At 38.1% G+C, this 57,671-nt stretch carries 49 protein-coding genes (2 of these 49 running past the window's edge); 24 read left to right on the top strand and 25 right to left on the bottom strand.

Going from position 1 to position 57,671, the window contains the following annotated elements; genetic code table 11:
- A protein-coding gene (gene trkA, locus ZA05_RS02440) for a Trk system potassium transporter TrkA (RefSeq protein WP_053990227.1) crosses the window boundary here: on the bottom strand, positions 1-673 show its 5' portion. The gene continues 677 nt to the left of window position 1, outside the view; the window shows 673 of its 1,350 coding nt (coding positions 1-673); its start codon is at positions 671-673; its stop codon lies off the left edge, out of view.
- Positions 674-992: 319 nt separating this feature from the next.
- Here trkA (ZA05_RS02440) and ubiE (ZA05_RS02435) point away from each other — a divergent pair, with 319 nt between their 5' ends.
- Complete coding sequence (ubiE, locus tag ZA05_RS02435; RefSeq protein ID WP_053990228.1) at positions 993-1,724, top strand: bifunctional demethylmenaquinone methyltransferase/2-methoxy-6-polyprenyl-1,4-benzoquinol methylase UbiE; 732 nt, start codon at positions 993-995, stop codon at positions 1,722-1,724.
- A 42-nt stretch (positions 1,725-1,766) separates the two neighbouring features.
- Entirely contained in the window at positions 1,767-2,480 is a 714-nt protein-coding gene (locus ZA05_RS02430) for a porin family protein (RefSeq protein WP_053990229.1), read from the top strand.
- Positions 2,481-2,493: 13 nt separating this feature from the next.
- Here ZA05_RS02430 and ZA05_RS02425 read toward each other — a convergent pair whose 3' ends face one another.
- Entirely contained in the window at positions 2,494-3,222 is a 729-nt protein-coding gene (locus ZA05_RS02425) for an RNA methyltransferase (RefSeq protein ID WP_053990230.1), read from the bottom strand.
- 187 nt (positions 3,223-3,409) lie between these two features.
- Here ZA05_RS02425 and ZA05_RS02420 point away from each other — a divergent pair, with 187 nt between their 5' ends.
- The 14 genes from ZA05_RS02420 (at position 3,410) to ZA05_RS02355 (ending at position 21,195) form a co-directional block, all read left to right on the top strand.
- Positions 3,410-5,866 carry a BamA/TamA family outer membrane protein gene (locus ZA05_RS02420; protein WP_082333648.1) on the top strand — a complete coding sequence of 819 codons (2,457 nt, stop codon included), beginning with the start codon at positions 3,410-3,412 and terminating at the stop codon, positions 5,864-5,866.
- Positions 5,867-5,997: 131 nt separating this feature from the next.
- Positions 5,998-7,065 (top strand): class II fructose-bisphosphate aldolase, encoded by a 1,068-nt coding sequence (gene fbaA, locus ZA05_RS02415; RefSeq protein ID WP_053990232.1) that lies wholly within the window; start codon positions 5,998-6,000, stop codon positions 7,063-7,065.
- A gap of 36 nt (positions 7,066-7,101) precedes the next feature.
- A complete protein-coding gene (gene accD / locus ZA05_RS02410) occupies positions 7,102-7,959 on the top strand; it encodes an acetyl-CoA carboxylase, carboxyltransferase subunit beta (protein WP_053990233.1) in 858 nt (285 codons plus the stop codon).
- Between the two features lie 164 nt (positions 7,960-8,123).
- Positions 8,124-10,637, top strand: a complete 2,514-nt coding sequence (locus ZA05_RS02405) for a LamG-like jellyroll fold domain-containing protein (RefSeq protein ID WP_082333649.1) — start codon at positions 8,124-8,126, stop codon at positions 10,635-10,637.
- Positions 10,638-10,801: 164 nt separating this feature from the next.
- A complete protein-coding gene (gene rpsO, locus ZA05_RS02400; protein ID WP_053990235.1) occupies positions 10,802-11,071 on the top strand; it encodes a 30S ribosomal protein S15 in 270 nt (89 codons plus the stop codon).
- A 156-nt stretch (positions 11,072-11,227) separates the two neighbouring features.
- Positions 11,228-13,471 carry a polyribonucleotide nucleotidyltransferase gene (locus ZA05_RS02395; protein WP_053990236.1) on the top strand — a complete coding sequence of 748 codons (2,244 nt, stop codon included), beginning with the start codon at positions 11,228-11,230 and terminating at the stop codon, positions 13,469-13,471.
- 190 nt (positions 13,472-13,661) lie between these two features.
- Positions 13,662-15,035 carry a glycosyltransferase family 2 protein gene (locus ZA05_RS02390; RefSeq protein ID WP_082333650.1) on the top strand — a complete coding sequence of 458 codons (1,374 nt, stop codon included), beginning with the start codon at positions 13,662-13,664 and terminating at the stop codon, positions 15,033-15,035.
- Between the two features lie 324 nt (positions 15,036-15,359).
- Positions 15,360-16,166 carry a pyrroline-5-carboxylate reductase gene (gene proC / locus ZA05_RS02385; protein ID WP_053990238.1) on the top strand — a complete coding sequence of 269 codons (807 nt, stop codon included), beginning with the start codon at positions 15,360-15,362 and terminating at the stop codon, positions 16,164-16,166.
- A 1-nt stretch (position 16,167) separates the two neighbouring features.
- Entirely contained in the window at positions 16,168-16,941 is a 774-nt protein-coding gene (gene proB / locus ZA05_RS02380) for a glutamate 5-kinase (protein ID WP_053990239.1), read from the top strand.
- A gap of 12 nt (positions 16,942-16,953) precedes the next feature.
- Positions 16,954-18,153 (top strand): glutamate-5-semialdehyde dehydrogenase, encoded by a 1,200-nt coding sequence (locus ZA05_RS02375; RefSeq protein WP_053990240.1) that lies wholly within the window; start codon positions 16,954-16,956, stop codon positions 18,151-18,153.
- 139 nt (positions 18,154-18,292) lie between these two features.
- Positions 18,293-18,667, top strand: coding sequence for a hypothetical protein (locus ZA05_RS02370; RefSeq protein ID WP_053990257.1), 375 nt, complete (start codon positions 18,293-18,295; stop codon positions 18,665-18,667).
- Positions 18,668-18,746: 79 nt separating this feature from the next.
- Entirely contained in the window at positions 18,747-19,610 is an 864-nt protein-coding gene (locus ZA05_RS02365; protein ID WP_053976055.1) for an RNA polymerase sigma factor RpoD/SigA, read from the top strand.
- Positions 19,611-19,756: 146 nt separating this feature from the next.
- Positions 19,757-20,422 (top strand): ribulose-phosphate 3-epimerase, encoded by a 666-nt coding sequence (gene rpe, locus ZA05_RS02360; protein WP_053990258.1) that lies wholly within the window; start codon positions 19,757-19,759, stop codon positions 20,420-20,422.
- 191 nt (positions 20,423-20,613) lie between these two features.
- Positions 20,614-21,195 (top strand): hypothetical protein, encoded by a 582-nt coding sequence (locus tag ZA05_RS02355; RefSeq protein WP_053990241.1) that lies wholly within the window; start codon positions 20,614-20,616, stop codon positions 21,193-21,195.
- A gap of 100 nt (positions 21,196-21,295) precedes the next feature.
- Here the strand turns inward: ZA05_RS02355 and ZA05_RS02350 are convergent, their stop codons facing one another.
- The 14 genes from ZA05_RS02350 to ZA05_RS02285 all read right to left on the bottom strand — a co-directional run bounded on the left by ZA05_RS02350 (position 21,296) and on the right by ZA05_RS02285 (position 39,081).
- On the bottom strand, positions 21,296-21,877 hold the full coding sequence (locus tag ZA05_RS02350) for a hypothetical protein (protein WP_053990241.1): 582 nt from the start codon (positions 21,875-21,877) through the stop codon (positions 21,296-21,298).
- Between the two features lie 191 nt (positions 21,878-22,068).
- A complete protein-coding gene (gene rpe, locus ZA05_RS02345) occupies positions 22,069-22,734 on the bottom strand; it encodes a ribulose-phosphate 3-epimerase (RefSeq protein WP_053990258.1) in 666 nt (221 codons plus the stop codon).
- Between the two features lie 146 nt (positions 22,735-22,880).
- Positions 22,881-23,744, bottom strand: coding sequence for an RNA polymerase sigma factor RpoD/SigA (locus ZA05_RS02340; protein WP_053976055.1), 864 nt, complete (start codon positions 23,742-23,744; stop codon positions 22,881-22,883).
- Between the two features lie 79 nt (positions 23,745-23,823).
- On the bottom strand, positions 23,824-24,198 hold the full coding sequence (locus ZA05_RS02335) for a hypothetical protein (protein ID WP_053990257.1): 375 nt from the start codon (positions 24,196-24,198) through the stop codon (positions 23,824-23,826).
- Between the two features lie 139 nt (positions 24,199-24,337).
- Positions 24,338-25,537 carry a glutamate-5-semialdehyde dehydrogenase gene (locus ZA05_RS02330; RefSeq protein WP_053990240.1) on the bottom strand — a complete coding sequence of 400 codons (1,200 nt, stop codon included), beginning with the start codon at positions 25,535-25,537 and terminating at the stop codon, positions 24,338-24,340.
- A gap of 12 nt (positions 25,538-25,549) precedes the next feature.
- Complete coding sequence (gene proB, locus ZA05_RS02325) at positions 25,550-26,323, bottom strand: glutamate 5-kinase (protein ID WP_053990239.1); 774 nt, start codon at positions 26,321-26,323, stop codon at positions 25,550-25,552.
- Between the two features lies 1 nt (position 26,324).
- Complete coding sequence (gene proC / locus ZA05_RS02320) at positions 26,325-27,131, bottom strand: pyrroline-5-carboxylate reductase (RefSeq protein WP_053990238.1); 807 nt, start codon at positions 27,129-27,131, stop codon at positions 26,325-26,327.
- 324 nt (positions 27,132-27,455) lie between these two features.
- Positions 27,456-28,829 (bottom strand): glycosyltransferase family 2 protein, encoded by a 1,374-nt coding sequence (locus ZA05_RS02315; RefSeq protein ID WP_082333650.1) that lies wholly within the window; start codon positions 28,827-28,829, stop codon positions 27,456-27,458.
- A 190-nt stretch (positions 28,830-29,019) separates the two neighbouring features.
- Entirely contained in the window at positions 29,020-31,263 is a 2,244-nt protein-coding gene (locus ZA05_RS02310) for a polyribonucleotide nucleotidyltransferase (RefSeq protein ID WP_053990236.1), read from the bottom strand.
- 156 nt (positions 31,264-31,419) lie between these two features.
- Positions 31,420-31,689, bottom strand: a complete 270-nt coding sequence (rpsO, locus tag ZA05_RS02305; protein ID WP_053990235.1) for a 30S ribosomal protein S15 — start codon at positions 31,687-31,689, stop codon at positions 31,420-31,422.
- 164 nt (positions 31,690-31,853) lie between these two features.
- The gene (locus ZA05_RS02300; RefSeq protein WP_082333649.1) at positions 31,854-34,367 is read right to left on the bottom strand and encodes a LamG-like jellyroll fold domain-containing protein; all 2,514 of its coding nucleotides are present in this window, start codon (positions 34,365-34,367) and stop codon (positions 31,854-31,856) included.
- Between the two features lie 164 nt (positions 34,368-34,531).
- Positions 34,532-35,389: an acetyl-CoA carboxylase, carboxyltransferase subunit beta gene (accD, locus tag ZA05_RS02295; RefSeq protein WP_053990233.1), complete on the bottom strand. Its 858-nt coding sequence runs from the start codon at positions 35,387-35,389 to the stop codon at positions 34,532-34,534.
- 36 nt (positions 35,390-35,425) lie between these two features.
- Positions 35,426-36,493: a class II fructose-bisphosphate aldolase gene (fbaA, locus tag ZA05_RS02290; RefSeq protein ID WP_053990232.1), complete on the bottom strand. Its 1,068-nt coding sequence runs from the start codon at positions 36,491-36,493 to the stop codon at positions 35,426-35,428.
- A 131-nt stretch (positions 36,494-36,624) separates the two neighbouring features.
- A complete protein-coding gene (locus ZA05_RS02285) occupies positions 36,625-39,081 on the bottom strand; it encodes a BamA/TamA family outer membrane protein (RefSeq protein ID WP_082333648.1) in 2,457 nt (818 codons plus the stop codon).
- A 187-nt stretch (positions 39,082-39,268) separates the two neighbouring features.
- On the opposite strand from ZA05_RS02285, the gene ZA05_RS02280 reads away from it, so the two are divergent.
- On the top strand, positions 39,269-39,997 hold the full coding sequence (locus ZA05_RS02280) for an RNA methyltransferase (RefSeq protein WP_053990230.1): 729 nt from the start codon (positions 39,269-39,271) through the stop codon (positions 39,995-39,997).
- Between the two features lie 13 nt (positions 39,998-40,010).
- Here ZA05_RS02280 and ZA05_RS02275 read toward each other — a convergent pair whose 3' ends face one another.
- A complete protein-coding gene (locus ZA05_RS02275) occupies positions 40,011-40,724 on the bottom strand; it encodes a porin family protein (protein WP_053990229.1) in 714 nt (237 codons plus the stop codon).
- 42 nt (positions 40,725-40,766) lie between these two features.
- Positions 40,767-41,498: a bifunctional demethylmenaquinone methyltransferase/2-methoxy-6-polyprenyl-1,4-benzoquinol methylase UbiE gene (gene ubiE / locus ZA05_RS02270; RefSeq protein ID WP_053990228.1), complete on the bottom strand. Its 732-nt coding sequence runs from the start codon at positions 41,496-41,498 to the stop codon at positions 40,767-40,769.
- Between the two features lie 319 nt (positions 41,499-41,817).
- Between ubiE (ZA05_RS02270) and trkA (ZA05_RS02265) the strand changes: the two genes are divergently transcribed.
- From trkA (ZA05_RS02265) to ZA05_RS02250, 3 genes are all read left to right on the top strand, one after another.
- The gene (gene trkA, locus ZA05_RS02265) at positions 41,818-43,167 is read left to right on the top strand and encodes a Trk system potassium transporter TrkA (protein WP_053990227.1); all 1,350 of its coding nucleotides are present in this window, start codon (positions 41,818-41,820) and stop codon (positions 43,165-43,167) included.
- A gap of 15 nt (positions 43,168-43,182) precedes the next feature.
- Positions 43,183-44,679 (top strand): TrkH family potassium uptake protein, encoded by a 1,497-nt coding sequence (locus ZA05_RS02260; protein WP_053990226.1) that lies wholly within the window; start codon positions 43,183-43,185, stop codon positions 44,677-44,679.
- A gap of 469 nt (positions 44,680-45,148) precedes the next feature.
- On the top strand, positions 45,149-45,418 hold the full coding sequence (locus ZA05_RS02250; RefSeq protein WP_053990224.1) for a hypothetical protein: 270 nt from the start codon (positions 45,149-45,151) through the stop codon (positions 45,416-45,418).
- Between the two features lie 64 nt (positions 45,419-45,482).
- Here the strand turns inward: ZA05_RS02250 and ZA05_RS02245 are convergent, their stop codons facing one another.
- Positions 45,483-46,670, bottom strand: coding sequence for a pyridoxal phosphate-dependent aminotransferase (locus tag ZA05_RS02245; RefSeq protein ID WP_053990223.1), 1,188 nt, complete (start codon positions 46,668-46,670; stop codon positions 45,483-45,485).
- 13 nt (positions 46,671-46,683) lie between these two features.
- On the bottom strand, positions 46,684-47,784 hold the full coding sequence (locus ZA05_RS02240; protein WP_053990222.1) for an acyl-CoA desaturase: 1,101 nt from the start codon (positions 47,782-47,784) through the stop codon (positions 46,684-46,686).
- Positions 47,785-47,927: 143 nt separating this feature from the next.
- On the opposite strand from ZA05_RS02240, the gene rsmG reads away from it, so the two are divergent.
- Complete coding sequence (gene rsmG / locus ZA05_RS02235) at positions 47,928-48,557, top strand: 16S rRNA (guanine(527)-N(7))-methyltransferase RsmG (RefSeq protein WP_053990221.1); 630 nt, start codon at positions 47,928-47,930, stop codon at positions 48,555-48,557.
- Positions 48,558-48,630: 73 nt separating this feature from the next.
- Here the strand turns inward: rsmG and ZA05_RS02230 are convergent, their stop codons facing one another.
- Positions 48,631-49,881, bottom strand: a complete 1,251-nt coding sequence (locus ZA05_RS02230) for an Omp28-related outer membrane protein (RefSeq protein WP_053990220.1) — start codon at positions 49,879-49,881, stop codon at positions 48,631-48,633.
- 158 nt (positions 49,882-50,039) lie between these two features.
- Between ZA05_RS02230 and ZA05_RS02225 the strand changes: the two genes are divergently transcribed.
- Both ZA05_RS02225 and ZA05_RS18435 read left to right on the top strand, forming a co-directional pair.
- Positions 50,040-50,525, top strand: a complete 486-nt coding sequence (locus ZA05_RS02225) for a TlpA disulfide reductase family protein (RefSeq protein ID WP_053990219.1) — start codon at positions 50,040-50,042, stop codon at positions 50,523-50,525.
- Between the two features lie 21 nt (positions 50,526-50,546).
- The gene (locus tag ZA05_RS18435) at positions 50,547-52,217 is read left to right on the top strand and encodes a DUF6029 family protein (protein ID WP_053990218.1); all 1,671 of its coding nucleotides are present in this window, start codon (positions 50,547-50,549) and stop codon (positions 52,215-52,217) included.
- 69 nt (positions 52,218-52,286) lie between these two features.
- Here ZA05_RS18435 and ZA05_RS02215 read toward each other — a convergent pair whose 3' ends face one another.
- Both ZA05_RS02215 and pruA read right to left on the bottom strand, forming a co-directional pair.
- The gene (locus tag ZA05_RS02215) at positions 52,287-53,936 is read right to left on the bottom strand and encodes a T9SS type A sorting domain-containing protein (protein WP_053990217.1); all 1,650 of its coding nucleotides are present in this window, start codon (positions 53,934-53,936) and stop codon (positions 52,287-52,289) included.
- Between the two features lie 147 nt (positions 53,937-54,083).
- Positions 54,084-55,709 carry an L-glutamate gamma-semialdehyde dehydrogenase gene (gene pruA, locus ZA05_RS02210; RefSeq protein ID WP_053990216.1) on the bottom strand — a complete coding sequence of 542 codons (1,626 nt, stop codon included), beginning with the start codon at positions 55,707-55,709 and terminating at the stop codon, positions 54,084-54,086.
- Between the two features lie 158 nt (positions 55,710-55,867).
- Here pruA and ZA05_RS02205 point away from each other — a divergent pair, with 158 nt between their 5' ends.
- Positions 55,868-56,869: a DUF6695 family protein gene (locus tag ZA05_RS02205; RefSeq protein ID WP_053990215.1), complete on the top strand. Its 1,002-nt coding sequence runs from the start codon at positions 55,868-55,870 to the stop codon at positions 56,867-56,869.
- Here the strand turns inward: ZA05_RS02205 and apaG are convergent.
- Together apaG and ZA05_RS02195 are read right to left on the bottom strand one after the other, a co-directional pair.
- Positions 56,862-57,248, bottom strand: a complete 387-nt coding sequence (gene apaG, locus ZA05_RS02200) for a Co2+/Mg2+ efflux protein ApaG (RefSeq protein ID WP_053990214.1) — start codon at positions 57,246-57,248, stop codon at positions 56,862-56,864. The genes ZA05_RS02205 and apaG overlap by 8 nt on opposite strands.
- A 100-nt stretch (positions 57,249-57,348) precedes the next feature.
- Positions 57,349-57,671 carry the end of a pyridoxal-dependent decarboxylase gene (locus ZA05_RS02195; protein WP_053990213.1) on the bottom strand. The gene runs 1,048 nt beyond the window's last position, so only the last 323 of its 1,371 coding nucleotides appear in the window; its start codon lies off the right edge, out of view; it ends in the stop codon at positions 57,349-57,351.

Here is a 57,671-nt window from a genome sequence, read left to right as displayed (position 1 = left end):
AAAGCTCAAATAGTTCCTCATCTCCTCCCGTAGACGTAATAAATACCACCTTATCCCCTTCTTTGAACAATGTATCTCCTCTTGGAATGATAGTATATTGGGTTCCATAGCGCTGAATGGCTATAGGCACAAAATGGATTTCTGATAATACTTCGGCGGCTTCCTTTACCGTTTTATCAACAAAGGCGGCGTTTCTGGACAACCTTAAACTTAACATAGTTAAAGCGCCATCCTCAAATTCATAACTGTCGTTAAACGCATATTGATTGAGCAACAACCCAATTTCTGAAGCTGCAAGGTCTTCGGGCGAAATCAACTCATCTATACCAAACTTGGTAAAACCTACTTCATCCTTCTGCTCCAGAAATTCAGAATTAGCAATTCTGGCTATGGTCCGTTCTGCCCCCAATTGTTTAGCCAAAACACTGGCCGTAATATTGGTGGTCTCAGAAGAAGTTACAGCTATGAACAACTCTGCCGTTTTTATCCTGGCATCCTTTAAAATTGCAATGGATGTAGCATCTCCCCTAATCACCCTAATATCCAAGTGGCTATTGGCATATGCCAAACTTTCTTTGTCCGTATCTATAAGGGTAATTTCTTGTGATTCGTAGGATAATAATTTTGCCAAATGAAACCCAACTTCACCTGCTCCAGCAATAATTATTTTCATCTGTTTACTTTTAGTTGTTCAATATAGCTTGAGATCCTTGCAAGAATGCTCATAACATTTAAAAATGATCCATTGGTTGTTAATTTGCTCCCTTAGGGGAACTTAAAAGCATTCAAAAAAGCAAAACAAATATAGCATAATTTTATATTCGAAGCCTTTTTAAGAAGGTATTGAACCTTAAACACATGTTACAGAAGCCATTCTATCCTATAACTAATTCACATCAACATATTTAAAACTTTCAAGTCCATCTATTTTTAAGTTGGCTAAGGCCCTTTTGCCATGAAAATTTATGTAGTTTTGCCAAAAATAAGATTGAATGTCCACAAAAGTGAAGCCATATAAAGACAGTGACCTGAACAAAAAGCAGCAGGTAACTAAAATGTTTGATACGATTTCTAAAGAATATGACGGACTTAACCGTGTGATTTCCTTTGGTATTGATATAAAATGGCGAAATAAAGTTGTAGATATTGTTACCAAAAAGCAGCCTACTAAAGTTTTGGACATTGCAACAGGTACTGGAGATTTAGCAATTACACTGACTAAATCTGGCGCCAAGGAAATTATTGGATTGGATATAAGCGACGGTATGCTTGAGGTGGGGCGCAAAAAAGTGGCCGCCAAAAATTTGGACGATACCATTTCAATGGTGCTTGGTGATTCTGAAAGTCTGCCTTTCCAAGACAATACATTTGACGCCATAACCGTAGCTTTCGGGGTTCGCAATTTTGAAAACTTGGAACAAGGCCTTTCTGAAATTTTGAGAGTCCTTAAGCCCAATGGCGTTTTTGTGATTTTGGAGACTTCCGTTCCTACCAAAACACCTTTTAAACAAGGCTATAAATTTTATACCAAATATATCTTACCAACTATTGGCAGGGTCTTTTCAAAAGACCAATCGGCGTATGCCTATTTAAGCGAATCTGCCTCGGTTTTTCCTTACGGGGAAGCCTTAAACAATATTTTGCGTAAAATTGGGTTTATAGATGTCAGTAACAAACCCCAAACATTTGGGGCGGCTACCATTTATACCGCTTCCAAAAAGTAATGTTACACCTTTTGAACCCTTTGATTGTAAATTAAATCTTCAATGAAAAAAGTAGTTTTTATTCTCTCTTTGTTCCTGTTAAGCCAAGCGGCGTCTGCCCAATTATTCACAAAGGAAAAAATAAAGAACAATGAAAATTTTGACAAGCAGCGCCTTAGCTGGGGGTTCTTTTTGGGGTTCAACAGTTACGATTATCAATTTAACTACGAGGAAGATTTAAAGGATATATTAGTAGACAATACCGTGGGGTTTAATGTAGGTTTGATCTCAGATTTGCGCCTTGCCGAATATTTAAACCTGCGTTTTGAGCCAGGATTGTACATTACACAACGTAATCTACAATATGACCCGAGTTATTTCCAAGGGATGGATTACAATGATTCGGATTTGCTTCGCGAAGTAAAATCCACCTATGTGCACTTTCCTTTGCTACTCAAATTTTCCACCAAACGTATCAATAACTTTAAACCTTTTATCGTTGGTGGTTTCTCTACGGCCATTAACCTTTCCAGTAATCAGGAAAACCCAGACGACAACTCTGTTGGGGAATTTAGATCGGAACGAAACATGTTCTTTTACGAACTAGGGTTTGGAGTGGATTTTTACCTTTATTGGTTTAAGTTCACGCCGTCTATTAGAGGTGTATTTGCCCTCAACAACGAAATCATTCAGGATAGAGACCCTAACAGCCCTTGGACAGGGAATGTACACACCATGAAAACCAGAGGGGTGTTTGTTAATTTCACATTTCAATAGAAAAGTAAACTCTTTAATGTTTTCCTCTTCTAAATTCGCTTAGGAAGATAGCGGTTGCCGTAGCCACATTTAAGCTTTCGGTAGCTTGCAAATTACCATAGCGCGGAATACTGATTTTGGTTTGGACAATTTGCTCAACTTCAGAAGAAATGCCGTTAGCCTCATTTCCCATTACCAAAACGCCTTTGTTTGGCAAGTTTTGCTCATAAACACTATCGCCATCCATAAAGGTCCCAAACATTTCTGTTTGTATGTTTTTCAAAAAAGAAGGTAAATCCAAATACGTAATGTTCACCCTGGTCAAAGAACCCATAGTAGCCTGTACCACCTTGGAATTGTAACAGTCTACCGTAGCCGAACTACACACCAAATCGCGAATGCCAAACCAATCGCATAAGCGAATGATCGTGCCAAGATTCCCCGGATCCCTCAAATCATCAAGTGCTACAATTAAACCTTCCTCCTTAACGGATTGAGACTCTGGAATTTTAAATAAAGCCAAGGCCGTGTTAGGCGTTTTTAACCCACTAATTTTTTTCAATTCTTGTTCGGAAATAGATACTACCTGCTCCGAAGCAATACCAAAACCTGTTCCCGTAGTATACAACTTAAAGAGTTGGAAACGGGAATTTAAAAACTCTCCAATCCCTTTGATCCCCTCTACCACAAACAAACCTTCCTTAGTGCGGTTCTTTTTTTGTGCTAAACTTGTAATTAATTTTATTTGGTTCTTTGTTAACATTAAAATGTCTTTACTTTTGTTATCGTTGTAACTACCGTACAAAGTAATGCTTTTTTGGAGTAATTTTTGATATGCTACTACAACAATGCCATAAATTTGACCTTATTACTATTTCTGTTTGAAGCAAACTTTTAAATATATATTGGTTTTCTTTTCCATCGCTTACCTACTAACATCCTGTAATGTGATGAAGCGTGTTGGCGAGGATCAATATCTTCTTTCAGGAAATACCACGATGGTAAATGGCAAAAAGGTAAACACCGAGGCCATAAACAACTCCTACTACCAAAAACCCAACGGAAAACTTTTAGGCTACCCTTTGCGCTTGCAAATTTATAATTTGGCAAGGCCAAACTTGGATTCTATTCTAAAGGACAAAATCTATAACAATCCCAAAAAGCTAGCCTGGAAAACCAGATTGCTTTCCAGAAAACAGTTGGACAAAGATGTGCAATCCCGATTAGCTTTTAATGCATGGCTAAAGAAAACAGGTGAAGCGCCCGTAATTGTAGATATACCCAAAACCGAAAAAACGACAACCAACCTAAGCCGTTATTTTATTAGTAACGGATGGTTTGATGTGCAGACATCCTACAGCATTTCAGAAGCAAAAAACAGACGTGCAAGTGTGACCTATTTTGTTGAAACAGGACAGCCGTATATTCTAGATAGCATTTCAGAAAAAATTGCCTCGCCCGTTGTAGATTCCTTATATCAAAACCTAAAAAAGGAATCGCTGATAAAGTCTAGCCAACAGTACAAAGAAACCAATTTCACCAAAGAAAGAGAACGACTAACCACTGCCTTTAGAAATTCTGGGCTCTTTCATTTTGGTCAGGATTACATCTCTTTTGACATCGATACCATTGGTTCCACAAAAAAAGTTTTCACGGACCTCATCATAAAAAATAGAAGTATTAGATATGAAGATTCCATTTCTAGAGTTCCGTTTAAAATCTATAGAATAAAGGAGGTCAATATTTATACGGATCACACCTATGAAAACAAGGAAACCGCCACATTGGATTCAGTTGAATACAAAGGCTATAAATTGTACAGCTACGGTAAATTGAGGTACAGGCCTAGAGCCCTAACAGATGCTATTTTCATTTCAAAGGGTGAGCTTTTTAGAGATTTGGACAGAACACGAACCTACCGATATTTAACGGATTTACAAGTATTTCGATATCCTAATATTGAATACGTTGAAAACCCTCAAGACACCACTCTTACCGCCAATATTTATTTATCTCCAAAGAAAAAATATGACCTTTGGTATGACTTTAATATCAGCCAAAGTAATATCCAAACCATTGGCTTATCATTTACTGGAGGATTGGTTATTAGAAATGTATTTCGAGGAGCAGAAAGGCTAGAGGTTTCAGCCTTAGGATCTATAGGCTCCTCCAAAGACGCCTCTGTTTCACAGGATCAATTTTTTGACATTAATGAAGCGGGCGGAAATATCAAACTCGTTATTCCACGTATATTTTTCCCAATCAGAACCAATAAAATCATTCCAAAATACATGTCGCCAAGCACCCGTATTTCGGTAGGAGCCACTACCCAAAGAAATATTGGTTTGGACAAACAAACCCTGAATGGCGCCTTAAATTACCAATGGAATCCTTCTAAAAGAACTACCAACAGCCTGGATTTCTTCAATCTGCAATTTGTAAAAAACCTTAATCCTAACAATTACTTTGGAGTTTATCAAAACTCCTATAACACCCTTAACGATATTGCCGGAAGCATCGATTACAATAACGGTGAAGATTTGAATTATCCCGACCAGACAGATCAGTTCATCAATGATGTTTTAAGCGGCAACACCTCCTTGACACCTAGTGACGATGATTTTGAAACCGTTTCTGCCATTAATGAGCGTAAAGACCGTTTGACCGAAAACAACTTAATATTGGCATCCAATTTCAGCTATATTTTGGATAAAAAGGAAAGCTTCTTTGACAATGATTTTTCCATTTTCCGCTTTAAGTTTGAACTTGCAGGCCCGCTCCTTAATACATTCTCTAAATGGACTGGTTCTGAAAAAAATGCAAATGATCAATACGAAATATTTGGAGTAGCCTTCTCGCAGTACGTCAAAGGAGAACTCGATTACGTGAAATATTGGGACATAGGCAAAAAGAACATTGTGGCTGTACGCAGTTATTTAGGCATGGCCATTCCCTATGGCAACTCCAACAGCATTCCTTTCTCCAAGAGTTTCTTTGCCGGAGGTCCTAACGATATTAGAGCGTGGACAGCCTACAACTTGGGGCCTGGAAGCTCACAGTCCATCAACGAATTCAACGAAGCCAACATGAAAATAACCCTGAGCCTCGAAGAGCGTTTCAATGTTTTGGGGAACCTCAACGGTGCCGTATTCGTTGACGCAGGAAATATTTGGAACATTGCCGACAACGTGAATGATGAAAAAGCTACATTTAGCGGGTTTGATTCCCTAAAGGACATTGCCGTAGGTACTGGCTTTGGTTTGCGCTACGACTTTAAATTTTTCGTCCTCAGGGGAGATATAGGATTTAAAACCTATGACCCTTCCTACGATTTAGGCGAGCGTTGGTTCAAAGACTACAATTTTGGAAATGCAGTTTATAACATAGGTATCAACTACCCTTTCTAATTCCTTTTTTTCACTTTCATTTCGATAACGTTATAGTGCAATTTTGATGTAACAATGCTCAATTTCAGTCCAAGATGTGCAAAAAATTGATTACTTTTGAACTTACTATTTCAATATAAAATACACTAAAAATGAGTCACAATATCAAAGCAGGAGTTGCTACAGGAAAAGAAGTTCAGGAAATTTTCAAACTTGCAAAAGAAAAAGGATTTGCCCTTCCGGCAGTAAACGTTATTGGTTCCAACACTATCAATGGTGTTTTAGAAACAGCGGCAGCACTTAATGCCCCTGTAATTATCCAATTCTCAAACGGAGGTGCGCAATTTAACGCTGGTAAAGGATTGAGCAATGAAGGTCAAAAAGCAGCCATTGCAGGATCTATTGCAGGTGCCAAGCACGTTCACGAAATGGCCGTAGCCTATGGAGTTCCGGTAATTTTACATACAGACCACTGTGCAAAAAAATTGTTGCCTTGGATTGACGGCTTGTTGGATGCCAGTGAAAAGCATTTTGCCGAAACAGGAAGACCACTTTATAGCTCTCACATGATTGATTTAAGTGAAGAGCCTCTTGAGGAAAACATCGAAATTTGTAAAACATACCTTGAGCGCATGAGCAAGATGGGAATGACCTTGGAAATTGAGTTGGGAATCACTGGAGGTGAAGAAGACGGAGTTGACAATACAGATGTAGACGATTCTAAACTATACACCCAACCAGAAGAAGTTGCTTACGCATATGAAGAATTGAGCAAAGTGAGTGACCAATTTACCATTGCAGCTGCCTTTGGTAACGTACACGGTGTTTACAAGCCAGGCAACGTAAAATTGACTCCAAAAATCCTTAAAAACTCTCAAGAGTATATTTCTGAAAAATACAATGTACCTCACAACCATATCGATTTTGTATTCCACGGTGGTTCAGGTTCTACTGTTGAAGAAATTAGAGAAGCCATTGGATATGGTGTAATCAAAATGAACATCGATACCGATATGCAATATGCATTTATGAGCGGAATCCGTGATTATATGGCCGATAACAAAGACTATTTACAAGCCCAAATTGGTAACCCAGAAGGAGATGATGTACCAAATAAAAAATTCTACGACCCTAGAGTTTGGTTGCGTGCAGGAGAAAATACATTTGTTGAAAGATTAAAAAAGGCATTTGAAGACCTTAATAATGTAAATACTTTATAAATTTGCACCCGAAATAATTAACTAAAATTAGTTTTAATGTCTTGGTTTAAAAGAAAAACAAAAGGGATTACTACCACTACCGAAGAAAAAAAGGACACTCCTAAAGGTCTTTGGTACAAATCCCCTACGGGTAAAATTGTAGACACGGAAGAATTGGAAAAGAATTTTTATGTGAGTCCAGAAGACGATTATCACGTAAGAATTGGAAGTAAGGAGTATTTCGAAATTTTATTCGACGACAATAAGTTTGAAGAACTGGATGTCAACCTAACTTCTAAAGATCCCTTAAAATTTGAAGACACCAAAAAATACCCAGACCGCTTAAAGTCTGCCCAAGAGAAAACCAAATTAAAAGATGCTGTAAGAACAGCCGTTGGTAAATCGAAAGGGAAAGACTTGGTGGTTGCCTGTATGGACTTTGCTTTTATAGGAGGGTCTATGGGAAGTGTAGTTGGAGAAAAAATTGCTCGTGCAGCCGATTATTCCCTAAAGAACAATGTGCCTTTTATGATTATTTCCAAATCTGGAGGTGCCCGTATGATGGAAGCGGCGTTGTCATTAATGCAATTGGCTAAAACGTCCGTTAAGCTAGCACAATTGGCCGAAGCTAAAATCCCTTACATTTCTCTTTGTACCGATCCTACTACAGGTGGTACCACGGCATCATTCGCCATGTTGGGAGACATCAACATTGCGGAGCCAGGAGCCTTGATTGGTTTTGCTGGTCCTAGGATTGTAAGAGACACCACAGGACAGGAATTGCCTGAAGGATTCCAAACTTCAGAGTTCTTGTTGGAACACGGTTTCTTGGATTTTATTTCGCATAGAAAGAATCTTAAAAACAAAGTCAACCAATACATTGACTTAATCACAAATCAGCCCTTAAGGGCATAATAAAAAAAGCGACCTGATCAGGTCGCTTTTTTTATTTCTATTCTCTTCTGCCTTTTAACCTCTTCAATCTAATGTTAATTTTTTTTAACTGAACAGCTTGGTAATATTTCTTGTGAAAAATATCCTAATTGGTAACTTGCCGTGCAATTAACCAAATTTTTAGCATGAAATATATCTATTCCCTAAAAAGCCAACTACTTTTTAGCCTACTGTTTTTGACATTCTTCATGGGAATGTCCCAATCCAATCAATACCTACACTTTGACGGTGTCGATGATTATGCATCTTTACCTAATGGCGCACAGTTTATCAATGGCAGTAACACCATTACCATGGCAGGATGGTTCTATACAGATGAACTAGGATATGCTCAAGGTATGATGGGCATTAGAGGTGGCGGAACTGGAGATGGCGAAATGTATGTCAACCAAAAACCTAATGGAGGTCTTGAATGCCGATTGGTGACAACAGCAGGGTTTCATAATATTACGCTTCCTGAGGGCACTATCGTAGCAGGGCAATGGCAACATGTTACCTGGGTATATAACCAAACCTCCCTTGAACTATTTATCGATGGGGTTTCTATAGCAACCACACCTGCATCCGGTATCTTTTCATCGACAGACAGACCTTTTACAATAGGGAAATCTATTCTTGCAAGCTACAACTTTGTATTTCCGGGAAGAGCCGATGAAGTATCCCTTTGGAACAAAGCCTTGACACAAGCAGAAATTCAGGACATGATTGCCAATGAATTGACTGGCGATGAAGCCAATCTTCAAGTTTATTACAAATTCAATCAAGGGACTCCAGGCGGAAACAACACCAGTATCACACAATTGATGGACATTAGCGGAGAAGAAAATAAAAATGCTACTTTAAACAATTTTGCGCTAGATGGAGAAACCTCCAATTTCAATGGCGAATTGGAAGCTACTTTTCAAGCTATCAATTTCCCCCAAATTCCTTCTAAGTTAATTACTGACGCTCCATTTCAACTTGAAGCAACGGTGAATTCCAATCTTCCTATTACTTATGAAATAATTTCAGGCCCAGCAAGCATCAGTGAAGATATACTAACTCTAGACGGTGTTGCCGGAGAGGTTACCGTTAAGGCTAGTCAGCCTGGAAATGACATCTACGAGCCAGCAGAAGACATCCTGATAACCTTTTCTGTTTTAGATCCAGATGCTGTTTTAGCTGAAGCTGAAATATTACACCCTTTACAAGGAGACGCTTATACATCAAGCTTAATGCCAATTAAAATTGCCTTTAGAGCAGACATACCGTATACTGAACTATTTTCAATTGCATCAATTACCGCAACCGTTGACGGTGAAGAAGTAACTTTGACAAGCTACGGTAACGGTTATTATTCTGCCTGGTGGACACCAAGTTCTTTTGGAAACCATGACCTGGAAATTACTTCAACCAACAATTTTGGTGCTGAAGGAACCCATTCAAGTACTTTTAACTTGACTTCAACAACACCTACGCAAACATTGAATGCAACAGAAGATGTTTGGGTATATGGAGATGTTCCTTCAGTAACCGTTGAAACAGACTTACCTAGTTATGTTGGTGCATATAATGAAATAACTGGAACCCTTTTTATAGACTGTCCAGATGGAGGTTGCGACCCTTGGGATAGAATTTCTTCCATTGAAGCATTGGGTAAAGATGGGCAATGGTATGAAATCATTCGTTATTTAACCCCTTATGGTGTAAGTTGCCAACACGAAATAGACCTTACGGATTTTATGTCCTTACTAAGTGGAAGAACCAAATTCAGAGTAAATCTTGGCACCACAGGTAATGGGTTCCTATATACGCTACAATTGAGTTATACTCCAGGGACCCCAGAAAACCCTTATAGTCAAATTCAAAAATTATGGAACGGTACTTACCAATTTGGAGACTTGGCCAACTTACAACCTACAGAAGATTTCACAAAATCCTTCCCAGAGAACACACAATCTGCCAAAATTAAATTGGTTTCTACTGGTCATGGTTGGGGAAGTACTAACACAGGAAATGCCGCAGAATTTAAACAAAACACTCACCATATTTGGGTAGATGATGAGCAAACCTTTACACAATTGAATTGGGTAGATTGTGATCCCAACCCAGATAACTGTAGTCCACAGGCTGGAACTTGGTATTACAATAGAGCTGGATGGTGCCCTGGAAGCATTGCCCAATTTTTTGATTATGATATGACACCGTATATCAATAATAGCTCTGTAGACCTTGACTATGTTTTTGATGAAAGTTATACTGACTATTGCCACCCTAACAACCCAGATTGTATTACAGGTGAAACTTGCTCCGACTGTAACGATGGATTCAACCCACACCTAAAAGTGAATTCATTCTTGATTTCCTTTGGAAATGTACCAATCAACAATTCATTAAGTATAAACGACCATTCTCTATCGCATAATATGCAGTTATACCCAAACCCTTCCGCCGGAACCTTCTTTGTGGAGTTTGCAAACAATACACAGGTGGATAACATTGAAGTTTTTGACGTTACCGGAAGATCTATTCTTCAAACATCTGTTAGCAATGTAACTACTCTAAAGCAAATCCACCTTGATGGAAAAGCAGGTATTTATTTGGTGAGCCTAAAAAATGGCAGCGATGTACTGGATACCAAACGATTAATTATAGAATAATTTCATAAACGGTTAAAATGATGATTGGATATTTTTGGCAGCAACAAAATTTATTGAAATATCATTTTTCCACTCATTATCTTATAAATGATTTAAAATTACTATATTTGCCGCTTGAAAGAAACCCTTTCATAGTACATAAAAATCATTAAAACAATATTGGAATGTATTTAAGTAAAGAAAAGAAAGAAGAAATCTTCGAAAAGTACGGAACTGGAAAAAATGACACAGGGAGTGCTGAGGGGCAAATTGCATTGTTCACCTACAGAATTAACCACTTAACAGAACACTTAAAAAAGAATCGTAAAGATTTTAACACAGAGCGTTCTTTGGTAAAATTGGTAGGTAAGCGTCGTTCTTTGCTAGATTATTTGACTAAGAAAGATATCTTAAGATACCGTGCTATCGTAAAAGAATTAGGATTAAGAAAATAATTGTAAAAAGAGGCTTTATGCCTCTTTTTTTTATTTATATATTAGCTCAAGCGAAAGAGTTAAAAATTCGCATAAGAAGCTCATAATAGTTTTTCATTGGTCATCACAACAACTACAACAACACAACGACCATTGTTTAATTAGAATAAAATATTTATGATTCCACAAGTTTTTAGAGAGGTCATCGACCTTGGAGATGGAAGAGAAATCTCTATCGAAACCGGAAAATTGGCAAAACAAGCCCATGGTTCGGTCGTTGTTCAATCAGGAAAATGCATGCTATTATGTACTGTTGTTTCCAATTACCAACAAAGTGATGTAGACTTTTTACCGCTTACGGTAGATTACCGCGAAAAATTCGCAGCCGCAGGACGTTACCCAGGTGGGTTCTTCAAAAGAGAAGCAAGACCAAGTGACGGTGAAGTTTTGACCATGCGTTTGGTGGACCGTGTATTGCGTCCACTATTCCCAAAAGATTACCATGCCGAAACCCAAGTAATGATTCAGTTAATGTCTCATGACGAAGAGGTAATGCCAGATGCCATGGCTGGTTTGGCTGCATCTGCTGCCATTCAATTGTCAGACATCCCATTTGAAACTGCAATTTCAGAAGTACGCGTAGGACGTGTTGACGGACAATTGATCATCAACCCTAGCTTATCGCAATTGGAAGCTTCAGATATCGATATGGTGATTGGTGCTTCTGCTGATTCCGTAATGATGGTTGAAGGTGAAATGAGTGAAATTTCTGAAGAAGAAATGGTGGAGGCTATCGAGTTTGCACATGCTGCTATAAAAGTTCAGTGTGAGGCTCAATTAAAATTAGCTGAGGCTTTTGGTAAGAAAGAAACTCGTGAATATGATCCGGAAAGAGAAGATGAAGAATTGGCTAAGAAAATTCACGATATGGCTTACGACAAAGTTTATGCCGTAGCCAAAGCAGGTTCTTCAAAACACGAAAGAGGCGCTGCTTTTGCCGAAATCAAGGAAGAAATTTTAGCAACGTTCACAGAGGAAGAATTAGAAGATATAGGAGGATTGGTTTCAAAATATTACAGCAAAGCTGAAAAAGCTGCCGTAAGAGACTTGACCTTAAACGAAGGATTGCGTTTGGATGGACGTAAAACTACAGACATCCGTCCAATTTGGTGCGAAGTAGATTATTTACCATCTACACATGGTTCTTCCATATTCACACGTGGGGAAACTCAAGCCTTGGCTACTGTTACTTTGGGAACTTCAAGAGAAGCGAACATGATTGACATGCCGTCTTTTGAAGGTGAAGAGCGCTTCTATTTACACTACAACTTCCCTCCTTTCTCAACTGGAGAGGCTCGCCCAATTAGAGGAACGTCTCGTCGTGAGGTAGGACACGGAAACTTGGCACAACGTGCCCTTAAGCGTATGGTTCCTGAGGATTGCCCTTATACTGTACGTGTAGTTTCTGAAGTATTGGAAAGTAACGGATCGTCTTCCATGGCAACTGTATGTGCCGGAACAATGGCCTTAATGGATGCAGGTGTGCAATTGATCAAGCCTGTTTCTGGTATTGCAATGGGATTGATTTCTGATGCTGAAACTGGAAACTACGCTGTTTTATCTGATATTTTAGGTGACGAAGATCACTTAGGAGATATGGACTTTAAGGTAACCGGTACTGCCGATGGTATTACCGCTTGCCAAATGGACATTAAAGTAAAAGGATTGTCTTACGAGATTTTGGTGAAAGCCTTAAAACAAGCTCGTGATGGCCGTTTACATATCCTTGGAAAACTTACAGATACTATCACTGCTCCAAATGCAGATGTGAAACCTCATGCTCCTAAAATGTTGACAAGAGTAATTCCTAACGAATTTATTGGCGCATTGATTGGACCTGGAGGAAAAGTAATTCAAGAACTTCAGAAAGAAACCAAAACAACAATCGTTATCAACGAAGATCCTGTTACCGAAGAAGGTATTGTGGAAATCCTTGGTACAGATCAAGAAGGTATTGACAAAGTATTGGCTAAAATCGACGCCTTGATGTTTAAACCTCAAGTAGGCAGTGTTTACGAAGTAAAAGTAATCAAGATGTTGGATTTTGGTGCCGTAGTAGAATATACCGAGGCCCCTGGAAACGAAGTCTTGCTACACGTAAGCGAATTGGCTTGGGAGCGCACTGAAAATGTGAGCGACGTTGTGAAAATGGGAGATGTCTTTGATGTGAAATACTTCGGTATCGACCCAAGAACCAAAAAGGAAAAAGTATCTCGCAAAGCCATCTTGCCAAAACCAGAAGGGTTTAAAGAAAGACCTCCAAGAGACAATAAAGGATCTCGCGACAACCGTGGACGCGACAATCGCAACCGTGACAATCGTCGTGATGACAGAAAACCAAGAGAAGACAAGAGAGACTAATCATCTTCTTTCTTTATATCATAAAACCTCAAATAACTATTTATTTGAGGTTTTTTCTTTATTAACATTCGCTTTCCTACGGTTTTAAAACTTTTATCTTAAAATAAACTAAAAAAACATCTAAACCACATCCATCGCCGTACATCTAGTATCTAAAAACCTATGTATTAACAAAATGATAGAACGACAGATGGAGACAATTAAACTCACCCTTCACAAATTAAAGACCAACAGCGAAAATTCAAATAATAGACTAACCTTAATAAGTACCTTTATACTCATCCTTATCGGACTGTACTTTTTCTCAGTATTCCATTCCGATTTTGAACAATTTAACGAAGCCGGAAGGCGCAGCATGATAGGAGCTACGTTTCTTACTATCGCTTCTGTGCTATTTGCCTTTAAAATTTTCTATTTTCTTTTTATTGCCTACAAATATTTCAAATATAAACCAGTTGCTTCTGTAAGTGATGAAGAGCTTCCAACCTGTACCGTTATAGTTCCTGCCTACAATGAAAGTAAACATGTGTGGGATACTTTGATAAGTTTGGCCGATAGTGATTATCCAGAAGAAAAACTACAGATTCTAGCCATAGACGACGGAAGTTTGGATGACACTTGGGACTGGATGGTAGATGCAAAAAAGAGATTGGGAGATCGTTTGGACATATTCAAACAGCCAAAAAACCAAGGAAAACGTCACGCCTTGTACCGTGGTTTCAATATAGGAACAGGAGACATATTTGTAACCGTAGACAGTGATTCTGTAGTAGAGCCAGACACACTTAGAAACTTGGTAAGCCCATTTGTACACAATGAAGATTGCGGGGCTGTTGCAGGAAACATACGTGTTTTGAACAATAAAAAGGAAATGCTCCCGAAAATGTTGGACGTAAGTTTTGTAATGAGTTTTGAATTTGTTCGATCGGCAGAAAGCACTTTAAATTCCGTGTTATGTACTCCAGGTGCCTTGGCAGCATACAGAAGTACGGCTGTTCATGCATGTTTGCCAGAATGGATCAACCAAACCTTTATGGGGCAACCATCGGATATTGGTGAGGACCGCGCCATGACCAATATGATTTTAAAACAAGGCAAACATGTTTTGTTCCAAAGAAATGCAGTGGCCTACACCAACGTGCCAGAACAATACAAAGGGCTTTACAAAATGTTTATCAGATGGGGACGTAGTAATGTGAGAGAAAACATAGCAATGGCTAAATATGTATTTACCAACTTCAAGAAAGGTAATAAATTTGGTAGTCGATTGCTATTTCTTAGTCAATCCACAAGAATCTTGATGAGTTTTCCATTTGCTTTGTTCATGCTGATATTTGTATTGACCCATCCATTACTATTCCTAGGGTCTACACTTTTAAGCATTTTAGTAACCTCTACATTTTCGGTGATATTTTATTCCTCCAAATATGAAACAAAAGAAGCCATTTGGGCCTATACCTATAGCATCTTTTACACCTTTGGATTGTTCTGGATTACCCCTTATGCCCTAGCAACCGCCAGTAGAAGAGGCTGGTTAACCCGAGGATTGGCTGAAAAACGATAAGATTATGACATAAGGCAACTTTCGTAAAATTGAAAAAGAAAAATGCCAATATAGAAAAGCCCCGCAAAACAATGCGGGGCTTTTCTTTTTAAATCGAAGCGTTGAACTGCCAAATTCAGACAGTATGTCATAAAACTGAAATAATTTCACCTTGGTTAAATTTAAAATTTTATAACATTTTCCCTCAAACCTTCACAATACTTCAAACATATACTGCATAATTATCAAATTCACGATTTTTTAAATCCATTATTTTTTTTGGCACTTCCGCATGGTCCTTGTGGCTAATTAACCAAACAATATTGATAATCAATAACAAAACAAATGAAAGTATTAGTAATTGGAGCAGGAAACATGGGTTTAACGTATTCCGAAGGAATGGCGACCTCGCCTTTATTGGGAAAACATAAGCTTAACATCTATGACACTGACCCAAAAAAAATTACAACATTACAGAAAGATCCAAAATTTAAGGTGTATGACAATCTGGAAGATTGCTTACCCCACGCAGACCTGGTTTTTATAGCCGTTAAGCCATATCACAGTGAAGGGCTTTTTGAGCAAATGAAACCAATGATCAATGACAGCCAAATATTTGTATCCCTAATGGCTGGGGTTACCATTGACTTCATCAAAGAACATCTTGGGATATCAAAAGTAGTGAGGACCATGCCGAACCTGCCTGCCAAAGTAGGCAAAGGGGTTACCTCATACACAGAGTCTGAAACCGTTTCAAAAGTAGAATTGATTCTAGTAAGAAACCTTTTGGACACCACTGGCACCTCCATCCATGTAGATACAGAAAAGTATATAGATGCCTCAACAGGTATTTCCGGAAGCGGTCCCGCTTACGTTTTTTACTTCATGCAGTCCATGCTGGAGGCCGCCCAAAAAATGGGATTTTCAGACTACGACTCCAAAGTTTTGGTAAGCAACACCTTTGAAGGGGCCATTGAACTTTTCAACCAGTCCAATCTCTCTCCAGAAGGATGGATAGACCGGGTAGCTTCCAAAGGAGGCACAACTCAGGCAGCCATCGATTCCATGGAAGACAACAATGTAAAACAGTTAATTCAAGAGGCTGCATATGCCGCTTTTAACCGAGCTATTGAATTAGGAAAAGATCATTAATATGGACGATATAAAACGGATAGTTGTAAAAGTTGGGACCAACGTCCTAACCAACAAAGACAATAGAATTTTAGGCCCGATCCTAAGGGAATTGGTAAGGCAGATTGCCATCTTGTACGAACGGGACATCATGGTTATTTTGGTGTCTTCTGGTTCGGCAATTGCAGGAAAAGAGGTATTGGGAGATACTAAAATCACCGATCCTTCCATCAGGCGTCAGGTGTATTCCTCGGTAGGGCAACCAAGAATGATGCGCCACTACTATAGTTTATTCAACGATTATGGCATGCGATGTGCCCAAGTATTGGCAACCAAACGGGATTTTGATCCCGGTAAGCACAGAGAGAACATGATTAACTGCTATGAAGGTTTGCTCTCTGAGGGAGTCATTCCCATTGCCAATGAAGATGATGCCGTATCCTTGACTATGTCCATGTTTACAGACAATGACGAATTGGCCAGCTTGGTAGCCGAACTTTTGGATGCAGACAGACTGATAATACTTTCTGATACCGACGGGCTGTACACAGGACATCCCGACGACGAAAACTCAAAAAAATTGGATGAGGTTACCGTAGACCAAGACGTAGAGAAATATGTTAAGGCCTCCAACAAAAAAGAAGGCGAAGGCCGTGGAGGTATGGCCTCGAAATTGAGAATTGCCAAGGGCACTGCCAAGAAAGATATTCCCACATACATTGCCAATGGTAAACGTGAAAATGTGATTGTAGACATTATAGACGACAAAGAAGTGGGAACCAAATTCATTCACTAAAAACAAAAAAACATGAAACTTTTAAGTTCTGAAATAAAAAATAAGGTTCTCGAATCCATGATTAAAATTATCGACGGGAAACGTGAACAGATTTTGAAGGCGAATCAAAAAGACCTTGACGCTTTCAACAAAGATGACCAAGCACTTTACGACCGCTTGGTGGTGGACAACCATAAAATAGACGGCATGATACAAGCCATACAGGAAGTAAGAAACCAAGAAGATCCGGTTGGCAAAACCATTTCTGACCTAACTTTGGAAAGTGGTTTAAAAATAACCAATAAAACAGCCCCCTTTGGAACCATTTTAATCATCTACGAATCAAGACCAGATGTTACTATTGAAGCCGCCGTTTTGGCCTTTAAAGCCAATAACAAGATTTTGCTCAAGGGAGGGAAAGAAGCCCTGCAAAGTAATATAGTATTGAAAGAATGCTGGCATGAAGCTTTGGAGGAAAATGGCCTAAGCAAAGACTGGATCAAACTGCTACACTTACAGCGTGAGGAAACTAGGGAATTCCTAAAAAATCCAACGGAAAAATTAGACCTAATTGTTCCTAGAGGTGGTGAACGCCTTATCAAGTTTGTTAAAGATCATGCGAGTTGTGCTGTTTTAGTTAGCGGACGAGGAAACAACTTTCTATATGTTGCAAAGGACGCTGATTGGGACAAGACAGTTAAGGTCATCGTCAATGCTAAAACCAATAAAATTTCCGGCTGTAATGCTTTGGACAAAGTCCTTATCGACAAACACATTCCTAACTACGAAAACAAACTAGTTGAACTACAACAAGTTCTTTCAAATTTGAATGTTGATACCTTGGTAGATAAGAACATAGGGCAGGTAATTGAAAATGCCCCTACAGTTTCTAATGAAGACACTTGGTATGAGGAGTTTTTGGCTTTAAAGATTTTGTTGGCTGAAGTGAACGATGAAGATGAGGCCATTGAAATGATCAACAAATATTCCGGTGGACATTCAGCTGCCATTCTAACGGAAAGCAATGACAGTGCTGCCAAGTTTATGGAACAGGTAGATAGCGCAGCAGTATACCACAATGCTTCAACTCGATTTACCGATGGAGGACAAATGGGCGTTGGAGCTGAATTGGCGATTAGTACTGACAAATTACATCACCGTGGTCCGCTAGGCCTAAAACAATTGGTGACTAATAAATATTATGTATTTGGTGACGGTCACATTAGAGAATAATTTATAGTTCCTCCAATTAAAAAAGCCTCAATTGTTAATTGAGGCTTTTTTACGCCATTCAACTAAAAGCCAACCAATTATCAATGTTAAAGGCACTTCAAAATTTGTTTTTCTAATTTTTTTTGTTAAATTGTTAGCTATGATTTACACAGACAAAGATAAATATTCAGAATTTTTAAATGATTCGGTCGATTACCTAAAGCAACATGGTTTCGAGAACATTAAAGCCGACCTAGCGGGATATGAATCCCCGAAGTCCTACTCCAAAGTAGGAAGTGACATAGTAATTACTCCAGATATCGTTGCAGAAAAAGAAGGCCGAAAACATATTTTTGATATTGGTCTTAAATCTTCCAAACCAAACCTATTAAAATCCAAATGGCTATTTTTAAACACACTGAGCAACTTAAAATCACATAGATTCAGATTGATAACCACTAGGGGGCACTATAAATTCACCAACGAAATGCTCGACGCCATCAACCTAAATGACAAAAAACTGATAAAAATTTAAATCCTTGTAACATTTTATCGGGAACTTACGTATAACCACTTAGCAACTTTAAATTCACGCTTTAATTAGAGGATCTTAAATGAGACAACTTAAAATTACCAAGCAGGTTACCAATAGAGAAACTGCTTCATTAGACAAGTATTTGCAGGAGATTGGAAAGGTAGATTTGATTACCGCCGATGAAGAAGTAGAATTGGCTCAGCGCATCAAAGCAGGCGACCAAGTAGCTTTGGAAAAATTGACAAAAGCCAATTTGCGTTTTGTGGTTTCCGTAGCCAAGCAATATCAAAACCAAGGGTTAACCTTACCCGATTTGATTAACGAAGGTAATTTAGGATTAATAAAAGCAGCTCAAAGATTTGATGAAACCAGAGGTTTCAAATTTATCTCATATGCTGTATGGTGGATTCGTCAATCCATTCTTCAGGCTTTGGCCGAACAATCAAGAATTGTTCGTTTGCCTTTGAACAAAATTGGTTCCATCAATAAAATCAACAAGACATTTGCATTTTTGGAGCAAAGTCACGAACGTCCACCAAGTGCAGAAGAAATTGCCAAGGAATTGGACATGACAATCAACGACGTTAAAGAATCTATGAAGAATTCTGGCCGTCACGTAAGTATGGACGCTCCATTGGTTGAAGGAGAAGACTCGAATTTATACGATGTATTGCGAAGTGGAGAATCTCCAAACCCTGATAAGGATTTGTTACACGAATCGTTACGTACTGAAATTGAGCGCGCTTTGGAAACCCTTACACCTCGTGAAGCAGATGTAATTCGTTTATACTTTGGATTGGGAGATCAACATCCAATGACTTTGGAAGAAATCGGCGAAACTTTTGATTTAACGAGAGAGAGAGTCCGTCAAATTAAGGAAAAAGCAATTCGTAGGTTGAAACATACGTCACGAAGCAAAATATTGAAAACATATTTAGGTTAGTAATTAATGATAATTACGACTAATTTACGGTAACTAACAGTTACACATAACTGTTCGTTTTTTGATTGATGAAAGAACCCCCGGCTGATTACCGGGGGTTTATTTTTTTGACTACTTTTGCAAAAACTTTTATATACCTTAAAATCATGAGTTCTAAATTAATAGCGCCGTCTGTTTTGGCTGCCGATTTCGCCAATTTGCAGAGAGATATTGAAATGGTAAATAGCAGTGATGCCGATTGGTTTCATATTGATATTATGGATGGTGTCTTTGTTCCAAATATTTCCTATGGAATGCCAGTTTTGGAAGCTATTGCAAAACACGCAAAGAAAACAATCGATGTTCATTTAATGATCGTAGATCCAGATAGATACATCAAGACTTTCGCCGAATTGGGGGCTAATAACCTTACCGTTCATTATGAGGCCTGTACTCACTTACATAGAACACTTCAAGCGATTAAAGCTCAAGGAATGAAAGCTGGTGTAGCATTAAACCCTCATACAAGCGTTAATGTTTTAGAAGATACAATCAATGATATCGATTTGGTATGCATTATGAGTGTGAACCCAGGTTTTGGAGGTCAGAGTTTTATAGAAAATACTTACTCAAAAGTTAAGCTGTTAAAAGACTTGATTATCCGCAAAGGTGCAGATACAAAAATTGAAATTGACGGAGGTGTTACCAGTAAAAATGCAAAAGCTCTAATTGACGCTGGAGCCGATGTTTTAGTGGCCGGCAGTTTTGTTTTTAAAAGTGATGATCCTATCTCCACAATAAAGAACTTAAAAGCTACTGCAAATAGAAAGTAGTCCTCAACAGGAATCTTAACTATTCCTCAATTAAATCTCCCATTTTTATTTAATTGTATAGATTCTATTGAGAAAAAAGAGATTTATGTATTTTAACAATCAGAATACAATTTATGCTATTTTTAAAAATAAATACCTAACTTTATTCCTGCTTTTTACAGATTTTTAATACACTAGCAAACCAGACTAGAATGAAACAGTTTACAGTTATTTTATTCCTATTTATCGGGGTTTTTACCGCAAATTCACAAATAATGAGAGGAACAGCATATGACCATTGGGCCGTAAGTTTGGGCATCAACTTTGTGGACAACGATGGAGAACGCTTCAAAAGTCCATTTAAAACTAAAGATTGGAATACGGACTTACCCATCATGTTTGGTGTTGAACGAAAATGGAGCGAATTATTTGGAACAGAATTAGCCGTTTCCTTAAATAAAATTAGCGCAAGCAATCAGCAAGACTACCTAAAAATAGACAAAGACTATGTGTATTTTGCATTAGATATTAATGGTAAATTTTTCTTTGATCATTTGATTTACGAATCCCCTTTTAACAACTGGTTTGAATCCTATGCTATTCTAGGTGTAGGTGCTCCGTTTTTTGAAAACGATAGTAACGTCACTTTAAACACTGGTTTAGGATTTAATTTTTGGTTTGACAAACAATTTGGAGTTCGCATACAAACGGTTGGAAAATTTGCTGCAGATACGCAACCTATTAATAGTAATCATATTCAGCACTCCCTAGCATTCCTATATCTTTGGTATTAGATATTATCCAATAACATAATAACATATAAGATATAAAAAAGCCTTCATTTAAATGAAGGCTTTTTTATATCTTATATGTTATTATGTTATTGGATAATATCTAATACCAAAGATATAGGAATGCTAGGGAGTGCTGAATATGATTACTATTAATAGGTTGCGTATCTGCAGCAAATTTTCCAACCGTTTGTATGCGAACTCCAAATTGTTTGTCAAACCAAAAATTAAATCCTAAACCAGTGTTTAAAGTGACGTTACTATCGTTTTCAAAAAACGGAGCACCTACACCTAGAATAGCATAGGATTCAAACCAGTTGTTAAAAGGGGATTCGTAAATCAAATGATCAAAGAAAAATTTACCATTAATATCTAATGCAAAATACACATAGTCTTTGTCTATTTTTAGGTAGTCTTGCTGATTGCTTGCGCTAATTTTATTTAAGGAAACGGCTAATTCTGTTCCAAATAATTCGCTCCATTTTCGTTCAACACCAAACATGATGGGTAAGTCCGTATTCCAATCTTTAGTTTTAAATGGACTTTTGAAGCGTTCTCCATCGTTGTCCACAAAGTTGATGCCCAAACTTACGGCCCAATGGTCATATGCTGTTCCTCTCATTATTTGTGAATTTGCGGTAAAAACCCCGATAAATAGGAATAAAATAACTGTAAACTGTTTCATTCTAGTCTGGTTTGCTAGTGTATTAAAAATCTGTAAAAAGCAGGAATAAAGTTAGGTATTTATTTTTAAAAATAGCATAAATTGTATTCTGATTGTTAAAATACATAAATCTCTTTTTTCTCAATAGAATCTATACAATTAAATAAAAATGGGAGATTTAATTGAGGAATAGTTAAGATTCCTGTTGAGGACTACTTTCTATTTGCAGTAGCTTTTAAGTTCTTTATTGTGGAGATAGGATCATCACTTTTAAAAACAAAACTGCCGGCCACTAAAACATCGGCTCCAGCGTCAATTAGAGCTTTTGCATTTTTACTGGTAACACCTCCGTCAATTTCAATTTTTGTATCTGCACCTTTGCGGATAATCAAGTCTTTTAACAGCTTAACTTTTGAGTAAGTATTTTCTATAAAACTCTGACCTCCAAAACCTGGGTTCACACTCATAATGCATACCAAATCGATATCATTGATTGTATCTTCTAAAACATTAACGCTTGTATGAGGGTTTAATGCTACACCAGCTTTCATTCCTTGAGCTTTAATCGCTTGAAGTGTTCTATGTAAGTGAGTACAGGCCTCATAATGAACGGTAAGGTTATTAGCCCCCAATTCGGCGAAAGTCTTGATGTATCTATCTGGATCTACGATCATTAAATGAACATCGATTGTTTTCTTTGCGTGTTTTGCAATAGCTTCCAAAACTGGCATTCCATAGGAAATATTTGGAACAAAGACACCATCCATAATATCAATATGAAACCAATCGGCATCACTGCTATTTACCATTTCAATATCTCTCTGCAAATTGGCGAAATCGGCAGCCAAAACAGACGGCGCTATTAATTTAGAACTCATGATTTTAAGGTATATAAAAGTTTTTGCAAAAGTAGTCAAAAAAATAAACCCCCGGTAATCAGCCGGGGGTTCTTTCATCAATCAAAAAACGAACAGTTATGTGTAACTGTTAGTTACCGTAAATTAGTCGTAATTATCATTAATTACTAACCTAAATATGTTTTCAATATTTTGCTTCGTGACGTATGTTTCAACCTACGAATTGCTTTTTCCTTAATTTGACGGACTCTCTCTCTCGTTAAATCAAAAGTTTCGCCGATTTCTTCCAAAGTCATTGGATGTTGATCTCCCAATCCAAAGTATAAACGAATTACATCTGCTTCACGAGGTGTAAGGGTTTCCAAAGCGCGCTCAATTTCAGTACGTAACGATTCGTGTAACAAATCCTTATCAGGGTTTGGAGATTCTCCACTTCGCAATACATCGTATAAATTCGAGTCTTCTCCTTCAACCAATGGAGCGTCCATACTTACGTGACGGCCAGAATTCTTCATAGATTCTTTAACGTCGTTGATTGTCATGTCCAATTCCTTGGCAATTTCTTCTGCACTTGGTGGACGTTCGTGACTTTGCTCCAAAAATGCAAATGTCTTGTTGATTTTATTGATGGAACCAATTTTGTTCAAAGGCAAACGAACAATTCTTGATTGTTCGGCCAAAGCCTGAAGAATGGATTGACGAATCCACCATACAGCATATGAGATAAATTTGAAACCTCTGGTTTCATCAAATCTTTGAGCTGCTTTTATTAATCCTAAATTACCTTCGTTAATCAAATCGGGTAAGGTTAACCCTTGGTTTTGATATTGCTTGGCTACGGAAACCACAAAACGCAAATTGGCTTTTGTCAATTTTTCCAAAGCTACTTGGTCGCCTGCTTTGATGCGCTGAGCCAATTCTACTTCTTCATCGGCGGTAATCAAATCTACCTTTCCAATCTCCTGCAAATACTTGTCTAATGAAGCAGTTTCTCTATTGGTAACCTGCTTGGTAATTTTAAGTTGTCTCATTTAAGATCCTCTAATTAAAGCGTGAATTTAAAGTTGCTAAGTGGTTATACGTAAGTTCCCGATAAAATGTTACAAGGATTTAAATTTTTATCAGTTTTTTGTCATTTAGGTTGATGGCGTCGAGCATTTCGTTGGTGAATTTATAGTGCCCCCTAGTGGTTATCAATCTGAATCTATGTGATTTTAAGTTGCTCAGTGTGTTTAAAAATAGCCATTTGGATTTTAATAGGTTTGGTTTGGAAGATTTAAGACCAATATCAAAAATATGTTTTCGGCCTTCTTTTTCTGCAACGATATCTGGAGTAATTACTATGTCACTTCCTACTTTGGAGTAGGACTTCGGGGATTCATATCCCGCTAGGTCGGCTTTAATGTTCTCGAAACCATGTTGCTTTAGGTAATCGACCGAATCATTTAAAAATTCTGAATATTTATCTTTGTCTGTGTAAATCATAGCTAACAATTTAACAAAAAAAATTAGAAAAACAAATTTTGAAGTGCCTTTAACATTGATAATTGGTTGGCTTTTAGTTGAATGGCGTAAAAAAGCCTCAATTAACAATTGAGGCTTTTTTAATTGGAGGAACTATAAATTATTCTCTAATGTGACCGTCACCAAATACATAATATTTATTAGTCACCAATTGTTTTAGGCCTAGCGGACCACGGTGATGTAATTTGTCAGTACTAATCGCCAATTCAGCTCCAACGCCCATTTGTCCTCCATCGGTAAATCGAGTTGAAGCATTGTGGTATACTGCTGCGCTATCTACCTGTTCCATAAACTTGGCAGCACTGTCATTGCTTTCCGTTAGAATGGCAGCTGAATGTCCACCGGAATATTTGTTGATCATTTCAATGGCCTCATCTTCATCGTTCACTTCAGCCAACAAAATCTTTAAAGCCAAAAACTCCTCATACCAAGTGTCTTCATTAGAAACTGTAGGGGCATTTTCAATTACCTGCCCTATGTTCTTATCTACCAAGGTATCAACATTCAAATTTGAAAGAACTTGTTGTAGTTCAACTAGTTTGTTTTCGTAGTTAGGAATGTGTTTGTCGATAAGGACTTTGTCCAAAGCATTACAGCCGGAAATTTTATTGGTTTTAGCATTGACGATGACCTTAACTGTCTTGTCCCAATCAGCGTCCTTTGCAACATATAGAAAGTTGTTTCCTCGTCCGCTAACTAAAACAGCACAACTCGCATGATCTTTAACAAACTTGATAAGGCGTTCACCACCTCTAGGAACAATTAGGTCTAATTTTTCCGTTGGATTTTTTAGGAATTCCCTAGTTTCCTCACGCTGTAAGTGTAGCAGTTTGATCCAGTCTTTGCTTAGGCCATTTTCCTCCAAAGCTTCATGCCAGCATTCTTTCAATACTATATTACTTTGCAGGGCTTCTTTCCCTCCCTTGAGCAAAATCTTGTTATTGGCTTTAAAGGCCAAAACGGCGGCTTCAATAGTAACATCTGGTCTTGATTCGTAGATGATTAAAATGGTTCCAAAGGGGGCTGTTTTATTGGTTATTTTTAAACCACTTTCCAAAGTTAGGTCAGAAATGGTTTTGCCAACCGGATCTTCTTGGTTTCTTACTTCCTGTATGGCTTGTATCATGCCGTCTATTTTATGGTTGTCCACCACCAAGCGGTCGTAAAGTGCTTGGTCATCTTTGTTGAAAGCGTCAAGGTCTTTTTGATTCGCCTTCAAAATCTGTTCACGTTTCCCGTCGATAATTTTAATCATGGATTCGAGAACCTTATTTTTTATTTCAGAACTTAAAAGTTTCATGTTTTTTTGTTTTTAGTGAATGAATTTGGTTCCCACTTCTTTGTCGTCTATAATGTCTACAATCACATTTTCACGTTTACCATTGGCAATGTATGTGGGAATATCTTTCTTGGCAGTGCCCTTGGCAATTCTCAATTTCGAGGCCATACCTCCACGGCCTTCGCCTTCTTTTTTGTTGGAGGCCTTAACATATTTCTCTACGTCTTGGTCTACGGTAACCTCATCCAATTTTTTTGAGTTTTCGTCGTCGGGATGTCCTGTGTACAGCCCGTCGGTATCAGAAAGTATTATCAGTCTGTCTGCATCCAAAAGTTCGGCTACCAAGCTGGCCAATTCGTCATTGTCTGTAAACATGGACATAGTCAAGGATACGGCATCATCTTCATTGGCAATGGGAATGACTCCCTCAGAGAGCAAACCTTCATAGCAGTTAATCATGTTCTCTCTGTGCTTACCGGGATCAAAATCCCGTTTGGTTGCCAATACTTGGGCACATCGCATGCCATAATCGTTGAATAAACTATAGTAGTGGCGCATCATTCTTGGTTGCCCTACCGAGGAATACACCTGACGCCTGATGGAAGGATCGGTGATTTTAGTATCTCCCAATACCTCTTTTCCTGCAATTGCCGAACCAGAAGACACCAAAATAACCATGATGTCCCGTTCGTACAAGATGGCAATCTGCCTTACCAATTCCCTTAGGATCGGGCCTAAAATTCTATTGTCTTTGTTGGTTAGGACGTTGGTCCCAACTTTTACAACTATCCGTTTTATATCGTCCATATTAATGATCTTTTCCTAATTCAATAGCTCGGTTAAAAGCGGCATATGCAGCCTCTTGAATTAACTGTTTTACATTGTTGTCTTCCATGGAATCGATGGCTGCCTGAGTTGTGCCTCCTTTGGAAGCTACCCGGTCTATCCATCCTTCTGGAGAGAGATTGGACTGGTTGAAAAGTTCAATGGCCCCTTCAAAGGTGTTGCTTACCAAAACTTTGGAGTCGTAGTCTGAAAATCCCATTTTTTGGGCGGCCTCCAGCATGGACTGCATGAAGTAAAAAACGTAAGCGGGACCGCTTCCGGAAATACCTGTTGAGGCATCTATATACTTTTCTGTATCTACATGGATGGAGGTGCCAGTGGTGTCCAAAAGGTTTCTTACTAGAATCAATTCTACTTTTGAAACGGTTTCAGACTCTGTGTATGAGGTAACCCCTTTGCCTACTTTGGCAGGCAGGTTCGGCATGGTCCTCACTACTTTTGATATCCCAAGATGTTCTTTGATGAAGTCAATGGTAACCCCAGCCATTAGGGATACAAATATTTGGCTGTCATTGATCATTGGTTTCATTTGCTCAAAAAGCCCTTCACTGTGATATGGCTTAACGGCTATAAAAACCAGGTCTGCGTGGGGTAAGCAATCTTCCAGATTGTCATACACCTTAAATTTTGGATCTTTCTGTAATGTTGTAATTTTTTTTGGGTCAGTGTCATAGATGTTAAGCTTATGTTTTCCCAATAAAGGCGAGGTCGCCATTCCTTCGGAATACGTTAAACCCATGTTTCCTGCTCCAATTACTAATACTTTCATTTGTTTTGTTATTGATTATCAATATTGTTTGGTTAATTAGCCACAAGGACCATGCGGAAGTGCCAAAAAAAATAATGGATTTAAAAAATCGTGAATTTGATAATTATGCAGTATATGTTTGAAGTATTGTGAAGGTTTGAGGGAAAATGTTATAAAATTTTAAATTTAACCAAGGTGAAATTATTTCAGTTTTATGACATACTGTCTGAATTTGGCAGTTCAACGCTTCGATTTAAAAAGAAAAGCCCCGCATTGTTTTGCGGGGCTTTTCTATATTGGCATTTTTCTTTTTCAATTTTACGAAAGTTGCCTTATGTCATAATCTTATCGTTTTTCAGCCAATCCTCGGGTTAACCAGCCTCTTCTACTGGCGGTTGCTAGGGCATAAGGGGTAATCCAGAACAATCCAAAGGTGTAAAAGATGCTATAGGTATAGGCCCAAATGGCTTCTTTTGTTTCATATTTGGAGGAATAAAATATCACCGAAAATGTAGAGGTTACTAAAATGCTTAAAAGTGTAGACCCTAGGAATAGTAATGGATGGGTCAATACAAATATCAGCATGAACAAAGCAAATGGAAAACTCATCAAGATTCTTGTGGATTGACTAAGAAATAGCAATCGACTACCAAATTTATTACCTTTCTTGAAGTTGGTAAATACATATTTAGCCATTGCTATGTTTTCTCTCACATTACTACGTCCCCATCTGATAAACATTTTGTAAAGCCCTTTGTATTGTTCTGGCACGTTGGTGTAGGCCACTGCATTTCTTTGGAACAAAACATGTTTGCCTTGTTTTAAAATCATATTGGTCATGGCGCGGTCCTCACCAATATCCGATGGTTGCCCCATAAAGGTTTGGTTGATCCATTCTGGCAAACATGCATGAACAGCCGTACTTCTGTATGCTGCCAAGGCACCTGGAGTACATAACACGGAATTTAAAGTGCTTTCTGCCGATCGAACAAATTCAAAACTCATTACAAAACTTACGTCCAACATTTTCGGGAGCATTTCCTTTTTATTGTTCAAAACACGTATGTTTCCTGCAACAGCCCCGCAATCTTCATTGTGTACAAATGGGCTTACCAAGTTTCTAAGTGTGTCTGGCTCTACTACAGAATCACTGTCTACGGTTACAAATATGTCTCCTGTTCCTATATTGAAACCACGGTACAAGGCGTGACGTTTTCCTTGGTTTTTTGGCTGTTTGAATATGTCCAAACGATCTCCCAATCTCTTTTTTGCATCTACCATCCAGTCCCAAGTGTCATCCAAACTTCCGTCGTCTATGGCTAGAATCTGTAGTTTTTCTTCTGGATAATCACTATCGGCCAAACTTATCAAAGTATCCCACACATGTTTACTTTCATTGTAGGCAGGAACTATAACGGTACAGGTTGGAAGCTCTTCATCACTTACAGAAGCAACTGGTTTATATTTGAAATATTTGTAGGCAATAAAAAGAAAATAGAAAATTTTAAAGGCAAATAGCACAGAAGCGATAGTAAGAAACGTAGCTCCTATCATGCTGCGCCTTCCGGCTTCGTTAAATTGTTCAAAATCGGAATGGAATACTGAGAAAAAGTACAGTCCGATAAGGATGAGTATAAAGGTACTTATTAAGGTTAGTCTATTATTTGAATTTTCGCTGTTGGTCTTTAATTTGTGAAGGGTGAGTTTAATTGTCTCCATCTGTCGTTCTATCATTTTGTTAATACATAGGTTTTTAGATACTAGATGTACGGCGATGGATGTGGTTTAGATGTTTTTTTAGTTTATTTTAAGATAAAAGTTTTAAAACCGTAGGAAAGCGAATGTTAATAAAGAAAAAACCTCAAATAAATAGTTATTTGAGGTTTTATGATATAAAGAAAGAAGATGATTAGTCTCTCTTGTCTTCTCTTGGTTTTCTGTCATCACGACGATTGTCACGGTTGCGATTGTCGCGTCCACGGTTGTCGCGAGATCCTTTATTGTCTCTTGGAGGTCTTTCTTTAAACCCTTCTGGTTTTGGCAAGATGGCTTTGCGAGATACTTTTTCCTTTTTGGTTCTTGGGTCGATACCGAAGTATTTCACATCAAAGACATCTCCCATTTTCACAACGTCGCTCACATTTTCAGTGCGCTCCCAAGCCAATTCGCTTACGTGTAGCAAGACTTCGTTTCCAGGGGCCTCGGTATATTCTACTACGGCACCAAAATCCAACATCTTGATTACTTTTACTTCGTAAACACTGCCTACTTGAGGTTTAAACATCAAGGCGTCGATTTTAGCCAATACTTTGTCAATACCTTCTTGATCTGTACCAAGGATTTCCACAATACCTTCTTCGGTAACAGGATCTTCGTTGATAACGATTGTTGTTTTGGTTTCTTTCTGAAGTTCTTGAATTACTTTTCCTCCAGGTCCAATCAATGCGCCAATAAATTCGTTAGGAATTACTCTTGTCAACATTTTAGGAGCATGAGGTTTCACATCTGCATTTGGAGCAGTGATAGTATCTGTAAGTTTTCCAAGGATATGTAAACGGCCATCACGAGCTTGTTTTAAGGCTTTCACCAAAATCTCGTAAGACAATCCTTTTACTTTAATGTCCATTTGGCAAGCGGTAATACCATCGGCAGTACCGGTTACCTTAAAGTCCATATCTCCTAAGTGATCTTCGTCACCTAAAATATCAGATAAAACAGCGTAGTTTCCAGTTTCAGCATCAGAAATCAATCCCATTGCAATACCAGAAACAGGCTTGATCAATTGCACACCTGCATCCATTAAGGCCATTGTTCCGGCACATACAGTTGCCATGGAAGACGATCCGTTACTTTCCAATACTTCAGAAACTACACGTACAGTATAAGGGCAATCCTCAGGAACCATACGCTTAAGGGCACGTTGTGCCAAGTTTCCGTGTCCTACCTCACGACGAGACGTTCCTCTAATTGGGCGAGCCTCTCCAGTTGAGAAAGGAGGGAAGTTGTAGTGTAAATAGAAGCGCTCTTCACCTTCAAAAGACGGCATGTCAATCATGTTCGCTTCTCTTGAAGTTCCCAAAGTAACAGTAGCCAAGGCTTGAGTTTCCCCACGTGTGAATATGGAAGAACCATGTGTAGATGGTAAATAATCTACTTCGCACCAAATTGGACGGATGTCTGTAGTTTTACGTCCATCCAAACGCAATCCTTCGTTTAAGGTCAAGTCTCTTACGGCAGCTTTTTCAGCTTTGCTGTAATATTTTGAAACCAATCCTCCTATATCTTCTAATTCTTCCTCTGTGAACGTTGCTAAAATTTCTTCCTTGATTTCGGCAAAAGCAGCGCCTCTTTCGTGTTTTGAAGAACCTGCTTTGGCTACGGCATAAACTTTGTCGTAAGCCATATCGTGAATTTTCTTAGCCAATTCTTCATCTTCTCTTTCCGGATCATATTCACGAGTTTCTTTCTTACCAAAAGCCTCAGCTAATTTTAATTGAGCCTCACACTGAACTTTTATAGCAGCATGTGCAAACTCGATAGCCTCCACCATTTCTTCTTCAGAAATTTCACTCATTTCACCTTCAACCATCATTACGGAATCAGCAGAAGCACCAATCACCATATCGATATCTGAAGCTTCCAATTGCGATAAGCTAGGGTTGATGATCAATTGTCCGTCAACACGTCCTACGCGTACTTCTGAAATTGCAGTTTCAAATGGGATGTCTGACAATTGAATGGCAGCAGATGCAGCCAAACCAGCCATGGCATCTGGCATTACCTCTTCGTCATGAGACATTAACTGAATCATTACTTGGGTTTCGGCATGGTAATCTTTTGGGAATAGTGGACGCAATACACGGTCCACCAAACGCATGGTCAAAACTTCACCGTCACTTGGTCTTGCTTCTCTTTTGAAGAACCCACCTGGGTAACGTCCTGCGGCTGCGAATTTTTCGCGGTAATCTACCGTAAGCGGTAAAAAGTCTACATCACTTTGTTGGTAATTGGAAACAACAGTACATAATAGCATGCATTTTCCTGATTGAACAACGACCGAACCATGGGCTTGTTTTGCCAATTTTCCGGTTTCGATAGAGATTTCTCTTCCATCTCCAAGGTCGATGACCTCTCTAAAAACTTGTGGAATCATAAATATTTTATTCTAATTAAACAATGGTCGTTGTGTTGTTGTAGTTGTTGTGATGACCAATGAAAAACTATTATGAGCTTCTTATGCGAATTTTTAACTCTTTCGCTTGAGCTAATATATAAATAAAAAAAAGAGGCATAAAGCCTCTTTTTACAATTATTTTCTTAATCCTAATTCTTTTACGATAGCACGGTATCTTAAGATATCTTTCTTAGTCAAATAATCTAGCAAAGAACGACGCTTACCTACCAATTTTACCAAAGAACGCTCTGTGTTAAAATCTTTACGATTCTTTTTTAAGTGTTCTGTTAAGTGGTTAATTCTGTAGGTGAACAATGCAATTTGCCCCTCAGCACTCCCTGTGTCATTTTTTCCAGTTCCGTACTTTTCGAAGATTTCTTCTTTCTTTTCTTTACTTAAATACATTCCAATATTGTTTTAATGATTTTTATGTACTATGAAAGGGTTTCTTTCAAGCGGCAAATATAGTAATTTTAAATCATTTATAAGATAATGAGTGGAAAAATGATATTTCAATAAATTTTGTTGCTGCCAAAAATATCCAATCATCATTTTAACCGTTTATGAAATTATTCTATAATTAATCGTTTGGTATCCAGTACATCGCTGCCATTTTTTAGGCTCACCAAATAAATACCTGCTTTTCCATCAAGGTGGATTTGCTTTAGAGTAGTTACATTGCTAACAGATGTTTGAAGAATAGATCTTCCGGTAACGTCAAAAACTTCAATGTTATCCACCTGTGTATTGTTTGCAAACTCCACAAAGAAGGTTCCGGCGGAAGGGTTTGGGTATAACTGCATATTATGCGATAGAGAATGGTCGTTTATACTTAATGAATTGTTGATTGGTACATTTCCAAAGGAAATCAAGAATGAATTCACTTTTAGGTGTGGGTTGAATCCATCGTTACAGTCGGAGCAAGTTTCACCTGTAATACAATCTGGGTTGTTAGGGTGGCAATAGTCAGTATAACTTTCATCAAAAACATAGTCAAGGTCTACAGAGCTATTATTGATATACGGTGTCATATCATAATCAAAAAATTGGGCAATGCTTCCAGGGCACCATCCAGCTCTATTGTAATACCAAGTTCCAGCCTGTGGACTACAGTTATCTGGGTTGGGATCACAATCTACCCAATTCAATTGTGTAAAGGTTTGCTCATCATCTACCCAAATATGGTGAGTGTTTTGTTTAAATTCTGCGGCATTTCCTGTGTTAGTACTTCCCCAACCATGACCAGTAGAAACCAATTTAATTTTGGCAGATTGTGTGTTCTCTGGGAAGGATTTTGTGAAATCTTCTGTAGGTTGTAAGTTGGCCAAGTCTCCAAATTGGTAAGTACCGTTCCATAATTTTTGAATTTGACTATAAGGGTTTTCTGGGGTCCCTGGAGTATAACTCAATTGTAGCGTATATAGGAACCCATTACCTGTGGTGCCAAGATTTACTCTGAATTTGGTTCTTCCACTTAGTAAGGACATAAAATCCGTAAGGTCTATTTCGTGTTGGCAACTTACACCATAAGGGGTTAAATAACGAATGATTTCATACCATTGCCCATCTTTACCCAATGCTTCAATGGAAGAAATTCTATCCCAAGGGTCGCAACCTCCATCTGGACAGTCTATAAAAAGGGTTCCAGTTATTTCATTATATGCACCAACATAACTAGGTAAGTCTGTTTCAACGGTTACTGAAGGAACATCTCCATATACCCAAACATCTTCTGTTGCATTCAATGTTTGCGTAGGTGTTGTTGAAGTCAAGTTAAAAGTACTTGAATGGGTTCCTTCAGCACCAAAATTGTTGGTTGAAGTAATTTCCAGGTCATGGTTTCCAAAAGAACTTGGTGTCCACCAGGCAGAATAATAACCGTTACCGTAGCTTGTCAAAGTTACTTCTTCACCGTCAACGGTTGCGGTAATTGATGCAATTGAAAATAGTTCAGTATACGGTATGTCTGCTCTAAAGGCAATTTTAATTGGCATTAAGCTTGATGTATAAGCGTCTCCTTGTAAAGGGTGTAATATTTCAGCTTCAGCTAAAACAGCATCTGGATCTAAAACAGAAAAGGTTATCAGGATGTCTTCTGCTGGCTCGTAGATGTCATTTCCAGGCTGACTAGCCTTAACGGTAACCTCTCCGGCAACACCGTCTAGAGTTAGTATATCTTCACTGATGCTTGCTGGGCCTGAAATTATTTCATAAGTAATAGGAAGATTGGAATTCACCGTTGCTTCAAGTTGAAATGGAGCGTCAGTAATTAACTTAGAAGGAATTTGGGGGAAATTGATAGCTTGAAAAGTAGCTTCCAATTCGCCATTGAAATTGGAGGTTTCTCCATCTAGCGCAAAATTGTTTAAAGTAGCATTTTTATTTTCTTCTCCGCTAATGTCCATCAATTGTGTGATACTGGTGTTGTTTCCGCCTGGAGTCCCTTGATTGAATTTGTAATAAACTTGAAGATTGGCTTCATCGCCAGTCAATTCATTGGCAATCATGTCCTGAATTTCTGCTTGTGTCAAGGCTTTGTTCCAAAGGGATACTTCATCGGCTCTTCCCGGAAATACAAAGTTGTAGCTTGCAAGAATAGATTTCCCTATTGTAAAAGGTCTGTCTGTCGATGAAAAGATACCGGATGCAGGTGTGGTTGCTATAGAAACCCCATCGATAAATAGTTCAAGGGAGGTTTGGTTATATACCCAGGTAACATGTTGCCATTGCCCTGCTACGATAGTGCCCTCAGGAAGCGTAATATTATGAAACCCTGCTGTTGTCACCAATCGGCATTCAAGACCTCCATTAGGTTTTTGGTTGACATACATTTCGCCATCTCCAGTTCCGCCACCTCTAATGCCCATCATACCTTGAGCATATCCTAGTTCATCTGTATAGAACCATCCTGCCATGGTAATGGTGTTACTGCCATTGATAAACTGTGCGCCATTAGGTAAAGATGCATAATCATCGACACCGTCAAAGTGTAGGTATTGATTGGATTGGGACATTCCCATGAAGAATGTCAAAAACAGTAGGCTAAAAAGTAGTTGGCTTTTTAGGGAATAGATATATTTCATGCTAAAAATTTGGTTAATTGCACGGCAAGTTACCAATTAGGATATTTTTCACAAGAAATATTACCAAGCTGTTCAGTTAAAAAAAATTAACATTAGATTGAAGAGGTTAAAAGGCAGAAGAGAATAGAAATAAAAAAAGCGACCTGATCAGGTCGCTTTTTTTATTATGCCCTTAAGGGCTGATTTGTGATTAAGTCAATGTATTGGTTGACTTTGTTTTTAAGATTCTTTCTATGCGAAATAAAATCCAAGAAACCGTGTTCCAACAAGAACTCTGAAGTTTGGAATCCTTCAGGCAATTCCTGTCCTGTGGTGTCTCTTACAATCCTAGGACCAGCAAAACCAATCAAGGCTCCTGGCTCCGCAATGTTGATGTCTCCCAACATGGCGAATGATGCCGTGGTACCACCTGTAGTAGGATCGGTACAAAGAGAAATGTAAGGGATTTTAGCTTCGGCCAATTGTGCTAGCTTAACGGACGTTTTAGCCAATTGCATTAATGACAACGCCGCTTCCATCATACGGGCACCTCCAGATTTGGAAATAATCATAAAAGGCACATTGTTCTTTAGGGAATAATCGGCTGCACGAGCAATTTTTTCTCCAACTACACTTCCCATAGACCCTCCTATAAAAGCAAAGTCCATACAGGCAACCACCAAGTCTTTCCCTTTCGATTTACCAACGGCTGTTCTTACAGCATCTTTTAATTTGGTTTTCTCTTGGGCAGACTTTAAGCGGTCTGGGTATTTTTTGGTGTCTTCAAATTTTAAGGGATCTTTAGAAGTTAGGTTGACATCCAGTTCTTCAAACTTATTGTCGTCGAATAAAATTTCGAAATACTCCTTACTTCCAATTCTTACGTGATAATCGTCTTCTGGACTCACATAAAAATTCTTTTCCAATTCTTCCGTGTCTACAATTTTACCCGTAGGGGATTTGTACCAAAGACCTTTAGGAGTGTCCTTTTTTTCTTCGGTAGTGGTAGTAATCCCTTTTGTTTTTCTTTTAAACCAAGACATTAAAACTAATTTTAGTTAATTATTTCGGGTGCAAATTTATAAAGTATTTACATTATTAAGGTCTTCAAATGCCTTTTTTAATCTTTCAACAAATGTATTTTCTCCTGCACGCAACCAAACTCTAGGGTCGTAGAATTTTTTATTTGGTACATCATCTCCTTCTGGGTTACCAATTTGGGCTTGTAAATAGTCTTTGTTATCGGCCATATAATCACGGATTCCGCTCATAAATGCATATTGCATATCGGTATCGATGTTCATTTTGATTACACCATATCCAATGGCTTCTCTAATTTCTTCAACAGTAGAACCTGAACCACCGTGGAATACAAAATCGATATGGTTGTGAGGTACATTGTATTTTTCAGAAATATACTCTTGAGAGTTTTTAAGGATTTTTGGAGTCAATTTTACGTTGCCTGGCTTGTAAACACCGTGTACGTTACCAAAGGCAGCTGCAATGGTAAATTGGTCACTCACTTTGCTCAATTCTTCATATGCGTAAGCAACTTCTTCTGGTTGGGTGTATAGTTTAGAATCGTCTACATCTGTATTGTCAACTCCGTCTTCTTCACCTCCAGTGATTCCCAACTCAATTTCCAAGGTCATTCCCATCTTGCTCATGCGCTCAAGGTATGTTTTACAAATTTCGATGTTTTCCTCAAGAGGCTCTTCACTTAAATCAATCATGTGAGAGCTATAAAGTGGTCTTCCTGTTTCGGCAAAATGCTTTTCACTGGCATCCAACAAGCCGTCAATCCAAGGCAACAATTTTTTTGCACAGTGGTCTGTATGTAAAATTACCGGAACTCCATAGGCTACGGCCATTTCGTGAACGTGCTTGGCACCTGCAATAGATCCTGCAATGGCTGCTTTTTGACCTTCATTGCTCAATCCTTTACCAGCGTTAAATTGCGCACCTCCGTTTGAGAATTGGATAATTACAGGGGCATTAAGTGCTGCCGCTGTTTCTAAAACACCATTGATAGTGTTGGAACCAATAACGTTTACTGCCGGAAGGGCAAATCCTTTTTCTTTTGCAAGTTTGAAAATTTCCTGAACTTCTTTTCCTGTAGCAACTCCTGCTTTGATATTGTGACTCATTTTTAGTGTATTTTATATTGAAATAGTAAGTTCAAAAGTAATCAATTTTTTGCACATCTTGGACTGAAATTGAGCATTGTTACATCAAAATTGCACTATAACGTTATCGAAATGAAAGTGAAAAAAAGGAATTAGAAAGGGTAGTTGATACCTATGTTATAAACTGCATTTCCAAAATTGTAGTCTTTGAACCAACGCTCGCCTAAATCGTAGGAAGGGTCATAGGTTTTAAATCCTATATCTCCCCTGAGGACGAAAAATTTAAAGTCGTAGCGCAAACCAAAGCCAGTACCTACGGCAATGTCCTTTAGGGAATCAAACCCGCTAAATGTAGCTTTTTCATCATTCACGTTGTCGGCAATGTTCCAAATATTTCCTGCGTCAACGAATACGGCACCGTTGAGGTTCCCCAAAACATTGAAACGCTCTTCGAGGCTCAGGGTTATTTTCATGTTGGCTTCGTTGAATTCGTTGATGGACTGTGAGCTTCCAGGCCCCAAGTTGTAGGCTGTCCACGCTCTAATATCGTTAGGACCTCCGGCAAAGAAACTCTTGGAGAAAGGAATGCTGTTGGAGTTGCCATAGGGAATGGCCATGCCTAAATAACTGCGTACAGCCACAATGTTCTTTTTGCCTATGTCCCAATATTTCACGTAATCGAGTTCTCCTTTGACGTACTGCGAGAAGGCTACTCCAAATATTTCGTATTGATCATTTGCATTTTTTTCAGAACCAGTCCATTTAGAGAATGTATTAAGGAGCGGGCCTGCAAGTTCAAACTTAAAGCGGAAAATGGAAAAATCATTGTCAAAGAAGCTTTCCTTTTTATCCAAAATATAGCTGAAATTGGATGCCAATATTAAGTTGTTTTCGGTCAAACGGTCTTTACGCTCATTAATGGCAGAAACGGTTTCAAAATCATCGTCACTAGGTGTCAAGGAGGTGTTGCCGCTTAAAACATCATTGATGAACTGATCTGTCTGGTCGGGATAATTCAAATCTTCACCGTTATTGTAATCGATGCTTCCGGCAATATCGTTAAGGGTGTTATAGGAGTTTTGATAAACTCCAAAGTAATTGTTAGGATTAAGGTTTTTTACAAATTGCAGATTGAAGAAATCCAGGCTGTTGGTAGTTCTTTTAGAAGGATTCCATTGGTAATTTAAGGCGCCATTCAGGGTTTGTTTGTCCAAACCAATATTTCTTTGGGTAGTGGCTCCTACCGAAATACGGGTGCTTGGCGACATGTATTTTGGAATGATTTTATTGGTTCTGATTGGGAAAAATATACGTGGAATAACGAGTTTGATATTTCCGCCCGCTTCATTAATGTCAAAAAATTGATCCTGTGAAACAGAGGCGTCTTTGGAGGAGCCTATAGATCCTAAGGCTGAAACCTCTAGCCTTTCTGCTCCTCGAAATACATTTCTAATAACCAATCCTCCAGTAAATGATAAGCCAATGGTTTGGATATTACTTTGGCTGATATTAAAGTCATACCAAAGGTCATATTTTTTCTTTGGAGATAAATAAATATTGGCGGTAAGAGTGGTGTCTTGAGGGTTTTCAACGTATTCAATATTAGGATATCGAAATACTTGTAAATCCGTTAAATATCGGTAGGTTCGTGTTCTGTCCAAATCTCTAAAAAGCTCACCCTTTGAAATGAAAATAGCATCTGTTAGGGCTCTAGGCCTGTACCTCAATTTACCGTAGCTGTACAATTTATAGCCTTTGTATTCAACTGAATCCAATGTGGCGGTTTCCTTGTTTTCATAGGTGTGATCCGTATAAATATTGACCTCCTTTATTCTATAGATTTTAAACGGAACTCTAGAAATGGAATCTTCATATCTAATACTTCTATTTTTTATGATGAGGTCCGTGAAAACTTTTTTTGTGGAACCAATGGTATCGATGTCAAAAGAGATGTAATCCTGACCAAAATGAAAGAGCCCAGAATTTCTAAAGGCAGTGGTTAGTCGTTCTCTTTCTTTGGTGAAATTGGTTTCTTTGTACTGTTGGCTAGACTTTATCAGCGATTCCTTTTTTAGGTTTTGATATAAGGAATCTACAACGGGCGAGGCAATTTTTTCTGAAATGCTATCTAGAATATACGGCTGTCCTGTTTCAACAAAATAGGTCACACTTGCACGTCTGTTTTTTGCTTCTGAAATGCTGTAGGATGTCTGCACATCAAACCATCCGTTACTAATAAAATAACGGCTTAGGTTGGTTGTCGTTTTTTCGGTTTTGGGTATATCTACAATTACGGGCGCTTCACCTGTTTTCTTTAGCCATGCATTAAAAGCTAATCGGGATTGCACATCTTTGTCCAACTGTTTTCTGGAAAGCAATCTGGTTTTCCAGGCTAGCTTTTTGGGATTGTTATAGATTTTGTCCTTTAGAATAGAATCCAAGTTTGGCCTTGCCAAATTATAAATTTGCAAGCGCAAAGGGTAGCCTAAAAGTTTTCCGTTGGGTTTTTGGTAGTAGGAGTTGTTTATGGCCTCGGTGTTTACCTTTTTGCCATTTACCATCGTGGTATTTCCTGAAAGAAGATATTGATCCTCGCCAACACGCTTCATCACATTACAGGATGTTAGTAGGTAAGCGATGGAAAAGAAAACCAATATATATTTAAAAGTTTGCTTCAAACAGAAATAGTAATAAGGTCAAATTTATGGCATTGTTGTAGTAGCATATCAAAAATTACTCCAAAAAAGCATTACTTTGTACGGTAGTTACAACGATAACAAAAGTAAAGACATTTTAATGTTAACAAAGAACCAAATAAAATTAATTACAAGTTTAGCACAAAAAAAGAACCGCACTAAGGAAGGTTTGTTTGTGGTAGAGGGGATCAAAGGGATTGGAGAGTTTTTAAATTCCCGTTTCCAACTCTTTAAGTTGTATACTACGGGAACAGGTTTTGGTATTGCTTCGGAGCAGGTAGTATCTATTTCCGAACAAGAATTGAAAAAAATTAGTGGGTTAAAAACGCCTAACACGGCCTTGGCTTTATTTAAAATTCCAGAGTCTCAATCCGTTAAGGAGGAAGGTTTAATTGTAGCACTTGATGATTTGAGGGATCCGGGGAATCTTGGCACGATCATTCGCTTATGCGATTGGTTTGGCATTCGCGATTTGGTGTGTAGTTCGGCTACGGTAGACTGTTACAATTCCAAGGTGGTACAGGCTACTATGGGTTCTTTGACCAGGGTGAACATTACGTATTTGGATTTACCTTCTTTTTTGAAAAACATACAAACAGAAATGTTTGGGACCTTTATGGATGGCGATAGTGTTTATGAGCAAAACTTGCCAAACAAAGGCGTTTTGGTAATGGGAAATGAGGCTAACGGCATTTCTTCTGAAGTTGAGCAAATTGTCCAAACCAAAATCAGTATTCCGCGCTATGGTAATTTGCAAGCTACCGAAAGCTTAAATGTGGCTACGGCAACCGCTATCTTCCTAAGCGAATTTAGAAGAGGAAAACATTAAAGAGTTTACTTTTCTATTGAAATGTGAAATTAACAAACACCCCTCTGGTTTTCATGGTGTGTACATTCCCTGTCCAAGGGCTGTTAGGGTCTCTATCCTGAATGATTTCGTTGTTGAGGGCAAATACACCTCTAATAGACGGCGTGAACTTAAACCAATAAAGGTAAAAATCCACTCCAAACCCTAGTTCGTAAAAGAACATGTTTCGTTCCGATCTAAATTCCCCAACAGAGTTGTCGTCTGGGTTTTCCTGATTACTGGAAAGGTTAATGGCCGTAGAGAAACCACCAACGATAAAAGGTTTAAAGTTATTGATACGTTTGGTGGAAAATTTGAGTAGCAAAGGAAAGTGCACATAGGTGGATTTTACTTCGCGAAGCAAATCCGAATCATTGTAATCCATCCCTTGGAAATAACTCGGGTCATATTGTAGATTACGTTGTGTAATGTACAATCCTGGCTCAAAACGCAGGTTTAAATATTCGGCAAGGCGCAAATCTGAGATCAAACCTACATTAAACCCCACGGTATTGTCTACTAATATATCCTTTAAATCTTCCTCGTAGTTAAATTGATAATCGTAACTGTTGAACCCCAAAAAGAACCCCCAGCTAAGGCGCTGCTTGTCAAAATTTTCATTGTTCTTTATTTTTTCCTTTGTGAATAATTGGGCAGACGCCGCTTGGCTTAACAGGAACAAAGAGAGAATAAAAACTACTTTTTTCATTGAAGATTTAATTTACAATCAAAGGGTTCAAAAGGTGTAACATTACTTTTTGGAAGCGGTATAAATGGTAGCCGCCCCAAATGTTTGGGGTTTGTTACTGACATCTATAAACCCAATTTTACGCAAAATATTGTTTAAGGCTTCCCCGTAAGGAAAAACCGAGGCAGATTCGCTTAAATAGGCATACGCCGATTGGTCTTTTGAAAAGACCCTGCCAATAGTTGGTAAGATATATTTGGTATAAAATTTATAGCCTTGTTTAAAAGGTGTTTTGGTAGGAACGGAAGTCTCCAAAATCACAAAAACGCCATTGGGCTTAAGGACTCTCAAAATTTCAGAAAGGCCTTGTTCCAAGTTTTCAAAATTGCGAACCCCGAAAGCTACGGTTATGGCGTCAAATGTATTGTCTTGGAAAGGCAGACTTTCAGAATCACCAAGCACCATTGAAATGGTATCGTCCAAATTTTTGGCGGCCACTTTTTTGCGCCCCACCTCAAGCATACCGTCGCTTATATCCAATCCAATAATTTCCTTGGCGCCAGATTTAGTCAGTGTAATTGCTAAATCTCCAGTACCTGTTGCAATGTCCAAAACTTTAGTAGGCTGCTTTTTGGTAACAATATCTACAACTTTATTTCGCCATTTTATATCAATACCAAAGGAAATCACACGGTTAAGTCCGTCATATTCTTTAGAAATCGTATCAAACATTTTAGTTACCTGCTGCTTTTTGTTCAGGTCACTGTCTTTATATGGCTTCACTTTTGTGGACATTCAATCTTATTTTTGGCAAAACTACATAAATTTTCATGGCAAAAGGGCCTTAGCCAACTTAAAAATAGATGGACTTGAAAGTTTTAAATATGTTGATGTGAATTAGTTATAGGATAGAATGGCTTCTGTAACATGTGTTTAAGGTTCAATACCTTCTTAAAAAGGCTTCGAATATAAAATTATGCTATATTTGTTTTGCTTTTTTGAATGCTTTTAAGTTCCCCTAAGGGAGCAAATTAACAACCAATGGATCATTTTTAAATGTTATGAGCATTCTTGCAAGGATCTCAAGCTATATTGAACAACTAAAAGTAAACAGATGAAAATAATTATTGCTGGAGCAGGTGAAGTTGGGTTTCATTTGGCAAAATTATTATCCTACGAATCACAAGAAATTACCCTTATAGATACGGACAAAGAAAGTTTGGCATATGCCAATAGCCACTTGGATATTAGGGTGATTAGGGGAGATGCTACATCCATTGCAATTTTAAAGGATGCCAGGATAAAAACGGCAGAGTTGTTCATAGCTGTAACTTCTTCTGAGACCACCAATATTACGGCCAGTGTTTTGGCTAAACAATTGGGGGCAGAACGGACCATAGCCAGAATTGCTAATTCTGAATTTCTGGAGCAGAAGGATGAAGTAGGTTTTACCAAGTTTGGTATAGATGAGTTGATTTCGCCCGAAGACCTTGCAGCTTCAGAAATTGGGTTGTTGCTCAATCAATATGCGTTTAACGACAGTTATGAATTTGAGGATGGCGCTTTAACTATGTTAAGTTTAAGGTTGTCCAGAAACGCCGCCTTTGTTGATAAAACGGTAAAGGAAGCCGCCGAAGTATTATCAGAAATCCATTTTGTGCCTATAGCCATTCAGCGCTATGGAACCCAATATACTATCATTCCAAGAGGAGATACATTGTTCAAAGAAGGGGATAAGGTGGTATTTATTACGTCTACGGGAGGAGATGAGGAACTATTTGAGCTTTCCGGAAAAGTTAAGATTGATGTAAGGGATGTTATGATTCTTGGGGGAAGTAAAATTGGATACAAAACGGCAAAGGATCTCTGTGCGAGTAAATTCAATGTAAAACTTATTGAAAAGGACAAAAATATAGCCTTTGAGTTGGCCGATGAATTGCCAAACGCCTTAATTATTAATGGAGATGGTAGGAATGTTGAACTTTTGGAAGAGGAGAACATTGATAGCCAAGATGCCTTTATTTCGGTAACGGGAAATTCAGAAACCAATATCATGTCCTGTTTGGTGGCCAAGTCCAAAGGAGTTAAAAAAACAATCGCCTTGGTTGAAAATATGGACTATTTTCAGTTGTCACAATCTATAGGAATTGATACTTTGATCAATAAGAAGCTGTTGGCGGCCAATAATATTTTTAGATACATAAGAAAAGGGGAGGTGGTTGCCATGACCAAACTCAACAATATGAATGCGGAATTGTTGGAGTTTGTAGTAAACCAAAGCTCAAAAATATGCGATAAATTGATTAAGGATTTAGATTTTCCACGTTCGGCCATTATTGGTGGTGTTATTCGGGATGGTGAAGGTTTGATTCCTTTAGGGAACTTTAAAATTTCTGCAGGAGATCGAGTAGTGGTATGCTGCTTACCAAGATCTATTGTGGAGGTGGAGAAATTTTTCTTTTAAAGAATAGCTGCAAAAATGAAGAAACTTAACTTTAAAATTATTTTTCACTTCTTCGGGCTATTGCTTTTGTTTAATGGTGGGTTTATGCTCATTTCAGCTCTTGTAAGTTCTTTGTACAGTGAACCCGAAACCTTACAGATATTCATGTCTGGAATCCTTGTGCTTTTGGTTGGGACCTTTTTAATGGTTAGTACCAAAAATCACAGCAAGGAAATGAAGAAACGGGAAGGGTATATTGTCGTAACCTTTGGTTGGATTGTGATGGCCGCTTCTGGAGCTTTACCATATTTGTTGACCAATACCATTCCTACCTTCACAAGTGCTTTTTTTGAAACCATGTCTGGTTATACAACTACAGGGGCAACAATCTTGAATGATATTGAGGTTGTTTCAAAAGGCGTGTTGTTTTGGCGAAGTACTACCCATTGGATTGGTGGTATGGGAATTATTGTTTTGGCAGTTGCCATTTTACCTCTTTTAGGGATAGGAGGTATGCAGTTGTTTGCTGCAGAAGCTCCTGGCCCAAGTGCCGATAAATTACACCCTCGTATTACCGATACTGCGAAACGCTTATGGTTAATTTACTTTGGATATACCGCTGCAGAAACCATTCTTCTTAAGGTGGCTGGAATGTCTTTTTTTGATGCGATTAACCATTCTATGAGTACCTTGTCTACAGGGGGATTTTCGACTAAAAATGCGAGTGTTGCCTATTGGAACGGCCAGCCTTTGATACAATATATCATCATCCTTTTTATGTTTTTGGCGGGAACCAACTTTGTTTTAAGTTATTTTGTGTTCAAAGGAACTGTACAAAAAGCGATACGGGATGAAGAGTTACGGCTTTATTTTAAATTCATTTCTGTATTCACAATTATAGCAGCCATAATTATTTACTTTAGGGCAGATTTGGGAATTTCTTCCATTGATCACCCCATGGTTTGGGGGAGAGCCGAGAGTTCATTTAGACATGCTTTGTTTCAGGTTCTTACTGTGATCACCACTACAGGTTTTATTACTGCCGATTATACCCTTTGGACACCATTTTTACTTGTTTTTTTCTTTGGTCTGATGTTTTTGGGAGGGTCCGCAGGAAGTACTTCTGGAGGTGTTAAAGTGGTAAGGCACCTCATTTTAATTAAAAACGGCTTTTTGGAATTTAAAAGATCTTTGCATCCCAATGCAATATTGCCCGTAAGGTATAATACCAAATCCATTCAGGGGGATATTGTTTTTAATATTTTGGGCTTCTTTATTCTTTACATGCTTGCTTTTATTGTTGGCGGCCTTGGCTTTTCTATGTTTAAATTGGATTTTGAATCGTCTATTGGTTTAGCGGCTTCCAGTTTAGGAAATATTGGGCCTGCACTAGGGAAATTTGGTCCTGTAAACAATTATGCCGCTTTGCCAATGTTAGGGCAATGGTGGGCTTCCTTTTTAATGCTTTTAGGTAGATTAGAACTGTTTACAGTGCTTATCCTTTTAACGCCTTTCTTTTGGAGGAATAGATAATCTGGATTGTAATATAGAATAATTTTTTGTTCTTTATTTTAGATAGAAGCTTGAGAATTAATTGAGTGTGTAACAAAAATTATTTTTTTGCGTCATATGATATGTAACCAATTAATCAAATATCATGAAAGCATTAAAAATTACACAAGATTTGGAACCGTTTCCCTTTTGGGTAAAAGAAAATAACTTAGGTTTGTTGAATTCTGAGTACAAACAAAGTGCTAGAACCAATTTCAGTCAATATTCTTATAATAAGCTATTCAGTTGTAGAAGTCGTATAGAAACGAGATTGTTTGTTAAGACTTCGGATACTGCAACGATATTAAGGGTAATCCTCTTTTTTCTCGTATTTATTTTTCTTTTTAATTAGGAATTCCATTTTCTTTTTGAACAGAATTCCTCTTGAGCCAACTTAGTATACTAGGTATTGGCTGTAGATTTCTTTTTTCAACATTTAAAATTTTTAGAAATGGCATTAGGTGGGTATATGCATAACGTAATTAAATACAATCAAAGTTTACGATTGGATAAGTCTAAACATTTCAAAAAAACTCTTGGTGGTTATAATTTGAAAAGCGAAAATGAAAAGGTTACTTATGAAAAACCATCTAAAGTGTATTTAAAGCGATTAAAAAGAAAGCTGAAGAGAGAGCAGGAACTTAGGGAATTTAAAATAGGAATGGTTTTTATTGTTGGCTTTACTTTAATGTGTTCCTTGTTTGTGTATTTTATGTTCTAAAAAAAAGCATCCATAACTTTAAAAGTACGGATGCTCTATATTAATTTCAGAAATAATTTTGGTTTTAGCTTAAAGCAGCTTTAATTCGCTTAAGTGCTTCAACAATTTGTTCTTGAGAGGCTGCGTAAGAAATTCTAATGCAATCTGCATTTCCAAAGGCTTCACCTGTAACCGTTGCTACGTGTGCTTCTTCAAGTAAGTACAGGGAGAAATCTGTAGCATTGTTGATGGTTTTTCCTCTTAATGTTTTTCCAAAGTAGTAAGATACGTTAGGGAATACATAAAAAGCACCTTCAGGTACATTGGTTTTAAAACCTTCAATATCGTTAAGAAGATCTAAGATGAGGTCTCTTCTTACCTTGAATTCATCAACCATATATTGAATACGATCTGGCGATTCGTTTAAGGCCGTAATGGTTGCTCTTTGTGCAATACAGTTGGTTCCAGAAGTGATTTGCCCCTGCATTTTAGTACAGGCTTTGGCAATCCATTCAGGAGCTCCGATGTACCCAATTCTCCATCCCGTCATGGCGAATGCCTTGGCAACACCGTTCACGGTGATGGTACGATCGTACATACTTGGTATAGCCGCAAAACTAAAGTTTTTGGCCCCGTAGTTAATATGTTCGTAAATCTCATCCGAAAGGATGAAAATATCGGGGTATTTCTCCAACACCTCGGCTAAAGCACGGTATTCGGTTTCGCTGTAGATAGTGCCACTAGGGTTGTTTGGAGAGTTGAAAAATATCATCTTGGTTTTAGGAGTAATGGCTTCTTCCAATTGCTGAGGTGTGATTTTAAAATCGTTCTCAATGGAAGAAGGAATCTCCTTAAACGTGGCTTCGCATAAGGTTGTAATCGCAGAATAACTTACCCAATAAGGTGCGGGTAAAAGCACTTCATCTCCAGGGTTAAGCAATACTTGCGCTACATTGGCAATAGACTGTTTGGCTCCTGTAGACACAACAATTTGGCTAGGTTTGTAATCTAGATTGTTATCTCTTTTGAACTTTAGGATAATGGCATCTTTTAATTCGGCATAACCGTCTACCGGTGAATACGAATTATAGTTGTCATTAATAGCTTGTATAGCCGCATCCTTGATGAAATCCGGTGTGTTGAAATCTGGTTCTCCCAAGCTCAAACCTATAATGTCGATTCCTTGGGTTTTTAATTCTCTAGCCTTGGCTGCCATGGCCAAGGTGGCGGAGGTTGGCAGACTGTTGATTCTGTCTGAAAGAAGGTTTTTCATGTAAAAAATCTGATTATGCTTGTAGAGCAGGCTTCATTCCCATTTCCTTTAAAAACCTGAAGTGGGCGATTATTGCTTTTCGTGTAGATTTATATTCGTTATAAGGTAAATTAAATTCTTTGGCGGTTTCCTTCACAATTTTTGAAATGTTGAAATAGTGCACATGGCTAATGTGAGGGAAAATATGGTGCTCAACCTGGTGGTTAAGTCCTCCGGTAAACCAGTTAACAAGCTTGTTGGTTCTTCCAAAATTAACGGTGGTTTTCAACTGGTGGATGGCCCAAGTGTTTTTCATGGTACCACCTTCTTCTGGAAGTGGCATTTCGGCTTCGTCCATAACGTGCGCCAACTGGAATACAACACTAAGGATAAGTCCCGCTACATAGTGCATTACAAAGAACCCTAAAAGGATCTTCCACCAAGCGATATCTAAAATCAGCATTGGAATAACAATCCAAATACACATATAGATTATTTTTGAAATCACCAATTTACTCCAGTTCCAAACAGGGTTTGGGAATTTTCCATAGGACAGTTTACGTTTCATGTAACGTTTCATTTGCATCCAATCAGTAGTGATGGCCCAATTAAGGGTTAGCAAACCATATAGAAAAATAGAATAATAATGTTGAAACTTATGGTAACGTTTCCATTTGGTATGCTTTGAAAATCGCAAAATACGGCCAGCGTCCAAATCTTCATCATGTCCGTGAATATTGGTATAGGTATGGTGCAATACATTATGTTGCACTTGCCAATTGTATACGTTTCCTGCCAAGATATAAATACTGCTCCCCATTAAACGGTTGATCCATTCTTTATTTGAAAAGGCGCCATGGTTACCATCGTGCATAACGTTCATACCAACACCTGCCATTCCAATTCCCATGATAACAGTAAATAGCAATTGTAACCAACCAGGGATGTCTAAAGTTAACAGTAAAAAATAGGGGGTTAAAAAGATGGCAAACATCACCACGGTTTTTACCCAAATTTTCCAATTACCGGTACGCTTGATGTTATTTTCTTTAAAATAGTCGTTAACACGTTTATTTAAAGTTCTAAAAAACTTGGCTGAATCGGTTCTGGAAAATGATAAAGTTTGCTTTGTCATAAGGTATAAAATTCAATAATACACTAGCAAAAATGAATAGTGTATGAAAATGCAAATATAATTAATAAACGGCTTGAAAGGGTTATGAAAATCTTAAAAATTATCCACACAAAAATGTCTACTTTTGTAGAAAATTTTGATAGATGGAGCTTATTAAGTATTATTTTCCAGACTTGACCAAGCAGCAGTTGGAGCAGTTTGAAAAGCTGGAATCCCTATACCAGGATTGGAACCTTAAAATTAATGTGGTTTCCCGAAAGGATATTGATGAATTGTATTTACGCCATGTGCTGCACTCGTTGGGAATTGCCAAGGTGATGCAGTACCAGCCTGGGGCCAATGTTTTGGATGTAGGTACCGGAGGTGGATTTCCCGGAATTCCATTGGCCATTATGTTTCCCGAAACCAAGTTTCATTTGGTGGATAGTATTGCTAAAAAATTGAAGGTAGTAAATGAAGTGGTAGAAGGCTTGGGGATTACCAATGTGAAAACGACACATAGTCGTGTAGAAGAGATTGATGAGCAATTTGATTTTATTGTAAGCCGTGCTGTGGCAATCATGCCAACATTTGTGCATTGGGTAAAAGGGAAGATTGCTAAAGCGCAAAACCATGAGCTCAAAAATGGAATTTTATACTTAAAGGGAGGTGATTTAAGTGAAGAATTGGAAAGTTATAAAACGGCCACTATTTATAATTTGAGTGAATTTTACAAAGAAGATTTTTTTGAAACCAAAAAAGTGGTGCACTTGCCATTGAAGTATAAAGGCTGATTCGTCAAGATTTAGAACATAAAAAAAACCAGAGCAGTGCTCTGGTTTTTTTGTTTGAATTGAAGCTAAATTATTAGTCCTCAATTACAATGCTTTCTCCTATTTCAGCACCAACAGCATTTAATACTTTACCGTCAGCATCCGTTACGAAAACTGCTAAATGAATATTTGAACTGTCAGCAATATTAGAGTCTAATTCAAAGCTATAACTTTTATTGTATAGGTTTGTTTCAGCGTCTAGATCTGTCGAAGCTAGTTCTTCTCCAAATAATCCAGTTGGTACTTGTCTTAAAACGTTATCATGAACAAAATCCGTTATGTAGTCGGCACCACCGTAATAATCGGTATAGTTTGTTTGTTCATAAATTAAACCGTCTTCAAGAACGTAAACAATTAGTTTGGCCTCTGTAAGTGTATTATCAAGGAGATCTACTGCAACATTAACATTTAGTGAATTGCCGCTCATTTCTGAAGTTAAAGCTAAAGCAGCAGGTGCAACATCTTGAGTAAGCCCAAGAACTTGGTTTACATAATTAGGTTCAGGAGTACTCCATTCTGTTGTGCGGTTTAACATAGCTGTAGGGTAACCACCTAAATCAACGAAGTTCTCCAAGCTACTAGCAGGGTAATTAAATGGGTCTATAGAACTATTATATCTATGGATAGCAGCAACAACTACTTCATCCGTAGCTTCTTCAACAAGTTCAATACCATAAGAAACTCTTGGGCACCATCCACACCAAGTACCAGTAAAATCTTCTATCAAAACTTTAGAAGGATATCCAACCAGAATCGACTTTTGGTTACTTTCTAAGGTTTCGTAAGTTGCAGTAATGATGTCAACTCCACGATTTTCTGTAGTGTAAGAATTACCTGAAATTTCTGTTCCATTAACATAAAAAGTACTTTCAGAAGTTAAATTGTTTCCTTGATTTCCTGTAGCTGTTAAAGTAATTAGCTCCCCAGGGAATGCACTAGATTTATTAGCGCTAATTAGAAGTGACGAAATAGTAACGGAAATATTGTTACTAGTGATATCTCCAAGTTTTGCATTCACAACATAGGTACCTGCTTCGGTAGGGGTGTAAGTGCTTCCTGAGATTACAGTGCCAGAAAAATAGATAGTAGATTGAGATGTAACATCAGAATTGTTGTCGTCAGTTACAGTGAAAGTTAAGGACTGGCCTAGGTTAATGGCATTGTTGTCTACAGAAATGGTGATTGAGGAGGCTTGTCCTCCGTTTCCATCGTCTGAAGAACTACAAGAAAAGAAAGCTGAAGCGACAACCAACAAGAATAATTGTAAGATACGTGTTGTTTTCATAAAGTTATGTTAGGGTTAAATTTTCAAAGTGCCGAATATAAATATTTTAGGAGTAAAAACATATGTTAACTGTTAAATTTTTAAAAAAAAATATCTAGAGGGTCATCTTGTTTAAAAAAAATTAACTTTGCCCTTGAATTTTTCAAAACCCCTATTAAATGAAATCGTTAACAACATTAATTTTTTTAATAGCCTTTAGTCTTTCAAGTAAAGCGCAAGATGTTTTGCCAAACCTTCAATTGGAAAATCTTAAAGGTGATACTGTGGCTTTACAAGACATATCCAAAGATGGTCAATTAGTAGTCGTGTCACTTTGGGCAACTTGGTGTGTGCCATGCAAAAATGAATTGGATGCCATTGGAGAGGTATATCCGGATTGGGTAGATGAAACCAATGTTAAATTATATGCCATTTCGGTGGATGACTCGCGTACTGTGAAACGTGTAAAGCCATTGGTAAATGGTAAGGGATGGGAATTTGAAGTTCTGTTGGATACCAATGGCGATTTAAAGAGACAGTTAAATGCACCTACGATTCCGGTAACTTTATTGGTTAAGGACAATAAAATTGTTTTTAGACATTCTGGTTATGCCCCAGGTAGTGAAGAAGAGCTGTACGAGAAAATTAAAGAGTTTTCTAAATAATATTTAATCCCAATAATTATAATGAAGTATTTTCAATTGGCAGTAGCTTTACTGTTAGGGACTACTTTTGTCCAAGCCCAAGAATACGGACAATTGAGTGGAGGGTTAGAATCCAATTCCCAATACTATGTAGATGATTCCAAAACCGGTGATTTTATGGAGGAGGACCACTTCAGGTCTAACAATTATTTGCGCTTAAATTACACATATAAAAATTGGTTTGGTAATGTGCAGGTGGAGTCTTATGAGCCTCGAGCGCTATTAAATTACTATCCGAAATACGAGGGGACAGACTTAGGGACTTTTTCTTTTGGGTATAAATCCCAAAAGTTAGAGGTAACTATGGGGTATTTCTATGAGCAATTTGGAAGCGGTTTAGTGCTGCGTACTTGGGAAGACCGTCAATTAGGTATTAATAATGCCTTGAGAGGGGGGCGTGTTACTTATAGACCTTTTGATGCAGTTGAAGTTACTGCTTTGTATGGTAGACAACGGGATGGATTTGAGGTTTCAAGAGGTGATGTTTATGGGTTTAATGCAGAATTAGGATTAGGCACATTTTTGAATTTTGAATCAACGGGATTGGATTTTGGTTTTAGTTATGTTGGTCGTTATGAGGAACTAGATATTGAAAACCCAAATTTTGAGCCTATGACCAACACGTTCTCTACAAGATTGGACTTTACCGAAGGTAATTTTTATGCATCCGGGGAGTATGTCTTGAAAGGGGAGGACGTGTACCAAGAATTGGGACGACTGTCTGAAGATACTTATTTTGATGGTAATGCTTTTTTGTTAAATTTAGGCTTTGCTCAATCGGGATTAGGAGTTGACGCTACGTTCAGAAGAATGGAAAATATGACGTTTTATTCTCAGCGTGATCAAGGACAATACGGTAATAACCCATATAATCAAGATGTTGTTAACTATTTGCCGGCCTTGACAAAGCAACATGATTATAGTTTGACAAATATTTATGTGTACCAATCTCAGCCAAAATTAGCTTTCAATCCTCTTACTAAGGCGGGTGAGATTGGAGGTCAAATTGATGTTTATAAAAAGTTTAATAGAGGAACTCTTTTAGGGGGTAAATATGGTACAAAAATAGCATTTAACTATTCCAATTGGTATGGATTGGGCGGAGAGTTTGATGTTGTTGAAAAAACCTATGAGTCGGGTGGTTTTTTCGATTTTGATAAAAAATATTTCAGGGAAGTAAGTTTAGAGGTGCGTAAAAAAATATCCTCTAAATGGTCTACAATTGTAACAGTTGTAGACACTTATTACAATACAAAATATGTTGAGGAGCGTGCGGGCGAGGCCAATGTTTTCGTAGCAGTTGCTGAAGCAACCTATAAATTTGGTTCTGGTAAATCTGTGCGAATCGAAGGGTCTCACTTATGGTCCGATGACAAAGATCATGACAGAGCGAAAAACTGGGCAGGAGGAACTTTAGAATATAATTTCAATTCAAAATTTGCAATTTTTGCTACTGATATATGGAATTATGGAAATCCAGATGAAGATAGACAAATCCATTATTATAATTTTGGAGGTAGTTTTACTAAAGGAGCCACTAGAATTGGAGCTAGTTATGGAAGACAGCGAGGAGGATTGGTGTGTGTAGGTGGTATCTGTAGATATGTGCCGCAGAACACAGGCTTTACCTTAAACATTGCGACAGCTTTTTAAGAAGTTAACATAGATAAACAAAAAAGGAGTGCTTTTAAAGCACTCCTTTTTTGTTTCAGGAAATTCTTTTTATTTAACTATTAGTTTGGTGTTTAGTAATTTTTTGCTGTTGTCATAAACTTGGAGCAAGTAGAGGCCTGAATCCAGCTGTAAATTAAAAGTGTTATGTTCCGTTAAAGAGGTGTTGGTTTGGTATACTTGTTTACCTGTTAGATCAAATATGGCTATTTCTGCATCGTATATTTGTGAAGTGCTTAAAATAGTCAATTGTTTTTTTATTGGATTTTGCGAGAGTTTCACAATGTCAGTTTCATATGAAGGAAGGCTTAAAGTTCCTTCTAGAATTTCGGTGATTGCAAAGGCAACATTTCCTGTACTTAGTGTAACATGGGGCTCATTACTACTTGGAATATAGGTGTTGTCAAATGGAGAGTCCGTTGTTGTTAGGACGGTATACCAATTGCTATCACTAATAGAAAGTGCACTTAGGGTTGGTATAAAACAGAAATATTGCGAATTTAGGTTGTCTACAAACTCAGAAATCAAGTCTATGGATTCGTCCCCAAAGGAATATAGGTCGAATTGACCTCCAGGGGCGCTATCCAGGCCGTCTGAGGTGGTGGGAGATTCTGCAGTAGCTTCATAGTTGTAAACATCAATCCAGGTGCCGAAAATATTAATTTGGCCGACCAAGTCTGTCACTGTTATTGTTTCTGAAGCCAAGGGCGCAAAGTTAATAGCAATGGTTGCTTGAGTTTGTGAGGTGCCAACAATGCCTGTGTCAAAAGTATGGTTGATCAATTCCATTCCCGGTGAACCGGTCATTTCTCCGGTGCCGCTACCGTTAACGATGGCAACATTGCGGGAATTTTGCGGCATTCCCATTGTGTTCAATTCGGTTTGGAAGTCATCTCTAAAATTAGGAGCACCAATTGGTAGTGTTACAGTTGCATCTTGATCCACATTGGAGCCAGATTGCAAATGTCCTAAATAATGGTCTATCAACATTTGTTTCGCGGCAGGGCTGTTCAAAAATCCGTTTACCAAATTTTCGGTTTCCTCGATAGCAGGGTCCCCATTATACAGATAATTGAATAGGTATTGAATGCCCATTGGTACATTGGCGCCTAAGTGAGGTGTATCAAACGAAATGAATAAACGTGTGTCATGATCCATGCTGTTTTGTTCCATATAGCGCAGTGCATATTGACAAACCAAGCCACCCATGCTAGGCCCGATAACCACATTTTGTTCTTCGCCTTCTTTTAAATCGTTTACAGTATCGATAAGTTCTGTTAGGATAAATGCATTTCTTTGAATGAAGTCTGCTCCTCCATTAATTTCAGTGGTATTATCTGAGCTGCTTATATAGGTAGGGAAGTTTAATACAACAATGTCGAAGCCTTCATCGCGTAAGGCATCGGCAAGGTTTTGTACAGGTTCTCCGTAGTCTAGTAGTTCGTACATTAAATCGATAGTTCTGGAATCGTTTGGGTCAAATCCGTCTGCTACGATTATGGGTTTGTCAAAAACACCATCAATATTGTCGTAATATATTTTGTATTCTCCAGTACCTATATGAGCTGTGGTTTCGCCAAAGCCTTGATAGGTTAAAGAGGAATTTATGGAAATTATGTCGCTTTCATCCCCAGGCGTTTGTCCATAAAATAGTAGGGGAATGGTTAGAAAAGAAAAAAGCGTAAAGTAATTTAATTTCATATAAGGTCGATTTACGGTTAATGGAAATTAAAGATACAAATTATATCATTGCGTTGTTATTAGGATTTTGGGAGGGAAAATATAGGGTATAAAAAAACCTCAAAAGTAAATTTTTGAGGTTTTTAATGTATTTAGAAAAGATATCTCTTAGCCTAAGAACGGGTAGCGATAATCTGTAGGTGTGACAAAGGTTTCTTTAATCAACCTTGGAGACACCCAGCGTAATAAGTTTTGGGCACTACCAGCTTTGTCGTTTGTACCAGAAGCTCTTGCTCCTCCAAATGGCTGCTGTCCAACAACGGCACCAGTAGGCTTGTCGTTGATGTAGAAGTTTCCAGCGCTGTTTTGCAATGCTTTCGTAGCTTCTTCAATAGCGTATCTGTCTGTAGAGAGAATGGCGCCTGTAAGGGCATATTCACTTGTTTGGTCTACCAATTTCAGAGTTTCTGAATAAGCCTCTGCATCGTATACGTAAATAGTGATTACTGGGCCAAACAACTCCGTACACATGGTGGTATACTTAGGATTGGTAGTTACAATAACGGTTGGCTCAACAAAGTAACCTTTGGATTTATCATAGTTTCCACCGGCAATGATTTCAGCATCGCTATCAGCTTTGGCGCCATCAATATATTTGGCAAGCTTGTCAAATGATCCTTCGTGAATTACAGCTGTAATAAAGTTGTTCATGTCTTCTGGAGAACCCATTTTGAATGATTTAAGGTCTTCCTGAACATAACCTTTTACTTCCTCCCAGATATTGTTTGGGATGTAGGCTCTTGAGGCAGCACTACATTTTTGTCCTTGGAATTCAAAAGCCCCTCTTACAATAGCAGTGGCCACTTGTTTAGGGTTGGCGGTTTTGTGGGCAACGATAAAGTCTTTTCCTCCTGTTTCACCTACAATTCTAGGATAGGTTTTGTAGTTGTGGATGTTTTCTCCTATTTTCTTCCATAGTTCCTTGAACACAAAAGTAGATCCAGTGAAGTGTAATCCTGAAAAATCTGGACTGGCCATTACAGTATCGGTAATCATTGCAGGATCTCCGAAAACCACGTTGATAACACCTGCAGGAACTCCAGCTTCTCTAAACACGTCCATGATAACTTTTGCTGAATATACCTGACTGTCACTTGGTTTCCAAACTACAACATTTCCCATTAAAGCCATACATGCAGGTAGATTTCCTGCAATGGCGGTAAAGTTGAAAGGAGTTACGGCATAAGTGAAACCTTCCAAAGGACGGTATTCAACTCTGTTCCAGGCGTCACTCGTACTTTCTGGTTGCTCATGGTAGATGTCTGCCATAAACTGTACGTTAAAACGTAAAAAGTCGATCAGCTCACAAGCAGAATCAATCTCTGCTTGGTGAATGGTTTTGGACTGCGCAATCATGGTTGCGGCATTTATCTTGGCCCTGTATGGTCCGGCAATCAATTCGGCGGCTTTTAAAAAGATGCCTGCACGTTGTTCCCATGGAAGTTGAGACCAAGTTTTTCTGGCTTCCAAAGCCGTGGCAATGGCTTCCTCAACATGAGATTGTTCTGCAACATGGTAAGTTCCAACCACGTGTTGGTGGTCGTGTGGAGGGGACATGGTACGTGTGTTACCTGTTTCTACATCTTGTCCGTTAATATATAGTGGTACGTCCACTTTGCTATTGAACATTTCTTTGTAAGCCTTCAATACAGCTTCGCGTTCCGGAGATCCGGGAGCGTAAGATTTTACTGGTTCGTTGATAGCAACTGGTACGTTAAAAAATCCTTTTCCCATGGGTATTCTGTTTATAGGGTTATTGAAAATTTTGAGAGCCAAAGGTACGATTTTTTAGATATTTATGAATGTGGAGGCCTCTTAAAACCATATTAAAAATTGGAGTGATTCCGTGAGTTGAATTCTTGGTATATTTGATGGAGTCAATTGAAAATTAAATGGAAAGTACTGGAATCATTTTAACCTTAGCCTACCCTGAGACCATTGTTATGGTCGCTGAAGAATGGTACTCGCCTTTACTTCGGTTTGTTGGTGTAGGGAAGAAAAATTATGTTAGGGCTGGACATGCTGCTTTGGTCCTGATTGAAATGTCAACCGGTATTTTGGAATACCATGATTTTGGTCGCTATATTACTCCGGAGCCCCACGGTAGGGTTAGGGGGAAGGAAACAGATTTTGAATTGGATTTTCCTCTAAAAGCTAAGATTGTAGATGGTAGCGTTGAAAATTTGCAAGAGTTGTTAGAATTTTTAGCCACTCATCCCAAATTGACACATGGCGAAGGGACAATGTATGCCTCTATTTGTAATAGGGTAAATTATAAAAAGGCTAGGGAGCATATAACAAAAATGCAGAACAAGCACTTTATGCGGTATGCAGCTTTTTTAAAAAACGCTACCAATTGCGCCCGGTTTGTTGCAGATGCTCTTATTGAAAGTGTTGTAGATGCTTCCTTAAAGAGAAAATTGGAACAGTCCAAAATGTTTACGCCTAGCACCATTGGTAATGTTGTAATTGCCAATACGGGAGCTAAGGTTTATAGGGTAACAGTACAAGGAGAGGTGTCTGTGTTTGCCTCTTCAGTGAGGAGAGAGAATAGGCGGTTGTTCTTAGATAAATTGAATGGGCATCAGCCTAACTTTATTGGTACTTTAAAGCCAAAATTCAATGATCAAAAAAGTGGTCATGCACAATGGTTACCTGGAATTGCGGCCGGAGCATGGTTTGAAATTCATGAATTGGAAAGCGTCCAAGTGTTTAGGTTTCGAAGGATTTCGCCACATGGAAATATTGATGTTGATGGAGTTTATCAAATAGATCAAATAGGATTCGATATCAACGAAAAGTACCAATTTGTACAATATTCAAACTGCCGGTTCTTTCATATCGAGCAACAGGAGCAAATCTTTCGCTTTGAATTTGTGAAGCACTTTAGTTAAGTGCAAACGGTGCACTAAGTTTGAAGGCAGGAATATAGACTTTAAAATTATTGGAGGAAGTAAAGTTTACCATATTGTAGTAGCCCTTCATTGCGCCAAAGGGAGATGTCAAAAGACACCCCGAATTATAGGTGTGGGATTCTCCGGGTTGTAGAACAGGCTTCTTACCAATGACGCCTTCTCCTTCAACAATTTCAACATTGTTAAGGGCGTCATAGATTTTCCAATGCCTTGAATTTAATTGGACGGCATCCTTGCCTTGGTTTTCTATAGTGACTTTATAGCCAAAGGCAAAATGCACTTTATAATTTTTATAAAATGTCCCTTCAAAAGTAGTGTCTACGGAAATCTTTATACCGCTTGTAACTTGTTGTACCATAAAGTATGACTTAAAAAGCTAAAATAATGTATTTTTCTTTTGCTTGGCGAATTTTGGCTTTTCTAGACGTTATTTTTAACATCTATAATGATTTTGAGGCTTATTTTATATTGAAATTATGATTTTCGACAAAGGTTTCCAATTCTTTAAAGAAATTAATAATGTCTTTTTCCTCTAAACTTGAATTGACGGTTACTAATCTTACAAATTCCTGATTTTTAAAAACGCCAAAGCTTACCATTAGCGTTGCATTTTGGTAGAGGGCTGTGCAAAGCCCTTTTGCAGGAATGTCTTTATAGTTGAAGCAAACCGAAATGGAATCCTCAAAGCTGTACAGCTCGTAGTCGGGATGGATGTTTATATAGTTTCTTGCCACATCGGCCAACTGGAATTGTTTGTCAACAAGTCGCTCCAAGCCTTGAG

It is taken from the genome of Mangrovimonas sp. TPBH4 (assembly GCF_001280505.1).
In the GTDB taxonomy this organism is placed as follows: domain Bacteria; phylum Bacteroidota; class Bacteroidia; order Flavobacteriales; family Flavobacteriaceae; genus Mangrovimonas_A.
The sequence above is the reverse complement of the archived record's forward strand: the minus strand, read 5'-3'. Positions and strand labels throughout refer to the sequence as shown.

Coding starts and splice junctions, on each gene's coding strand:
- ZA05_RS02430 (WP_053990229.1), top strand. CDS start 1,767: ATGAAAAAAGTAGTTTTTATTCTCTCTTTGTTCCTGTTAAGCCAAGCG.
- rpe (WP_053990258.1), bottom strand. CDS start 22,734: ATGAGTTCTAAATTAATAGCGCCGTCTGTTTTGGCTGCCGATTTCGCC.
- ZA05_RS02275 (WP_053990229.1), bottom strand. CDS start 40,724: ATGAAAAAAGTAGTTTTTATTCTCTCTTTGTTCCTGTTAAGCCAAGCG.
- ZA05_RS02425 (WP_053990230.1), bottom strand. CDS start 3,222: ATGTTAACAAAGAACCAAATAAAATTAATTACAAGTTTAGCACAAAAA.
- ZA05_RS02225 (WP_053990219.1), top strand. CDS start 50,040: ATGAAATCGTTAACAACATTAATTTTTTTAATAGCCTTTAGTCTTTCA.
- ZA05_RS02230 (WP_053990220.1), bottom strand. CDS start 49,881: ATGAAAACAACACGTATCTTACAATTATTCTTGTTGGTTGTCGCTTCA.
- rpsO (WP_053990235.1), bottom strand. CDS start 31,689: ATGTATTTAAGTAAAGAAAAGAAAGAAGAAATCTTCGAAAAGTACGGA.
- fbaA (WP_053990232.1), bottom strand. CDS start 36,493: ATGAGTCACAATATCAAAGCAGGAGTTGCTACAGGAAAAGAAGTTCAG.
- ubiE (WP_053990228.1), top strand. CDS start 993: ATGTCCACAAAAGTGAAGCCATATAAAGACAGTGACCTGAACAAAAAG.
- ZA05_RS02395 (WP_053990236.1), top strand. CDS start 11,228: ATGATTCCACAAGTTTTTAGAGAGGTCATCGACCTTGGAGATGGAAGA.
- proC (WP_053990238.1), bottom strand. CDS start 27,131: ATGAAAGTATTAGTAATTGGAGCAGGAAACATGGGTTTAACGTATTCC.
- ZA05_RS02390 (WP_082333650.1), top strand. CDS start 13,662: ATGGAGACAATTAAACTCACCCTTCACAAATTAAAGACCAACAGCGAA.
- rpsO (WP_053990235.1), top strand. CDS start 10,802: ATGTATTTAAGTAAAGAAAAGAAAGAAGAAATCTTCGAAAAGTACGGA.
- rsmG (WP_053990221.1), top strand. CDS start 47,928: ATGGAGCTTATTAAGTATTATTTTCCAGACTTGACCAAGCAGCAGTTG.
- ZA05_RS18435 (WP_053990218.1), top strand. CDS start 50,547: ATGAAGTATTTTCAATTGGCAGTAGCTTTACTGTTAGGGACTACTTTT.
- ZA05_RS02205 (WP_053990215.1), top strand. CDS start 55,868: ATGGAAAGTACTGGAATCATTTTAACCTTAGCCTACCCTGAGACCATT.
- ZA05_RS02300 (WP_082333649.1), bottom strand. CDS start 34,367: ATGAAATATATCTATTCCCTAAAAAGCCAACTACTTTTTAGCCTACTG.
- ZA05_RS02310 (WP_053990236.1), bottom strand. CDS start 31,263: ATGATTCCACAAGTTTTTAGAGAGGTCATCGACCTTGGAGATGGAAGA.
- ZA05_RS02335 (WP_053990257.1), bottom strand. CDS start 24,198: ATGATTTACACAGACAAAGATAAATATTCAGAATTTTTAAATGATTCG.
- trkA (WP_053990227.1), top strand. CDS start 41,818: ATGAAAATAATTATTGCTGGAGCAGGTGAAGTTGGGTTTCATTTGGCA.
- ZA05_RS02315 (WP_082333650.1), bottom strand. CDS start 28,829: ATGGAGACAATTAAACTCACCCTTCACAAATTAAAGACCAACAGCGAA.
- proB (WP_053990239.1), top strand. CDS start 16,168: ATGGACGATATAAAACGGATAGTTGTAAAAGTTGGGACCAACGTCCTA.
- ZA05_RS02370 (WP_053990257.1), top strand. CDS start 18,293: ATGATTTACACAGACAAAGATAAATATTCAGAATTTTTAAATGATTCG.
- accD (WP_053990233.1), top strand. CDS start 7,102: ATGTCTTGGTTTAAAAGAAAAACAAAAGGGATTACTACCACTACCGAA.
- fbaA (WP_053990232.1), top strand. CDS start 5,998: ATGAGTCACAATATCAAAGCAGGAGTTGCTACAGGAAAAGAAGTTCAG.
- ZA05_RS02260 (WP_053990226.1), top strand. CDS start 43,183: ATGAAGAAACTTAACTTTAAAATTATTTTTCACTTCTTCGGGCTATTG.
- ZA05_RS02215 (WP_053990217.1), bottom strand. CDS start 53,936: ATGAAATTAAATTACTTTACGCTTTTTTCTTTTCTAACCATTCCCCTA.
- ZA05_RS02280 (WP_053990230.1), top strand. CDS start 39,269: ATGTTAACAAAGAACCAAATAAAATTAATTACAAGTTTAGCACAAAAA.
- rpe (WP_053990258.1), top strand. CDS start 19,757: ATGAGTTCTAAATTAATAGCGCCGTCTGTTTTGGCTGCCGATTTCGCC.
- ZA05_RS02375 (WP_053990240.1), top strand. CDS start 16,954: ATGAAACTTTTAAGTTCTGAAATAAAAAATAAGGTTCTCGAATCCATG.
- ZA05_RS02420 (WP_082333648.1), top strand. CDS start 3,410: ATGAAGCGTGTTGGCGAGGATCAATATCTTCTTTCAGGAAATACCACG.
- proB (WP_053990239.1), bottom strand. CDS start 26,323: ATGGACGATATAAAACGGATAGTTGTAAAAGTTGGGACCAACGTCCTA.
- ZA05_RS02250 (WP_053990224.1), top strand. CDS start 45,149: ATGGCATTAGGTGGGTATATGCATAACGTAATTAAATACAATCAAAGT.
- ZA05_RS02365 (WP_053976055.1), top strand. CDS start 18,747: ATGAGACAACTTAAAATTACCAAGCAGGTTACCAATAGAGAAACTGCT.
- ZA05_RS02405 (WP_082333649.1), top strand. CDS start 8,124: ATGAAATATATCTATTCCCTAAAAAGCCAACTACTTTTTAGCCTACTG.
- proC (WP_053990238.1), top strand. CDS start 15,360: ATGAAAGTATTAGTAATTGGAGCAGGAAACATGGGTTTAACGTATTCC.
- accD (WP_053990233.1), bottom strand. CDS start 35,389: ATGTCTTGGTTTAAAAGAAAAACAAAAGGGATTACTACCACTACCGAA.
- pruA (WP_053990216.1), bottom strand. CDS start 55,709: ATGGGAAAAGGATTTTTTAACGTACCAGTTGCTATCAACGAACCAGTA.
- ZA05_RS02350 (WP_053990241.1), bottom strand. CDS start 21,877: ATGAAACAGTTTACAGTTATTTTATTCCTATTTATCGGGGTTTTTACC.
- ubiE (WP_053990228.1), bottom strand. CDS start 41,498: ATGTCCACAAAAGTGAAGCCATATAAAGACAGTGACCTGAACAAAAAG.
- ZA05_RS02330 (WP_053990240.1), bottom strand. CDS start 25,537: ATGAAACTTTTAAGTTCTGAAATAAAAAATAAGGTTCTCGAATCCATG.
- ZA05_RS02285 (WP_082333648.1), bottom strand. CDS start 39,081: ATGAAGCGTGTTGGCGAGGATCAATATCTTCTTTCAGGAAATACCACG.
- ZA05_RS02340 (WP_053976055.1), bottom strand. CDS start 23,744: ATGAGACAACTTAAAATTACCAAGCAGGTTACCAATAGAGAAACTGCT.
- apaG (WP_053990214.1), bottom strand. CDS start 57,248: ATGGTACAACAAGTTACAAGCGGTATAAAGATTTCCGTAGACACTACT.
- ZA05_RS02355 (WP_053990241.1), top strand. CDS start 20,614: ATGAAACAGTTTACAGTTATTTTATTCCTATTTATCGGGGTTTTTACC.
- ZA05_RS02245 (WP_053990223.1), bottom strand. CDS start 46,670: ATGAAAAACCTTCTTTCAGACAGAATCAACAGTCTGCCAACCTCCGCC.
- ZA05_RS02240 (WP_053990222.1), bottom strand. CDS start 47,784: ATGACAAAGCAAACTTTATCATTTTCCAGAACCGATTCAGCCAAGTTT.